The 56,644-nt window shown below is 63.0% G+C and carries 51 protein-coding genes and 5 tRNA genes (2 of these 56 cut by a window edge); 28 read left to right on the top strand and 28 right to left on the bottom strand.

Translation table 11 applies throughout. The annotated features are described in order from the left end of the window. From ACWHXT_RS03500 to ACWHXT_RS03475, 6 genes are all read left to right on the top strand, one after another. Positions 1–1,017: the 3' portion of an efflux RND transporter periplasmic adaptor subunit gene (locus tag ACWHXT_RS03500; RefSeq protein ID WP_447957249.1), read on the top strand. 189 nt of this gene lie to the left of the window's left edge; the window shows 1,017 of its 1,206 coding nt (coding positions 190–1,206); the start codon falls outside the window, past its left edge; its stop codon occupies positions 1,015–1,017. Beyond that, positions 1,014–4,115, top strand: coding sequence for an efflux RND transporter permease subunit (locus tag ACWHXT_RS03495; protein WP_447957248.1), 3,102 nt, complete (start codon positions 1,014–1,016; stop codon positions 4,113–4,115). The genes ACWHXT_RS03500 and ACWHXT_RS03495 overlap by 4 nt, the downstream gene beginning before the upstream one ends. Next, a complete protein-coding gene (locus tag ACWHXT_RS03490) occupies positions 4,112–5,533 on the top strand; it encodes an ATP-binding protein (protein ID WP_447957247.1) in 1,422 nt (473 codons plus the stop codon). Before ACWHXT_RS03495 ends, ACWHXT_RS03490 begins: the two co-directional genes overlap by 4 nt. Before the next feature lie 12 nt (positions 5,534–5,545). Then, positions 5,546–6,280 carry a response regulator gene (locus tag ACWHXT_RS03485; protein WP_447957246.1) on the top strand — a complete coding sequence of 245 codons (735 nt, stop codon included), beginning with the start codon at positions 5,546–5,548 and terminating at the stop codon, positions 6,278–6,280. Positions 6,281–6,453: 173 nt separating this feature from the next. After that, positions 6,454–7,119, top strand: coding sequence for a response regulator transcription factor (locus ACWHXT_RS03480; protein WP_447928093.1), 666 nt, complete (start codon positions 6,454–6,456; stop codon positions 7,117–7,119). Between the two features lie 16 nt (positions 7,120–7,135). After that, entirely contained in the window at positions 7,136–8,581 is a 1,446-nt protein-coding gene (locus ACWHXT_RS03475; RefSeq protein WP_447957245.1) for a sensor histidine kinase N-terminal domain-containing protein, read from the top strand. On the opposite strand, the gene ACWHXT_RS03470 is transcribed toward ACWHXT_RS03475, so the two are convergent. The 5 genes from ACWHXT_RS03470 to ACWHXT_RS03450 all read right to left on the bottom strand — a co-directional run bounded on the left by ACWHXT_RS03470 (position 8,565) and on the right by ACWHXT_RS03450 (position 13,671). Beyond that, positions 8,565–9,581 (bottom strand): AbrB family transcriptional regulator, encoded by a 1,017-nt coding sequence (locus tag ACWHXT_RS03470; RefSeq protein WP_447957244.1) that lies wholly within the window; start codon positions 9,579–9,581, stop codon positions 8,565–8,567. The genes ACWHXT_RS03475 and ACWHXT_RS03470 overlap by 17 nt on opposite strands. 3 nt (positions 9,582–9,584) lie before the next feature. Then, positions 9,585–11,090: a tripartite tricarboxylate transporter permease gene (locus ACWHXT_RS03465; RefSeq protein ID WP_447928090.1), complete on the bottom strand. Its 1,506-nt coding sequence runs from the start codon at positions 11,088–11,090 to the stop codon at positions 9,585–9,587. Positions 11,091–11,099: 9 nt separating this feature from the next. Beyond that, positions 11,100–11,552 carry a tripartite tricarboxylate transporter TctB family protein gene (locus ACWHXT_RS03460; RefSeq protein WP_447928089.1) on the bottom strand — a complete coding sequence of 151 codons (453 nt, stop codon included), beginning with the start codon at positions 11,550–11,552 and terminating at the stop codon, positions 11,100–11,102. 44 nt (positions 11,553–11,596) lie between these two features. Further along, positions 11,597–12,610: a Bug family tripartite tricarboxylate transporter substrate binding protein gene (locus ACWHXT_RS03455; protein WP_447957243.1), complete on the bottom strand. Its 1,014-nt coding sequence runs from the start codon at positions 12,608–12,610 to the stop codon at positions 11,597–11,599. A gap of 116 nt (positions 12,611–12,726) precedes the next feature. After that, complete coding sequence (locus ACWHXT_RS03450; RefSeq protein ID WP_447957242.1) at positions 12,727–13,671, bottom strand: alpha/beta hydrolase fold domain-containing protein; 945 nt, start codon at positions 13,669–13,671, stop codon at positions 12,727–12,729. Positions 13,672–13,822: 151 nt separating this feature from the next. Between ACWHXT_RS03450 and ACWHXT_RS03445 the strand changes: the two genes are divergently transcribed. Together ACWHXT_RS03445 and dauA are read left to right on the top strand one after the other, a co-directional pair. Beyond that, complete coding sequence (locus ACWHXT_RS03445) at positions 13,823–14,209, top strand: hypothetical protein (RefSeq protein WP_447957241.1); 387 nt, start codon at positions 13,823–13,825, stop codon at positions 14,207–14,209. 217 nt (positions 14,210–14,426) lie between these two features. Further along, positions 14,427–16,187 carry a C4-dicarboxylic acid transporter DauA gene (gene dauA / locus ACWHXT_RS03440; RefSeq protein WP_447957240.1) on the top strand — a complete coding sequence of 587 codons (1,761 nt, stop codon included), beginning with the start codon at positions 14,427–14,429 and terminating at the stop codon, positions 16,185–16,187. Between the two features lie 55 nt (positions 16,188–16,242). Here the strand turns inward: dauA and exaC are convergent, their stop codons facing one another. From exaC to puuE, 12 genes are all read right to left on the bottom strand, one after another. After that, complete coding sequence (gene exaC, locus ACWHXT_RS03435; protein WP_447957239.1) at positions 16,243–17,763, bottom strand: acetaldehyde dehydrogenase ExaC; 1,521 nt, start codon at positions 17,761–17,763, stop codon at positions 16,243–16,245. A 134-nt stretch (positions 17,764–17,897) separates the two neighbouring features. Then, positions 17,898–18,326 carry a universal stress protein gene (locus ACWHXT_RS03430; RefSeq protein ID WP_447527863.1) on the bottom strand — a complete coding sequence of 143 codons (429 nt, stop codon included), beginning with the start codon at positions 18,324–18,326 and terminating at the stop codon, positions 17,898–17,900. A gap of 12 nt (positions 18,327–18,338) precedes the next feature. Then, on the bottom strand, positions 18,339–20,942 hold the full coding sequence (locus ACWHXT_RS03425) for a TRAP transporter permease (protein ID WP_447957238.1): 2,604 nt from the start codon (positions 20,940–20,942) through the stop codon (positions 18,339–18,341). A 141-nt stretch (positions 20,943–21,083) separates the two neighbouring features. After that, complete coding sequence (locus ACWHXT_RS03420) at positions 21,084–22,064, bottom strand: TAXI family TRAP transporter solute-binding subunit (RefSeq protein ID WP_447928082.1); 981 nt, start codon at positions 22,062–22,064, stop codon at positions 21,084–21,086. A gap of 358 nt (positions 22,065–22,422) precedes the next feature. Further along, positions 22,423–23,727 carry a TRAP transporter large permease gene (locus ACWHXT_RS03415; protein ID WP_447928081.1) on the bottom strand — a complete coding sequence of 435 codons (1,305 nt, stop codon included), beginning with the start codon at positions 23,725–23,727 and terminating at the stop codon, positions 22,423–22,425. Beyond that, the gene (locus ACWHXT_RS03410) at positions 23,717–24,196 is read right to left on the bottom strand and encodes a TRAP transporter small permease (protein WP_447928080.1); all 480 of its coding nucleotides are present in this window, start codon (positions 24,194–24,196) and stop codon (positions 23,717–23,719) included. Before ACWHXT_RS03410 ends, ACWHXT_RS03415 begins: the two co-directional genes overlap by 11 nt. 61 nt (positions 24,197–24,257) lie before the next feature. After that, a complete protein-coding gene (locus ACWHXT_RS03405; protein WP_447957237.1) occupies positions 24,258–25,268 on the bottom strand; it encodes a DctP family TRAP transporter solute-binding subunit in 1,011 nt (336 codons plus the stop codon). 155 nt (positions 25,269–25,423) lie between these two features. Beyond that, the gene (locus tag ACWHXT_RS03400; RefSeq protein ID WP_447957236.1) at positions 25,424–25,954 is read right to left on the bottom strand and encodes a DUF192 domain-containing protein; all 531 of its coding nucleotides are present in this window, start codon (positions 25,952–25,954) and stop codon (positions 25,424–25,426) included. A gap of 14 nt (positions 25,955–25,968) precedes the next feature. Continuing rightward, a complete protein-coding gene (gene pyk / locus ACWHXT_RS03395; protein ID WP_447957235.1) occupies positions 25,969–27,444 on the bottom strand; it encodes a pyruvate kinase in 1,476 nt (491 codons plus the stop codon). Positions 27,445–27,515: 71 nt separating this feature from the next. Next, a complete protein-coding gene (locus ACWHXT_RS03390; protein WP_447957234.1) occupies positions 27,516–28,007 on the bottom strand; it encodes an ureidoglycolate lyase in 492 nt (163 codons plus the stop codon). Between the two features lie 75 nt (positions 28,008–28,082). Beyond that, on the bottom strand, positions 28,083–28,913 hold the full coding sequence (locus tag ACWHXT_RS03385; protein ID WP_447957233.1) for a bifunctional allantoicase/(S)-ureidoglycine aminohydrolase: 831 nt from the start codon (positions 28,911–28,913) through the stop codon (positions 28,083–28,085). Positions 28,914–28,925: 12 nt separating this feature from the next. Further along, positions 28,926–29,873 carry an allantoinase PuuE gene (gene puuE, locus ACWHXT_RS03380; RefSeq protein ID WP_447957232.1) on the bottom strand — a complete coding sequence of 316 codons (948 nt, stop codon included), beginning with the start codon at positions 29,871–29,873 and terminating at the stop codon, positions 28,926–28,928. 260 nt (positions 29,874–30,133) lie between these two features. On the opposite strand from puuE, the gene ACWHXT_RS03375 reads away from it, so the two are divergent. The 3 genes from ACWHXT_RS03375 (at position 30,134) to ACWHXT_RS03365 (ending at position 33,911) form a co-directional block, all read left to right on the top strand. Further along, a complete protein-coding gene (locus ACWHXT_RS03375; protein WP_447928075.1) occupies positions 30,134–30,889 on the top strand; it encodes an aspartate/glutamate racemase family protein in 756 nt (251 codons plus the stop codon). Positions 30,890–31,025: 136 nt separating this feature from the next. Beyond that, positions 31,026–32,387 carry an NCS1 family transporter gene (locus tag ACWHXT_RS03370; protein ID WP_447957231.1) on the top strand — a complete coding sequence of 454 codons (1,362 nt, stop codon included), beginning with the start codon at positions 31,026–31,028 and terminating at the stop codon, positions 32,385–32,387. Between the two features lie 57 nt (positions 32,388–32,444). Then, a complete protein-coding gene (locus ACWHXT_RS03365) occupies positions 32,445–33,911 on the top strand; it encodes an NCS1 family nucleobase:cation symporter-1 (RefSeq protein ID WP_447957230.1) in 1,467 nt (488 codons plus the stop codon). A gap of 109 nt (positions 33,912–34,020) precedes the next feature. On the opposite strand, the gene ACWHXT_RS03360 is transcribed toward ACWHXT_RS03365, so the two are convergent. After that, on the bottom strand, positions 34,021–34,734 hold the full coding sequence (locus ACWHXT_RS03360) for a GntR family transcriptional regulator (RefSeq protein WP_447957229.1): 714 nt from the start codon (positions 34,732–34,734) through the stop codon (positions 34,021–34,023). Positions 34,735–34,784: 50 nt separating this feature from the next. Continuing rightward, positions 34,785–35,138 carry a hydroxyisourate hydrolase gene (gene uraH, locus ACWHXT_RS03355; protein WP_447957228.1) on the bottom strand — a complete coding sequence of 118 codons (354 nt, stop codon included), beginning with the start codon at positions 35,136–35,138 and terminating at the stop codon, positions 34,785–34,787. Between the two features lie 106 nt (positions 35,139–35,244). On the opposite strand from uraH, the gene uraD reads away from it, so the two are divergent. Further along, entirely contained in the window at positions 35,245–35,796 is a 552-nt protein-coding gene (gene uraD, locus ACWHXT_RS03350; RefSeq protein ID WP_447957227.1) for a 2-oxo-4-hydroxy-4-carboxy-5-ureidoimidazoline decarboxylase, read from the top strand. Between the two features lie 63 nt (positions 35,797–35,859). On the opposite strand, the gene ACWHXT_RS03345 is transcribed toward uraD, so the two are convergent. Both ACWHXT_RS03345 and ACWHXT_RS03340 read right to left on the bottom strand, forming a co-directional pair. After that, positions 35,860–36,216, bottom strand: coding sequence for a phasin family protein (locus ACWHXT_RS03345; RefSeq protein ID WP_447957226.1), 357 nt, complete (start codon positions 36,214–36,216; stop codon positions 35,860–35,862). A 140-nt stretch (positions 36,217–36,356) separates the two neighbouring features. Then, positions 36,357–37,049, bottom strand: coding sequence for a glutathione S-transferase N-terminal domain-containing protein (locus ACWHXT_RS03340; RefSeq protein ID WP_447928066.1), 693 nt, complete (start codon positions 37,047–37,049; stop codon positions 36,357–36,359). 362 nt (positions 37,050–37,411) lie between these two features. Between ACWHXT_RS03340 and ACWHXT_RS03335 the strand changes: the two genes are divergently transcribed. After that, positions 37,412–39,103 (top strand): L-lactate permease, encoded by a 1,692-nt coding sequence (locus tag ACWHXT_RS03335; protein WP_447957225.1) that lies wholly within the window; start codon positions 37,412–37,414, stop codon positions 39,101–39,103. A gap of 75 nt (positions 39,104–39,178) precedes the next feature. Here the strand turns inward: ACWHXT_RS03335 and ACWHXT_RS03330 are convergent, their stop codons facing one another. Then, positions 39,179–39,703 (bottom strand): gamma carbonic anhydrase family protein, encoded by a 525-nt coding sequence (locus tag ACWHXT_RS03330; protein ID WP_447957224.1) that lies wholly within the window; start codon positions 39,701–39,703, stop codon positions 39,179–39,181. A gap of 107 nt (positions 39,704–39,810) precedes the next feature. Then, entirely contained in the window at positions 39,811–40,551 is a 741-nt protein-coding gene (gene glcC / locus ACWHXT_RS03325) for a transcriptional regulator GlcC (RefSeq protein ID WP_447530495.1), read from the bottom strand. Positions 40,552–40,735: 184 nt separating this feature from the next. Between glcC and glcD the strand changes: the two genes are divergently transcribed. Genes glcD through ACWHXT_RS03305 form a run of 4 tightly spaced genes read left to right on the top strand, consistent with a single transcriptional unit; the run spans position 40,736 to position 45,062 of the window. Then, positions 40,736–42,235, top strand: coding sequence for a glycolate oxidase subunit GlcD (gene glcD, locus ACWHXT_RS03320; RefSeq protein WP_447957223.1), 1,500 nt, complete (start codon positions 40,736–40,738; stop codon positions 42,233–42,235). Positions 42,236–42,268: 33 nt separating this feature from the next. Beyond that, a complete protein-coding gene (glcE, locus tag ACWHXT_RS03315; protein ID WP_447957222.1) occupies positions 42,269–43,363 on the top strand; it encodes a glycolate oxidase subunit GlcE in 1,095 nt (364 codons plus the stop codon). 11 nt (positions 43,364–43,374) lie between these two features. After that, positions 43,375–44,604, top strand: coding sequence for a glycolate oxidase subunit GlcF (gene glcF / locus ACWHXT_RS03310; protein WP_447957221.1), 1,230 nt, complete (start codon positions 43,375–43,377; stop codon positions 44,602–44,604). A 56-nt stretch (positions 44,605–44,660) separates the two neighbouring features. Then, positions 44,661–45,062, top strand: coding sequence for a heme-binding protein (locus ACWHXT_RS03305; protein WP_447928056.1), 402 nt, complete (start codon positions 44,661–44,663; stop codon positions 45,060–45,062). Between the two features lie 128 nt (positions 45,063–45,190). Here the strand turns inward: ACWHXT_RS03305 and ACWHXT_RS03300 are convergent. From ACWHXT_RS03300 to ACWHXT_RS03280, 5 genes are all read right to left on the bottom strand, one after another. Continuing rightward, positions 45,191–45,267: transfer RNA gene (locus tag ACWHXT_RS03300), tRNA-Asp, on the bottom strand. Between the two features lie 44 nt (positions 45,268–45,311). Beyond that, positions 45,312–45,387, bottom strand: a tRNA-Val gene (locus ACWHXT_RS03295). A 55-nt stretch (positions 45,388–45,442) separates the two neighbouring features. Next, positions 45,443–45,519: transfer RNA gene (locus ACWHXT_RS03290), tRNA-Asp, on the bottom strand. A gap of 34 nt (positions 45,520–45,553) precedes the next feature. Continuing rightward, positions 45,554–45,630: transfer RNA gene (locus ACWHXT_RS03285), tRNA-Asp, on the bottom strand. Between the two features lie 48 nt (positions 45,631–45,678). Further along, positions 45,679–45,754 (bottom strand) — tRNA-Val (locus tag ACWHXT_RS03280). Between the two features lie 299 nt (positions 45,755–46,053). On the opposite strand from ACWHXT_RS03280, the gene ccoN reads away from it, so the two are divergent. From ccoN to fnr, 11 genes are all read left to right on the top strand, one after another. Next, positions 46,054–47,526 (top strand): cytochrome-c oxidase, cbb3-type subunit I, encoded by a 1,473-nt coding sequence (gene ccoN, locus ACWHXT_RS03275; RefSeq protein WP_447958004.1) that lies wholly within the window; start codon positions 46,054–46,056, stop codon positions 47,524–47,526. Beyond that, positions 47,516–48,124, top strand: a complete 609-nt coding sequence (gene ccoO / locus ACWHXT_RS03270) for a cytochrome-c oxidase, cbb3-type subunit II (protein ID WP_447928055.1) — start codon at positions 47,516–47,518, stop codon at positions 48,122–48,124. Before ccoN ends, ccoO begins: the two co-directional genes overlap by 11 nt. Next, positions 48,125–48,307: a cbb3-type cytochrome oxidase subunit 3 gene (locus ACWHXT_RS03265; protein ID WP_447895202.1), complete on the top strand. Its 183-nt coding sequence runs from the start codon at positions 48,125–48,127 to the stop codon at positions 48,305–48,307. Beyond that, positions 48,304–49,251 carry a cytochrome-c oxidase, cbb3-type subunit III gene (gene ccoP, locus ACWHXT_RS03260; protein WP_447957220.1) on the top strand — a complete coding sequence of 316 codons (948 nt, stop codon included), beginning with the start codon at positions 48,304–48,306 and terminating at the stop codon, positions 49,249–49,251. Before ACWHXT_RS03265 ends, ccoP begins: the two co-directional genes overlap by 4 nt. A gap of 118 nt (positions 49,252–49,369) precedes the next feature. Beyond that, positions 49,370–50,764 (top strand): cytochrome c oxidase accessory protein CcoG, encoded by a 1,395-nt coding sequence (gene ccoG, locus ACWHXT_RS03255; protein WP_447957219.1) that lies wholly within the window; start codon positions 49,370–49,372, stop codon positions 50,762–50,764. Positions 50,765–50,768: 4 nt separating this feature from the next. Next, positions 50,769–51,281: a FixH family protein gene (locus ACWHXT_RS03250; protein WP_447928051.1), complete on the top strand. Its 513-nt coding sequence runs from the start codon at positions 50,769–50,771 to the stop codon at positions 51,279–51,281. Beyond that, positions 51,278–53,725 carry a heavy metal translocating P-type ATPase gene (locus ACWHXT_RS03245; protein ID WP_447957218.1) on the top strand — a complete coding sequence of 816 codons (2,448 nt, stop codon included), beginning with the start codon at positions 51,278–51,280 and terminating at the stop codon, positions 53,723–53,725. The genes ACWHXT_RS03250 and ACWHXT_RS03245 overlap by 4 nt, the downstream gene beginning before the upstream one ends. Continuing rightward, positions 53,722–53,925 (top strand): cbb3-type cytochrome oxidase assembly protein CcoS, encoded by a 204-nt coding sequence (gene ccoS / locus ACWHXT_RS03240; RefSeq protein ID WP_447957217.1) that lies wholly within the window; start codon positions 53,722–53,724, stop codon positions 53,923–53,925. The genes ACWHXT_RS03245 and ccoS overlap by 4 nt, the downstream gene beginning before the upstream one ends. After that, on the top strand, positions 53,922–54,617 hold the full coding sequence (locus ACWHXT_RS03235) for a sulfite exporter TauE/SafE family protein (protein WP_447957216.1): 696 nt from the start codon (positions 53,922–53,924) through the stop codon (positions 54,615–54,617). Before ccoS ends, ACWHXT_RS03235 begins: the two co-directional genes overlap by 4 nt. A gap of 107 nt (positions 54,618–54,724) precedes the next feature. Further along, entirely contained in the window at positions 54,725–56,134 is a 1,410-nt protein-coding gene (gene hemN / locus ACWHXT_RS03230) for an oxygen-independent coproporphyrinogen III oxidase (protein WP_447957215.1), read from the top strand. Positions 56,135–56,170: 36 nt separating this feature from the next. Then, on the top strand, positions 56,171–56,644 hold the 5' portion of the coding sequence (gene fnr / locus ACWHXT_RS03225) for a fumarate/nitrate reduction transcriptional regulator Fnr (protein WP_447928046.1). 267 nt of this gene lie beyond the right edge of the window; 474 of the gene's 741 nt are visible here — the first part of the coding sequence; its start codon is at positions 56,171–56,173; its stop codon lies off the right edge, out of view.

Genomic DNA, 56,644 nt, shown 5'->3' with positions numbered 1-56,644 from the left:
CAAACCCAGGCCCCGGAACTCACCGGGTTCGGCCGGGTAGAGGCGGAAAAATCGACCCAGCTTGCCAGTCGCGTGGCCGGCCAGCTCGACCGTTTCGCCCCCGGCGTGGTGCCAGGCCAGGTGGTGGAAGCGGGTGCCCCGCTTGTGTATATCGACCGCGCGGATTTGGAGCTAACGCTCGAAGACGCCGACGCCCAGGTCGCCACCGCCCAGGCTGGCCTTGCGCTGGAGGAGGCCGAGCAGGAGCGCGCCCGGGCCGATTACGCCCGTTTCGGGCGCGAACTAAGCGCCGAGCGCCGCGCGCTGGTACTGCGCGAGCCCCAACTGCGCCAGGCCGAAGCGGCGCTCAGCCAGGCCCGGGTGGTGCGTAACCAGGCGGCGCTGAACCTGGAGCGCGCTACGCTCAGCGCCCCCTGGCGCGCCATGGTGACCGAGCGCACGGTAGGCGCCGGTACACTTTTAAGCCAGGGCACCGAAGTGCTGAGCCTGGTGGGCGTGGAGGAGTTTTGGGTGCGCGCCTCACTCCCCGGCGAGACCCTGACCTGGCTCTCCCCCGGCGACCGGGTCACCCTGACCAGCCAGAGCTGGCCGCCGGGGGAAAGCCGCGAAGGCCGGCTCACCTCGATTTTGCCGGGCCTGGAAGAGAATGGCCTACAGGCGCAGCTTTTGGTCTCGATCGATGACCCCTTGGCCCTCGACACCTCCGGCCCGGCCCTGCGCCTGAACGACGTCATGCGCCTGCGCTATCACACCACCGCCCGCCAGCCGCTGATTGCCCTGCCCTCCGCGGCGCTGCGCCCGGGGGATGTGGTGTGGTGGCTCGATGACGAAGACCGCCTGCAAAACACCACGGTAACACTCGCCTACCGCGGCGAAGAGCAGGCGCTGATCAGCGCGGGGCTCTCCCCGGGTCAGCGCGTGGTGACCGGCGGGCTGGCCCAGCCCCGGGTCGGCCAGCAGGTTCGTCCGCGCGCGCCGGCGAACACCCCCGCCCAGCAGTCAGAGGAAGACTCATGATGCGCAAAGGCCCGCTCGCCTGGATGGTGGATCACGGCGTCGCCCCCAACCTGATGATGGTGCTGTTCATCGTCGGGGGGTTGATGGCTTCGCTTGCGATCAAAAAAGAGGTGTTCCCCGAGTTCGAGAGCGAAACCGTGCAGGTCACCATCAGCTACCCAGGCGCGACGCCCGAGGATATCGAACAGAGCTTGCTACTGCCCGTAGAGGCGGCGGTGTCCAACGTGGAAGGCATCGACGAGCTGACCGCCACCGCCAGCGAAGGCAGCGGCGTGGTGCGCGCCACGTTGATCGACGGCGTGGACACCATGCGCGTTTACCAGGAAATCCAGCAGGGCGTCAACGCGATCACCACCTTCCCGGGCGCCGCGGACCCGCCCCGTTTTACCCTGGCCGGCTACTCGCGCAGCGTGGTGAGTTTGCAGGTCTACGGCCCGGCCAGCCTGGCGGCGCTACACGACGCCGCCGAAGAGGTGCGCGCCGAGCTTCAGGCCTCGAGCGGTATCTCCCGGGCGGAGCTTTCCGGTAACCGGGAGCGCGAAATCCAGGTACTGCTGGATGAGGAGGCGATCGAGCGGTTTGGCCTCGACCACCAGCAACTCGCCGCGCGCATCGGCGAAGAGGCGCTGGACTTGGCCAGCGGCCAGCTCACCACCGCCGAGGGGGAGTGGCTGATTCGCTACCAGGGCCGGCGCAACAGCGCCGCCGAGTTCGCAAACCTGCCGATTCTGACCACCGCCCAGGGCGCGCCGGTGCGACTGGGCCAAATCGCCGAGGTTCGCGAAGGCTTCGCCGAGGCCGACCGCGAGGAGTTCTATAACGGCCAGCGCGGGCTCTCGGTGGATGTCTACCAGGTCGGCGATCAAACGCCCACCAGTATTTCCAACGCGGTGAATAGCGAGCTCGAGCGGCTGCGCGCCAACCTGCCCGCCGACATTCACCTGGATGTCGCCCGGGACAGCTCCGAGGTATACGAAGACCGCTTAGGGCTTTTGCTCAAAAACGCCTGGATGGGTCTGGCGCTGGTGATGGTGCTGATGGCGCTGTTTTTGGAAGCGCGGCTCGCCTTTTGGGTCACACTCGGCATTCCCACGGCCTTTTTGGGCGCCATGCTGTTTCTGCCCTGGGTGGGCGTATCGCTGAACATGATGTCGATGTTTGCGTTCATCATCGCACTCGGCATCGTGGTCGATGACGCCATCATGGTGGGCGAGAACATTTACAGCTACCGCGAAGAGGGCTATTCGCTGCGCGACGCGGCGGTCAAGGGCGCCGGCGAAATCGCCGTACCGCTCACCTTCGCGATTCTTTCCAACATCGTGGCGTTCATGCCGCTGCTGTTTCTGCCCGGCTTTTTGGGCATGATCTTCGCTACCGTGCCGGTGGTGGTCGTGACGGTCTTTTTGATCTCCTGGGTCGAGGCGCTGTTCATTTTGCCGGCCCATCTGGCCCACAGCCATAAACCCCGCCAAACCCCGGCCTGGCAGCGCCCGCTGGAGGGCCTTCGCCATCGCCTGCAGGGCGGGCTGCATCGCTTTACCTACCAGGGTTTCGAGCCGTTTTTGCAGCGCGCGCTCAACCAGCGCCTGCTAAGCGTGGCGCTGGGCGTGGCGCTTTTACTGGTGGTGCTGGCCTGGGCGATGAGCGGGCGCCTCGGGTTCTCGCTGATGCCGCGGGTGGAGTCCGACCAGGTACGGGCGACGGTCACGCTGCCCATCGGCAGCAACATAAGCGTGAGCCGCGAACTGGGCCAGCAGTTGATCGACGCTGCCGAAACCCTGAGCGAGCGCGAGCCGACGCTGGCTTTCGAGAGCACCCGTAGCCGCCTCGATGGCGAGTCCCTGGAGGTCACCCTGGATATCGCCCGGGAAAGCCTGGACGCCTGGCCGCCGTCGCGCATTGCGACCGACTGGCGGGAGCTAACCGGCGATTTGGTCGGCGCGCAGTCGGTGCGCTTCGCCTCGGACGTGGGCGGCCCGGGCAGCGGCGCCGCACTTAGCCTGCGCCTTTCCCACCCCAACACCCAGGTATTGGAAGCCGCCGCCACGCGCCTGGCCGAGCAACTCGGCGAATACGGGCTCACCGACATCGACAGCGGCCTGGGCGACGGCAAACCCCAGCTCGAAATGCGCCTTTCCGCCGAAGGCCGGGCGCTGGGGCTCACCGGTAGCGACCTGGCCCAGGCCCTGCGCGGCCCGCTTCAAGGCGCCACCGCCGTCGAACAGTTCATCGGCCGTCAGGAGGTGAGTGTCGAGGTGCGCCTGCCCGAGCAGGACCGGGCGAGCTTGAACGAGCTCTACCGGCTGCCCGTGCGCACCTCCGAAGGCATGAGCATCCCGCTTTCGCGGGCGGCGGATATCACCCTGAGCCAGGCCTCCAGCAGCCTTCAACGTATCGACGGGCGGCGCATCATTACCGTCACCGCCGACTCCGACGACGGCCAGGTGATCAACCAGGTGCTGGCCACCCTCGAGGAGGAGGTGTTCCCCACGTTGACCAACACCTGGCCGGGCCTGGAAGTGGCCCTGGGCGGGCGCCAGCAGGATACCGCCGACAACCTCGCCACGCTGCGCACCGCCATGTGGATGATGCTGGCCGCCCTTTACGCGCTGCTGGCGATCCCGTTTAGAAGCTACCTGCAGCCGCTTTTAGTACTGGCCGCCATTCCGTTTGGTTTGGTGGGAGCGGTGGCCGGTCACATGGTGATGGGCTTTGGCCTTTCGATCATTAGCTTGCTGGGGATGCTGGCGCTCTCCGGGGTGGTCATCAACGACGCCCTGGTGCTGATCGACTACGCCAACCGCAAGCGCCGGGAAGGCATGGCCGCTCGGGAGGCGATCGTGGCCGCCGCTACCCGGCGCCTGCGCCCGATCATGATGACCACGCTGACCACCTTTTTGGGGCTGGCGCCGATGATTCTGGAAACCTCGCGCCAGGCGCGCTTCATGATTCCCATGGCGATCTCGCTGGGCTTTGGCATGATTTTCGCCACCGTCATCCTGCTGATTCTGGTGCCCTGCCTGTACCTTGGCCTCGAGAACCTGCGCGAGCGGCTAAGCGCCCCAACCGCCCCCCAACCTGAAGGAGCCTCCTCATGAGCCGGCTCGGTGCGCTTGCTCGCTGGCGGCCTTCCACGCTTGGGCTGCGCCTTTTCGCGGTCATCCTGAGCGTGAACGTGGCGATTGCCGCAAGTATTTTTCTGGCCGTCTCTTACAGTATCGACCGGGGCTTTATCGAGTACCTGAACCAGGCCCAGCAGCGCCGCGCGGCGCTATTGGCCGACGGCCTGGTCAGCCGCTGGAACGCCCAGGGCAGCTGGGCGTGGCTCGAACGCGACCCGCAGCGCTGGCCCCGGGTCGTGCGCTTCGAGCTTGGCCAGGAGAACAACGAGCGCCCATCGCCTTTGGGCGAGGCGCAGGATTTCGCGCTGCGCGACGCCCAGGGCGACGACGTGGTACGCCCCCGCCCCAGCGGCGCCGAAAGCGACTGGCGCTGGCTCACCCTTTACAGCGAAAGCGCCTCAGGGCGCGGCACCCAGGCGATTGGCAGCCTGGGCTTTCGCTCGCCCCAGCAGATGATGGAGCGCATGGAGAGCCGCTTTCTGGAGCGCCAAAAGCGTAACCTGTTCATCATCGTGATCTCGCTGGTCGTGGCCTCGCTTTTATTGGCGGGCGGGCTCTCCTGGTGGCTGGGTGGGCGCACCCGGGCGCTGGCCGGCGCCACGCGCCGCCTTACCGAAGGCGACTACGAGATGCGCCTGCGCGCCCGGGGCCGCGACGAACTCTCGCGGCTGGCCCAGGACTTCAACGTGCTGGCCGAAACCCTGGAAGCGAGCCGCAACGCCCGGGCGCGCTGGGTCTCGGACACCGCCCATGAGCTGCGTACGCCGCTTGCCGTGCTGCGTGGCGAGATCGAAGCGATGCAGGACGGCGTGCGAGCGCTCAACCAAGAGAACCTGGGCTCGCTTGCCCAGGAGGTCAGCCAGCTGGAGCGGCTGGTGGCGGATTTGCGCCTGCTTTCGCAAAGCGATGCCGGGGCGCTGGACATTCGGCTCGCCCCCATGGACTTGAGCGAATGTTTGGAACGGCGCCTTTTGGACGCCGACCGCTGGCTAAGCGACAGCGGCCTGACGCTGACCACCCGGATCGACCCGAACCTTACCGTACTGGGCGATACCCAGCGCCTGCGCCAGCTTTGGAGTAACCTGCTGGACAACAGCTGCGCCTACACCGCGCCCCCCGGAAAACTGCACGTGCGCCTTTATAAAGATGGCCAACACGCCGTGGTGATATGGGAAGATAGCGCCCCGGGCGTTCCCGAAAGCGAGCTTGCCCGGCTGACCGAGCGGCTCTACCGGGTGGAGGGCTCGCGCAGCCGGGCAAGCGGCGGCAGCGGCCTGGGGCTTTCGATTGCCAAGGCCTTGGCCGGCGCCCATAACGCCACGCTCACCGCCGACGCCGCGCCCCTGGGCGGGCTTCGATGGACGCTGCGCTTTCCCCTTTTGTCTTCACGCTAGACGAGCTTTCCTATGTCACCGACCGATTCGCATCACGCCGACGCACGGCCGCCCGCCAACCCGACGCTTCTCATCGTCGAGGACGAGCCAAAAATTGCCCGGCTGATGGCCGACTACCTGGCAAGTCACCATTTCGCGCCTACACTGATCGAGCACGGCGACGAGGTACTCCCCTGGCTCGAGGCGAACACCCCGGCGCTGGTGCTGCTGGATTTGATGCTGCCGGGCAAGGACGGCATGACGCTTTGCCGCGAGATCCGCCAGCAGTGGCCGGCGCTGCCGATCATCATGGTGACGGCCAAAGTCGAAGAGGTGGACCGCCTGGTGGGGCTCGAAATGGGCGCGGACGACTACATCTGCAAACCCTTCAGCCCGCGGGAAGTGGTGGCGCGCGTCAAGGCGGTATTGCGGCGCAGCCGCGCCGCCGCCGAGCCCGCCCCGCAAGCGGCGCCGCCGTCACCGGTCACTTTGGACGACGATGGCTGGGTGGCGCTGGCCAAGGGCCAGGATTTAGGGCTCACCGCGGTGGAGTTTCAGCTTCTTCGCGTCATGATGCACGCCCCCGGGCGCATCTTCAGCCGCGAACAGCTGATGGATCACATGTATCGCGACAACCGCATCGTGTCCGAGCGCACCGTGGACAGCCACATCAAGAAGCTGCGCAGGAAAATCACTGAAGCCCTGCCCGAGCAAGAGATCATCCGCTCGGTGTACGGGGTGGGCTACAAGTATCAGCCCGAAGGTTAGGCTCTGTCTGAAAAGTGCCTGCGCTCGACAATACGGCGTTAAAAATTGGCTCAAAATACTCATTTACACATGTAAACTCTGTTTTTTCGCCAATTTTTGCCTTGTCTTGTCTTCGCTCGTCGACTTTTCAGACAGCCCCTAGGCGTTTATCAAGGACATCGGCAGAGGCGTTGATGAAAGCGCTCATTGTAGAAGACAACGACAACCTGGCGCGCTCGATCGCCACGACGCTGACCGAGGCGGGCTTCACGATCAGCCTGGCAAGCGATGGCGCCCAGGCCCAGCACATGCTGGCCCAGGGCGGCTTCGACCTACTGCTGCTGGACCTGGGCCTGCCCGAGCTCGACGGTATCACGCTATTGAGGCGCCTGCGTCATCAGCACGACAGAGTGCCCGTACTGATCATCTCCGCCCGGGATACGCTCGACCAGCGCATCTCGGGGCTGGAAGAGGGCGCCGACGACTACCTGTGCAAGCCCTTTTCGCTGGATGAAGTGACCGCCCGAGCCAGGGCGCTGGTGCGCCGTGCCAAGCATTTCGGCGGCGAGTCGCTCACCTGCGGCCCGCTTGAGTTTCTGCCCGACGCCAGGGAGCTTCGCGTCAATGGCGCGCCCATCGCCCTACACCGCCGCGAGCTCGAGGTGGTCGAATACCTGATGATCAACCAGAACCGCCTGGTGAGTAAGGACCAGATCATCGACCGGCTCTCGAGCCTGGACGAACCGGTCAGCGCCGCCGCCGTGGAAACCTATATCTCGCGTATTCGTAAAAAGATTGGCCAGGAGTTCGGCCTGAAAACGGTGCGCGGGCTGGGCTACTACCTGGCGCCCCCGTCTTGATGTCGAGCGTCACCGGATGTTGAACGTCGCGACCCGACTAAAAAAGCGCATGCCCACCTCGATTCGCGGGCGCCTGCTGCTCTGGATCGGCTTGCCCTTCATTGGGCTGGCGCTGGTGATGCTGGCCTCGAGCCACGTGCTGCTTACCCGCCAGATCAACGAGACCTTCGATGCCATGCTGCTCAACGCGGCCAACCGTTTGGAGCGGCGCATTTACACCGTGGACGGTGAGCTTCAGATCAACATGCATTACTTCAGCGTGAGCACCCTGGGCAGTCGCGGCGAAGGCAAAATCTTCTACCGCATTCGCAACATCGACGGCGGCATCATTGCCGGCTTCCCGGGCCTTGGCGACCCACCCGGGCCGCTCGACGAGCCGCTTTTTTACGACGTCACCTACGCCGGCAACGAGCTGCGCGCCGTGGCGCTCACCTTCCCTTTCAACCGCAGCCGCACCCATACCGACATCGAGGTGATCGTCGCCGAGTCGAAAGAGGCGCGCTACACCCTGGCCAACGACTTCATGCTGACCTTGAGCAGCCTGATGGCCGTAACGGGCATTCTGGCCATGACGCTGGCGCTTTTCGCCATTTACCGGGGGCTTGGGCCGCTCAACGCGGTCAGCCAATCGCTTCGCCAGCGCTCACCCAACGACCTGCACCCCATCGAGGACGACGCGCCCCGGGAAATTCACCCGCTGATCCATAGCCTCAATCAGCTGATGCAGCGTATCCGCCGCAGCATCGAGAGCACGCAACAGCTCAACGCCGATGTATCACATCAACTGCGAACGCCGATTTCCGAGCTGCGCGCGCTCTCCGAGATTTCGCTCAAGACCACTCAGGAGCCCGACACCCGCGCCAACCTGATCGAAATGCAGCGCATCGCCGAGCACGCAAGCCACACCGTGCAGCAGCTCCTCAAATACGCCAAGACCCGCCACGAGCTTTTCGACGCGACCCACCTGGAAGAAGTCGACCTGGTCGATATCTGCCGGCAGGCCTGCGCCCAAACGGCCACCGGCATCTATCAAAAGGGTCAGGAGCTCTCTTTCGAGCAGACCGGTACGCCGCCCAGGGTGCTGGGCGACCCGATCATGCTGCTTTGGATGGTCACCAACCTGATCGAGAACGCCAGCGTTCACGCCGGTGGTGGCCGCCCCTACCGGGGCAGTATCGACATCGTGCTCGAAGAGAAGCCGGGCGGCGCCGTGCTCACCGTCAGCGACCACGGTACCGGGGTCGACCCGGCAAGCCTTGGCCAACTGACCGAGCGGTTCTACCGCCATGACCCACAAACCCCGGGTAGCGGGTTGGGGCTGGCGATCGTCGAGCAGGTGGCGACCGCCCACTCGGCAACGCTGACGCTTGGCAATCGAGACGTCGAGAAGCCCAAGGCGGGCGCCCAGAATGGGCGCGGGCTGGTCGTGCGGCTCGCGTTTCCGGCTATTCCGGCTGGTTGACCGCGCTTGCCAAGCGCACCATCGCCGGCGTCATGAAGATCAGGATCAACAGCCGTAGCACGTGGTGGGAAACCACGTAGACCGGGTCGATGCCCATGACCGTGGCGATGACCGCCATCTCCCCCACCCCGCCGGGAATCAGCGCGAGCAGCACCGCCAGGAAGGAAAGCGCGGTGATGGATGCCACCAACCAGGCCATGGCCGCCGCCGCGCCCAAAGCGAACAGCGCGTAGGCAATGCCGAAGCGCCCGACCTTGAGCACCTGGGAAAACGGCGTGTTGGAAAAGCGCGAGCCCACTGAGGAGCCGAGTATCAAGAAAGCGCCGAACACCAGCCAGACCGGCACCGAGTAGTCGAGACCGGCGTTGGCCAGCACCGCCCCGGCGGCCATGGGCCCCAGAAATTCCGGTATCGGCACGTTGAGCTTTCGCGCCAGCCACCAAAAAAGTGGCGCCAGCAGCAGTGCGGCGGCGTCCATCAGGTTCGGGGCGTGGGAATCGCTTGAAAGCGTTGCCTCGCCCACCAAAAGGCTTGCCATCAGCGCCGCCCCGGAGACGACGGTCACCAGGCGCAGCGAGTGGGAAATGGCGATCCAGCGCAAATCGCCCTTGGCACCCTCGGCCAGCACCAGCGCCGAGTTCATGCTGCCCGGGTAGGCGCAGAACATCGCGCTTACCCGCCCCACCCCGGCGCGCGTGAAGATCCAGTAGCCGCCGGCCAGCATCATCGCCATATACACGAGCATGGCCAGAACGCTTGGGTACCAGTGAATCAGCCCGGCCAGCTCATGGGCCTGAATGCGGCTGCCGATAAAAAGCCCCAGCAGCCCGATGGCGACCAGGTGAACGCGCTTGTCGACACCGGTTTTCACCCCGGCAAGCGAGGCCCCCATCACCAGAAACAGCGCGCCCAGCATCCAGGCCAGCGGCAGTGAAAAAAGGGTGGCGACCACGCCACCCACACAACCCAGGCCCAGGGTTTTAAGCGTTCGCCCGAGCATCCGCTACGCCTTTTGTGCGCGCCGCGTTTGAAAGCGCTGCATCAAGGGTTTGCCGAGCAGTGAAATCAGCAGCAGCGCCAGAATGCCCAGCGCCACCGGGCGGGTGAACAGATAGCTAAAATCGCCGCCGCTGATCTGGTACGAATGCAAAAGCGACTTCTCGGCAAGCGAGCCCAGCAAAAGCCCGATGACCGCGGCGGGCACCGAGTAGCCGTAGTGGCGGAAAATCCAACCGATCACCGCGAACACCAGCACCGTGGCCGGGCCGGTCATGTTGCCGGTCAGCCCGAACGAGCCCATCACCGCCAGCACCAGCACCGAAGGAATGAGATAGCGCATCGGCACCTTGATGATGTTGGCCAACAGCGGAATGAACAAAAGCCCCACGACGACCAGCAAAAACACCTGGGCGAAGTTGGCAAATATAATGGCGTAGACCACATCGGTTTGCTGGCGAATGAACTGCGGGCCGCCGGTGATGTTGTGCATGGCAAACGCCGCCAGCATGACCGCCGTAGCGCCGCCGCCGGGAATACCCAGCGCCAAGAGCGTCGCCATCGAACCGGCTTCCGAGGTGCTGTTGGCGGATTCCGAGGCCACCACGCCCTTGGGGTTGCCCTTGCCAAACGACTCCGGGTCCTTATCGCGGCGCTTGGTCTCCACATAAGAGAGCAGGTTCGATACCGACGAGCCCACACCTGGCACCGCACCGACGAATACGCCGATCAAGCCGCCGCGAATCATCACCCAGGGGTGGCTCAGCGCCATCCGGCAGCCACCGAGAATCTGGCCGATGCTAACCTTGCGCGACGCCTCGGACTCGACGATGAAGCTTTTATTGGCCAGCTTGAAAAGCTCCGAGGCGGCGAACATGCCCATCATGGCGGGGATGACCGGGATACCGTCGAGCAGGTAGGTTTGCCCCATGGTGCCGCGCGCCAGGCCCACTTCGCTAAAACCGATCGTCCCCGCCAAAAGCCCCACGAAGCCGGCCATCAAGCCCTTGAGCACCTGCTCGCCCTTGAGGCTTGCAATCAACGTCATGCCCCACAAAATGACGATGAACATCTCGGCGGGGCCGAGCTTCAACACCATCACCGAGAGCGGCTGGATCATGATGAACAGGATCACGTAGCCCATCAGCACACCGATGACCGAAGAGGCGAGTGCTACGCCGAGGGCTTCGTTGTGCTGGCCGTTGCGCGCCATGGGGTAGCCATCGAAAGCGGTGGCGATCGCCGACGACGTACCGGGAATGTTCATCAAAATGGCCGGAATCCCCGAGCCGAACGAGCCGCCGGTGAAGATGGCGGTCAAAAACAGCATGGCCTGAATGAAGTCCATGTACATGGTCATGGGCAAGAAGATCGCCATGGCCATGGAGATTTGAAGCCCGGGCGTGGCGCCGAAAATCAGCCCCAAAATGATGCCAGGGATGACCACCAGCCAGGGGCTGAAACTGGAAAAAAGCAGCGCCAGGCTCTGCTCTACTGCGGCAAAATCGATCATGGCGGCTCCTTAGCTGGGCAGCAGCAGTAGGGTCATGGGATAGGGCAACATCTGCGAGAAGAAAAACGCGCAGCCCAGCCCGAAAACGGCGCTAAAGCCCGTGACCAGCCAGACATTGCGCTCGCCTTTGAGCACCAGAAAAAGCGCGATGAACGCCACGGTGGCGATATCGAAGCCCAATGTTTCCAGCGAGATCACGTAGGCGGCGAAGAGCCCGACCACCGGCAGTGTCTGGTGCAGCGGCTCCTCTTCCTCGCTGGGGCGGAAAAGCGTGCCGTGCTTGATGCGTAGCCCAAGCTCCAGGGCAATGACCGCCAGCACGACCAGCGAAAGCGGCAAAATCAGCAGCAGGTTCTGGGCGCTTGCCGAGACGCTGTAGGCATCCCACAGATACCAAAGGGTAAAACACGCCAAGGCCATGAGGACCAGAAAGTCCCCATAGTCACGTTTGTTTGCGGACATGGTGATTCTCCAGGCCGGCCCTGGCGGGCCGGCCTTCAAGCGGATCAGTTAAGCAGGTGGGCGTACTGCTCGAAGACCTCGTAGTTTTCGCGCATCAGCTCGTTGGCGCGCTCCGGGCCGACCCAAACGCCGCCCATGTCGTTACGCTCGAGGTGATCCTGCACCTCTTTACGGGCCAGCGCGCTCTGGATGGCGGATGAAAGCGTCTCGAAGCGCTCCGGATGCTCGCGCTCCATTTCGCTGGTGACCGCGAAGCCGCGCATCGAGCCCTGCAGCACCGGTACTTCGACGTCCATCGGGGCGAGGGCTTCGTTGATCGGCGCCACGTCCCACTGCTCGATACGCTCGTCGCTGACAATGGCAAGCGGCGTCAGGAATTCGCGAATGCCTTCGCTGCCCTGGGCGCTGATCGAAACGAAATCGACCTGACCGCCAGCGACCGCCGAACGCGCTTCGCCGCCGCTGTTGTAGGTCACCAGGTTCAGGTTGTCCTGGTCGATACCGGCCTGGTCGAGCAGCAAGCGCACCATCAGGTGGCCGGCGGAGCCCTGAACCACGGCGCCGCGTACCTGGGTGTCCTCGTCACGAATGGCTTCGAGCAGCTCGGGCAGGTCTTCATAGCCGCTGTCTTCGTTGGCGGCGATCAGATCCAGGTCGAACCACTGGAAGTTGATGTAGTTGAAGTCATCCACGCTGAAGTTGGCGCCGCCGGTGAGAATCGAGTTGGTCAGGTACGGGGCGAAGGTCGAGGCGTACACGGTGTAGCCATCGTCGGGCATGTTCAGCACGTAGTTGGAGGCGACCTGCGTGCCGGCGCCCGGGCGGTTGCTGACCTGGACCGGCACGCCGATTTCCTCGGAAATATAGCCGGACATCAAGCGCGCCAGGCGGTCGGCGCTGCCGCCGGTGCCAAAGCCTACGATCATGTTGATCGGGCGCTCGGGGTAGTTGTCCGCCGCGGCGGGCAGCGCCATGGCCAGGGAGGCAGCGGCGGCGGTAGCGCCGACCAGCAGCGATTTCACGGTCATACCAAGCGAAGTGACACTGTTTTTGGGCATAGCGTTCTCACTTTTTATAAATTTATAGATTTTGGGCAGGTCTGCGCCTGCAGGGCCCCTACGCTATGCCACGAAGCTTTCACCAACCTTGCACGCCCTCAAAAGCCAACTAAAGTCTAATCGCCCTGCCCCGCCTCAGAATTCACCTCTCTATGTACCTCTCCATCGAGAAAGGCGATGGCCGCTTTGATGGCGCCGCCGCGCAGCAGAAAGCTTCCGATATGCCCGCGGCCGTGCTGCACATAAAGTTCGGAGCGCGTGCCCTGATCCGCGAGTGCCTGGTAGAAATCCTCGGCGTGGTCCACTGGTACCAGGCGGTCCCGATTACCGTGGAAGATGAAAAACGGCGGGGCCTGCGGGGTGATTTGGCGCGCGGGCGAGGCCAGTTGGTACGCCTCGGGCTCTTCATCCCGGGTACCGCCGATCAGGTCGGTCACCAGCTCGCCGTCGTCGAACTTCAAAAGATCGCTTGGAAGGCCCCCCACCGCCGCCGCGCGCAGCCGGGTATGCGCGCCCCCAAAAGGCTCGGCCAGCGGGCCGTGCTCGCTTGCCAGCGCCAGCAAACTCACCAGGTGCGCCCCGGAGGAGTAGCCCACGCCCACGATGCGGTCGGTATCGATGCGAAAGCGCCCGGCGTTTTGATGAATCCAGGCCATGGCCTGCTGCAAATCATGAAGCTGGGCGGGGAAGCGGTACTCGGGGGCGAAGCGGTAGGCGACATTGACCGTCACATAGCCCTGGCCCGCCAGTCGTTTGGCGATTTTATCCATATCCTTTGGGTTTCGTCCGCGCCAGCCGCCGCCGTGGACGATCAGCGCCGCCGGGCGCAGGCCTTCGCCGGGGGTATCCGGCAGGCGCACCCTGGCGGTGAGCGCCTCGGGCCACTCGGGCGGTGTGTAGCGCTGGGGGGCCAGCGCCGTGGAGCGCACGGCGAGCTTTTCCTGGGCCAGGGCCTGGGCGGGTTCGCCGTTCGAGGCGAGATGGGTGGCGCCGCAACCGCCGAGCAACAGCGCCAGACTGCCCGCGCCCAGGGTTTGGCGGATCCCACGCAATGCCTGCATCGATAACTCCTTTTATCTTTCGCGCCGTCATGTCTTCGCATCGAGAAGCGAAGGTCACGTTGTTTGCACACTTCGTGCAACGACTTTACACCGAGGCGTTTGATACTGCAGGAGTCAAGACATTCAACTGCATCGACAAAAGAGGTACGCCATGACGCTATCCATTCGTAAAATCGCCGCTCCTGCCCTGCTCGCCGCCGCTTTGATTCCGGTGGCATTGACCGCTCAGGCCGGGCCGCACGATGGCAAGGACCGCGAGCAGATGCGCGAACACATGCAGGAGCAGCGCGATGAAGTGTATCAGCGCGCCGAGATCAACGAAGAGAAACAGACAGAGCTCAATGAAGCCAACGCCGAGTTTTACGAGGCGATGAAGACGCTTCGCGACGAGCACAAGGAGCGCGTCAGCGAGATTCTCACCGACGACGAAGAAGAGGCTCTGAAAGAGGCCATGCGCGAAATGCACGAAGAAAGACGCGGCGAGCGCCGCCACGGCGAAGGCGATAGTGAAAGCGACGAGCCGATCACCACGCAGTAAGTCTCTCTGCGCGACTCTCCGGTTATACTCTCTCGTTACACCCTCTTAGCACACCCTCTTGCCATGCCCGGCCAAGCCCGGGCATGGCGCCGTTGTAGGCCTGGCTTTTTTCTCGTCTCCCCTTCGTGAGCGGCGAATATCGGCGGCGCAGTTGTGCATCGCAGCGCCGGGGAGTAAGTTAAAAGGCTAACGTTTCCAACCGGCTACGAGGTTCTCCATGTCCCGCGCCCGCCGCCCCTCGGGAGGGGGCTTTCCCGTGCCTGGCAGTGCACTTTTGAGTGCCTGGCGCGAAGGTTACACCCTTGGCAAACTCAAGCGCGACGTTTTGGCGGGCATCACCGTGGGCGTGGTGGCCGTACCGCTTTCGATGGCGCTGGCGATCGCCACCGGCGTAGCGCCACAGCACGGCCTTTATACGGCAATCGTAGCGGGGGCGATCATCGCCCTGACCGGCGGTTCGCGCTTCAATATCTCCGGGCCCACGGCGGCCTTCGTGGTGATTTTATTCCCCATTGCGGCGGAGTTTGGCCTGGGCGGGCTGCTCATCGCCACGCTCATGGCCGGGGCCATTTTGGTGGCGCTGGGGCTCGCCAGGCTCGGCACGCTGATTCAGTACGTGCCCTACCCGGTCATTCTGGGCTTCACTGCGGGGATCGGCGTGGTCATCGCGCTGCTGCAAGTGCCGGATTTTCTGGGCCTGACCGACATTACATTGGGCAGTAGCACCCCGCACAACCTGCTCGTTATCGCCCAAGCGCTGCCCGGGCTTTCGCTTGCCGATCTATGCGTGGGCGTGGCGACCTTGAGCGTTTTGATTGCGTGGCCGCGTTTGAAAACGCCGATCCCCGCGCCCCTGGTGGGGCTGGCGGCGGGCACGTTGGTGGCGCTACTGCTGTCGCTTTTGGGAAGCGATGTCGCGACCATCGCCTCGCGCTTTAGCTGGGAATCCCAGGGCGTGACCGGCAGCGGTATCCCGCCGTTTGCACCGGGCTTTGCGCTACCCTGGCAGCTGTCCGGGGCCAATGGCGAGGCGCTTACCGTTAACTTCGCGCTGATCCAGGCGCTGCTCGGCCCGGCGCTTGCCATCGCGCTACTGGCGGCAATCGAGTCGCTTTTGTGCGCCGTGGTCGCCGATGGTTTGACCCGCACCCGCCACAACCCCAACGTGGAGCTGATCGGCCAGGGGCTTGGCAACGTGGTCGCGCCCTTTTTTGGCGGCATTACCGCCACCGCGGCGCTTGCCCGTACCGCGACCAATATCAAAAGCGGCGGCTTCTCCCCCATCGCGGCGCTGGTCCACTCATTCGTCGTGCTGCTGGCGGTGATCGCCCTGGCGGGGGCGATGGGCTATGTGCCCATGGCGGCACTGGCGGCGCTTTTATTCATCATCGCTTGGAACATGAGCGAGGCGCGCCATTTCGTGCACACGCTGAAAAGCGCCCCGGCAAGCGACGTAGCGGTGCTGGTGATCTGTTTTCTGCTCACCGTGGTGTTCGATATGGTCATCGCGGTGGCCGTCGGCATGGGCCTGGCGGCGGCGCTGTTCATCCGGCGTATGGCCCAGTTGACCCAGACGCAGCGTGTCGAAGCAGCTGGCTCCAGCGCTGCCTTTGCCCCCGGTGTGGCCCGCTACAAGATCAGCGGGCCGCTGTTTTTCGGCGCCGCCGAGAAAGCCATGGCTACGCTGCGCGTGGTCGACCAGGACGTGCGCGTGGTGGTGCTGGATATGCACGCGGTACCCAGCCTCGATGCCTCGGCCATGATCGCGCTGGATACCCTTCTAGGCGAGCTCGATGAACGGGGCGTTGGGGTGATCATGGTGGGGCTGGCACCGCGCATGGTGTTGAAACTCAAGCGCGCCGGTATACGCCGCGCAACCGGAAAACTCGCGGTCACGGCCAGCCTCGATCAGGCAAGCCGCCTGGCCGAGCGGTGGCTTGCCGACAGCCAAGCGGCAGGCGAAAAAACGCCGGGGTAGCCCCGGCGTTTATAGCGCGCTTATTCGCCCGGCCAAGCCGGGCCTGGTGTCAGGCTTAGAAAAAACCCATCGGGTTGATGTCGTAGCTCACCAGCAGATTCTTGGTTTGCTGGTAGTGCTCGAGGGCCATCTTGTGGGTTTCGCGCCCCACGCCGGATTTCTTATAGCCGCCGAACGCCGCGTGGGCCGGGTACTGGTGGTAGCAGTTGGTCCATACGCGCCCGGCCTGAATACCGCGGCCCATCCGAAACGCCACGTTGATATCGCGGCTCCACACGCCCGCGCCCAGGCCGAACTCGGTGTCGTTGGCAATCGCCAGCGCTTCTTCTTCGTCCTTGAAGGTCGTCACCGACACGACCGGGCCGAAGATCTCCTCCTGGAAGATGCGCATCTTGTTGTTGCCCTTGAGAATCGTCGGCTCGATGTAGTAGCCGCTGTCATAATCCCCTTCGATGCTCGCCTTGTTGCCGCCGGTCAAAAACTCCGCGCCTTCTTCCCGGGCCACGTCCATGTAGGACATGATCTTGTCGAACTGCTCCTGGGATGCCTGGGCGCCGACCTGCACGTCGGTGTCCAGGGGGTTGCCGCGTTTGATGGCCTTGGTGCGCTCGAGCACCTTGACCATGAAGTCATCGTACATGCTCTCCTGAACCAGCGCCCGGGACGGGCAGGTGCACACTTCGCCCTGGTTCAAGAACGCCAGCACCAGGCCCTCGACCGCTTTATCCACGAAGGTGGGCTCGGCGTTCATGATATCGGCGAAGTAGATGTTCGGCGACTTGCCGCCAAGCTCCACCGTGGAGGGAATGATGTTCTCGGCGGCGCACTTCAGAATATGCGAGCCCACTGGCGTTGAGCCAGTAAAGGCGATCTTGGCGATACGCTTACTGGTGGCCAGGCTCTCGCCCACCTCTTCGCCAAAGCCGTTGACGATGTTGACCACCCCGGGCGGCAGCAGGTCGCCGACGACCTTCATCAGCTCGAGAATCGAGGCCGGGGTCTGCTCGGCGGGCTTCAATACCACGCAGTTGCCCGCGGCCAGCGCCGGCGCCAGCTTCCATACCGCCATCAGGATGGGGAAATTCCAGGGGATGATTTGCCCCACCACGCCCAGCGGCTCGTGAAAATGATACGACACGGTGTTGGCGTCGATATCTGCAGCACTGCCTTCCTGGGCGCGGATGCAGCCAGCGAAGTAGCGGAAATGATCCACCGCCAGGGGCAGGTCGGCATTCAGGGTTTCGCGCACCGCCTTACCGTTGTCCCAGGTTTCCGCCACGGCCAGCATCTCAAGATTCTGCTCGATGCGATCCGCCATCTTGAGCAGAATATTGCTGCGCTCGGCGGCGGAGGTCTTGCCCCAGGCGGGGGCGGCCTTGTGGGCAGCGTCCAGAGCCTTGTCGATATCCTCGGCGCTGGAGCGGGGGATCTCGCAGAACACCTGGCCGTTCACCGGGCTGATGTTGTCGAAATACTGGCCTTTCTCGGGTGCGACGAACTCGCCGCCGATGTAGTTACCGTAGCGTTTTTCGAAGGTGACGAGGGCGCCGTTATCGCCTGGGTTTGCGTAGATCATGGTTTAGCTCCTGAGCGTTATGATTATTGAACCACCCCTCAGTGTTGGTCACCCAGCGGCCAAACGAAATCACCCAAAAGTCGCAGCCCATAAAAAAAGACGGCCGAAGCCGTCTTTTTTGACCAAGCGCCGAGTCAGCGCACGATCATCACCGAGACTTTCGCGTGGTGCACCACGTGCTCGGCGTTGGGGCCGAGCACGTAGTCCGCGAACTTACGCTTGGTGTGGGAGGCCATGACGATCAGGTCGGCGTCGATTTTCTTGCCGATCTTGATGATCGCCTCCCAGGGCGAGCCATCGACGATCACGCTTTGGGTTTGGATATCCTCGGGCACGTGCTCCTGGATAAACGCGTTTTGCGCCTCGTGCATCGCCTCGTGGGCCTTTTTCGAAAAGTTCTTCGGAAAGTAGGCCCCGACCATCGGCATCGTGAACTCCGGCAGTACGCTCACCAAATGCAGCGACGCCCCAAAGGTATGACAAAGCGTTACCGCCACCGGCAACGCCTTTTGCCAGGACGCCGCCTCGTTGAGATCCACAGGAAGCAGAATTTTCTGATACATCGCACGGCCTCCTTAGGCGCTGGCCGGGGTGTGGTCCGGCGTTTTGCGGCCACGGCGGCGACGCTGCATCAGCACCACCAGGGCGAACACGCCAAGCGCCGGTAGCCACATCCACTCCTTGGTCCAGCGGTCCACCGGGGCGAGCACTTCGATGATCTCCTGATCGAAATCGAGCCCCAGGTCCGCCGCGGGGCTACCGAACTCGACGAAATCGACCAGGGTCTGGTCGCCGTCGGTGTAAAGCTCTAACCCCAGGTTCTCCAGGCGCTCCTCGCCGGTGTTACCCGCGGGTACCGGAATGAGCATATAGGTCGACATCGGCGCGCCGTAGTCGTCTTCACCGGCAATCTGGATGCGCAGGTTGCTGCCTTCATCGACCTGGCCCAGCGCGTCGGCGAACTGCGCCGGTGGCACGGAGTTGTACGGGTCGTGGATGCGATCCATGAAAAAGCCCGGACGGAACAGCGTAAAGGCGACCAACAGCAGCAGAATCGACTCGTACCAGCGGTTACGGGTGATGAAGTAGCCCTGGGTGCCGGCGGCGAAGATCAGCATGGCGATGGTGGCTACGATGAACACCACGATCCCCTGGGTCACCGTCACATCGATCAAGAGCAAGTCGGTATTGAAGATGAACAGAAACGGCAATGCCGCGGTGCGCAGGCTGTAGTAGAACGCCTGGAAACCGGTACGCAGCGGGTCCCCGCCGGAGACCGCCGCCGCCGCGAAGGAGGCCAGGCCCACCGGTGGCGTCACGTCCGCCATGATGCCGAAGTAGAACACGAACAGGTGCACCGCAATCAGCGGTACGATCAGCCCGTTTTGCTGGCCAAGCAGCACGATCACCGGCGCCATCAACGCCGACACCACGATATAGTTGGCGGTAGTGGGCAGGCCCATGCCCAGAATCAAGCTCAATACGGCGGTGAGCAGCAAAATCACCATCAGGTTGCCGCCGGAAAGAAGCTCGACCACGTCCGCCAGCACCAGGCCCACGCCGGTTTGCGAGACCGCCCCCACCACGATACCCGCGGTGGCGGTGGCGATACCGATGCCGATCATGTTGCGCGCGCCGGTCACCAGGCCATCCCACAGATCGAAAAGGCCTTCCTTGATATCCGCCGCCAGCTGGCTACGCCCCCGGAACAGCGCGATGATCGGGCGCTGGGTGAGCATGATGAAGATCATGAACATGGTGGCCCAAAACGCCGAAAGCCCAGGGGACAGACGCTCGACCATCAAACACCATACCAGCACGACCACCGGCAGAATGTAGTGAAGCCCGACCATGACCGTCGGCCGGGTTTGCGGCAGCGTCAAGACCGCCGAGTTGGGGTCGTCGATTTCGAGCTCCGGGTAGCGGGCGCCGATTTTCAAAAGCCCGACATAGACGACGGCGAGGCCCACCGACACGACCCAGGGCGTTGCATCGCCCAGCACCGGCTTCAGCCAGCCAAGGCCGTAGTAGACACCGACCGAAAGCCCCATCAGCAGTAAAAGCCCGGTCAAAAAGCCGATGACCTTGTTCAAGAGCGGGCGCGCCGGGTTGCTCGAGGGCAGCCCTTTCATGTCCGCCTTGAGGGCTTCCAGGTGAACGATATAGATCAGCGCGATATAGGAGATCAGGGCGGGCAAAAAGGCGTGCTTGATGACCTCGACGTAGGAGATCCCCACGTACTCGACCATCAAAAACGCCGCCGCGCCCATGACCGGCGGCATGATCTGGCCGTTCACCGAGGAAGACACCTCGACGGCACCGGCTTTTTCCGCGCTAAAGCCCACGCGTTTCATCATGGGAATGGTGAAGGTACCGGTAGTCACGGTATTGGCGATCGAGGAGCCGGAGATCAGCCCGGTCATGCCCGAGGCGACGACCGCCGCCTTGGCCGGGCCCCCTTTGAAGTGGCCCAGCATCGAAAAAGCCACTTTGATGAAATAGTTACCCGCGCCGGCTTTATCGAGCAGCGCACCGAACAACACGAACAAAAACACGAAGCTGGTCGACACACCCAGCGCAATGCCGAACACCCCTTGGGTACCCAGCCATTGGTGGTTGATCAACCCGCCCAGGCTTACACCGCGGTGGGCGAGAATACCGGGCATGTAAGGCCCGAACAGCGAATAGGCGATAAAGATCGCGGCCACGGCCATCAAGGGCGGCCCGAGCGCGCGCCGGGTCGCCTCCAACAGCATGACGATACCGATCACGCCGATCACGATATCCTGGGTGATCGGCCGCCCGGCCCGGCTGGCCAGGTCATCGTAGAAAACGAACAGATAGGCGCCGCAAAACGCCGCCACGGCGGCAAACGCCCAGTCCTGGAGCGGCACCCGGTCCCGCGGCGAGCGCTTGAGCGCCGGGTAGGCCATAAAGGCTAAAAAGAGCGCAAAGGCCAGGTGGATCGAGCGCGCCTCGGTCGCGCTGAAGACGCCCACCCGCAACATGTAGGGCAGCGGTGAGGCGATCCAAAGCTGAAACAGCGACCAGGCAGCGGCAATTCCCACCAGTAATTTGCCGGGAGCCCCGAGGGGTTTTCGCGCGCCGGTGTCGCTGGAGGCGACCATATCCTCCAGGTCGTGGTGCGCGTCCGCCGAGGATTTCTTTTCATCTTGCATACGCTTGCCCTTTGAAGTCCACGCCGATCATGAGCATTTATCATCAGCGCATTCAACAAAAGCGCGGACACCCAGGGTGCCCGCGCTTTGCGTTTTACTCAACGGCGCTACCGGTACTCACCGTTTAGCGCCGGGTACGACTTACTCGATCCAGCCACGCTCACGGTAGTAGCGCTCGGCGCCGGCGTGCAGCGGTGCGGTCAAGCCGTCAGAGATCATCTCTTCTTCGTCCAGGTTTTCGAACGCCGGATGCAGGCGCTTGAAGCGGTCGAAGTTTTCGAACACGGCTTTAACGGTTTCGTAGATCACTTCTTCGTCGACATTGGTCGAGGAAACGAAGGTTGCCGCCACGCCGAAGGTTTCGACGTCTTCGTCGTTACCCCGGTACAAGCCGCCCGGAATCACGGAACGGGTGTAGTACGGGTACTCTTCGATCAGGCCGTCGATCTCGTCGCCGGTCACCGAAACCAGCTTGGCGTCGATGGTGGTGGTCGCTTCCTGGATCGAACCGTTGGGGTGACCGACCACGTAGACCATGGCGTCGATGTTGTTATCGGAAAGCGCGGCGGCCTGTTCGGCGGCGTCGAGCTGCGAGGCCAAAGCGAAGGTGTCTTCATCCCAACCGAAGGCGTCCATCACCACGTCCATGGTGTTGCGCTGACCCGAACCGGGGTTGCCGATGTTGACACGTTTGCCGGGGAAGTCGCTGATGTTGTCGATACCGGCATCGGCGCGGGCGACCACGGTCAGCGGCTCGCCGTGCATGGTGAACACGGAGCGCATCTCTTCCCAGGGGCCGTCGCCTTCGAAGTTGGCTTCACCGTTGTAGGCGCGGTATTGAACGTCGGACTGCACCACGCCCATATCCAGGTCGCCGTTTTTCATGCCGTTGACGTTGGCAACGGAGCCGCCGGTCGAGGGCGCGTTACAGCGGATGCTGTGGTCTTCGCTACCGCGGTTGACCATGCGGCAAACCGACTGGCCGACCACGTAGTAAACGCCGGTTTGGCCGCCGGTACCGATGGTGATGTAGCTTTCCTGTGCAACGGCCGGGCTTGCAAAACTGGCCGCGGCAATCAGCGCGCCTGAAAAGGCGGCGGTTGAAAATACATGGCGCTTCATGGACACACCTCTTTATCTTTTATGAGCATTATTCGCTTTGAACACCCGTTACCGATCCCCTGGGCTATTTCGTCCAAAACGTTTGTAATACAGACTGTTAACCCTGCCAATGGCGGCAGAGCACTGGTCACTTTAGCGAAAAAACCGCCGCTTGGCGAAACCGCCGTGGGCGCGAACGCCGTAATCCTTGCACCCTACTCGCTTTCATCCGCGATTAATACGGCTTAACTCGCCATGGCGCTTTAGGCTTATAGCGCTTCTTGTGCGCCCCTGTCCAACCTTTTTAAGGAGTATAAAAAATCGCTGGCTAAACATGCGTTTAGCGATTCGTCTTTTTTAAACGCTAGCACGGATGCCCTCACACGTTATAGCCCAGCACCCCGGGCAGCCACAGGGCAATAGCCGGAAAAATCGCCACGACCGCCATGGCACAGGCCATCGCGGCCACGAACAAAAGTGCCCAGCCGAGGGTTTGCTCGAGGCGAATCTTCGCAACCTCAGTGGTGACCATCAGATTCACCGCCACCGGGGGCGTAAATTGGCCAATCGCGATATTCATGGCCAGCAAAATGCCGAACCAGACCGGGTTCCACTCGAAGTGCTGCATCACCGGGATCAAAATGGGCATCAGGATGAGATAGATCGAGATCGCATCGAGCAGCATCCCGGCGAGCAGTACCGCCAGCATGACCAGCACCAACAGCAGTGTGCCGTTATCGGTAAGGCTGATCATCCACTCGGCCAGGTGGCGGAAGGTCCCCAGCATGGTCCCCGCCCAGGCAAAGATCCCCGCCAGCGCGATGATCAGCATCACGACCCCGGAGATGATCGACGCCTCGCCCAGCAGCGCCCACAGGTCGCGCAGTGAAAGCTCCCGGGTGAAGAAAAGCCCCACCAAAGTGCCGTAGGCAACCGCAACGACCGCGGCTTCGGTTGGCGTGAAAAGCCCGGAGCGCAGTCCGCCCAGAATGAGCACGGGCGCAAACAGCGCCGGCAAGGCCTGCTTGAAGGCCTCGCCCACGCTCAGCCGCTCGGCCTCGCTTTCCGGTGTGGGGCCTTCCCAGCCGTAACGTTTGGCCAGCAGCATGGCCGGTACCAGCAGCGATAGCCCGGCCAGAATCCCCGGAAACAGCCCGGCGGCGAACAGCGCGCGAAGGTCCACCCCGGGCACCACGATGGAGTAGAGAATCAACGCAACCGACGGCGGAATCAAAATCGCCGTCGAGGCCGAGGCGGCGATCAAGGTCGCCGAAAACGGCTTGGGGTAGCCCGCTTTGGTCATGCTGGGCAGCATCACCATGGCCACCGCCGCGGCGTCAGCCGGGCCCGAGCCGCTCATGCCGCCCATGATCATGCAAACGAGCACCGCCACCAGCGCCAAACCACCGTGGCGTGGGCCAATCAGGGCCTGGGCGAAGCGCACCAAGCGCAGCGCCACGCCGGAGCGCTCGAAGATCAGCCCGGTCAGGATAAACAGCGGAATCGCGATCAGCGGATATTTGGCGATGCTGTTGTAGGTATTGGTGCCCAGGGTCGCCAGCATATCCGGCGAAAGCCCGGTCACGATGCCGACCGACCCCGCCAGGGCCAGCGAAAACGCCACCGGCACGCCGGCGATCAAGAACCCGGCGAAGGCGAGAATCATCCAGGTATCAGGGGTCATGGCGCAGCCCTCCGCTTAGCCGCTCGCGGGTTTGCTGAAGCAAACGCCAGACCATGGCCGCCGAGAGCACCGGCAGCCAAACCAGATACCACCACTGGGGCAGACCAAGGCCCGGCGACAGCGACTCCCACTGGTACTCCTGCCAGGCAAGCTGACCGCCGTACCAGGTGATCAAGCCAAGCACCACAAGGCCGCAAAGCCCCTGAAAGACGATCAACGCCTTGCGCCAGCGCTCGGGCAACAAACGCTCCACCAGGCCAATGCGGATATGGCGGTTGCGGCGCAGCGCAACGCTTGCCCCGGCAAAGGTCAAAACGACCAGCAGGAACACCGAGAACTCTTCGGTAAACGAAAACGAGCCGCCGGTCAGGTACCGGGTCACGACGTTTCCAAGACTAATAAGGGAGATCACGATCAGCGATAGCGCACCCAGCCATCGCTCGAAACGTGCATCGGAAAACGCTTGCATGAGAGCCTCTACAAGAAAACGACCGGCCCAAAGCCGGTCGGGGAAGGAGTATCAAGGGCGTTCAGCGCTCGTCCATCGACGACCTGGCGGCCTCGAGCAGTTCTTCGCCGATTCGCGGCGCCCATTTGTCATAAACGGCCTGGGTCGCGTCGGCGAACGCCTGGTACTCGGCCTCGCTTAGCTCGGTGACGGTGACGCCGCGCTCCTCGATCGCTGCCAACCGCTCACTTTGCTGCTCGCGGGTCATGTCGATTTCCCAGGCGCCGGCTTCTTCGGCGGTTTCGCGCAGCATGGTTTGCTCCTCCGCGTCCAGCGAGTTCCAAACCGGTTGGCTCACGGCGAAGATCAGCGGATCGTTCATGTAGTTCCAAAGCGTCAGGTATGCCTGGCCGGCCTGGTCGATGCGCGCCACGTCGAACACCGACATCGGGTTCTCCTGGCCATCCACCGCGCCGGTGGTGAGCGCGGGCTGGGCATCGGTCCAGCTCATCTGGGTCGGGTCGGCGCCCAGGGCTTTAAAGGTATCCTGGAAAAGCGGCGAGCCCACCACGCGAATTTTCAGCCCCTCCAGATCCTGGGGTGTGCTGATCGGGCCGCTCGAGTTGGAAATCTGGCGAAACCCGTTTTCGGCCCAAGCCAGCGGCACCACGCCGCGGGATTCGATCGCCTCGAAGACCATCTCGCCCGCCGCGCCCTGGGTGACGGCGTCCACGGCCTCGGTATCCGGGATGAAAAACGGCAGCGAGAACATATTGAGTGCCGGCACCTGGGGGGACCAGTTGATGGTCGACCCCACCGCGGCGTCGATCAGCCCCGAGCGCATGGCGGAAAATTCGCGGGTTTGATCTCCCGACACCAGTTGCGAATTGGGGTAAACGCGCAGTGTGAGCTCCCCGTCGCTGCGCTCTTCCAGAAGTTCGGCCCACTTTTCGGCGGCCTGGCCCCAGGGGAAGGCGTCGGACAGCACGGTAGACACCGAGAGTTCCCGGGCTTGGGCGCTGAAAGCAGTGCTTAATAGCGCCGCCCCCATCAAACCGGCGGCCAGCGGGGCGATCGAGCGAGTCAGCGTCATAGGGGTCATCCTTATTATAAATTTATGGCAGTACGATAGAAACGCAGGCGGCCGCTCGAGCGGCCGCCTGCTTCTATTTTATGGGTTTGAAAATCGAAAGATAGGTGGCCGGCCCGCTTTACAGGCTCGACTTTCGGCGTAGGCCGGGTGGGGAATTACTCGGGCCGGCAAAACCCGGCCAGCGCCGGCACGGAGACGCAGTCGCCCACCTGGACCCCGCGCTCTTTGAAATAACCGGCGTTCACCTCGAGGGCGGAGTAGTACGCCGCGCCCGCCGGGTAGGTGGGGCATTCCTGGGCGCTGTCTGCCTCGCAGGGGGGCATGGTCGTGATCGCAACGATTCGGCCTTCGTCGTCGATGAAGGCGATATCCAGCGCGATCAAGGTGTTATACATCCAAAAAGCGTTATTGGCGGGCTGTTCGTTTTCAAAGCGGAACAGCATCCCGCGCTCTTCGGCCAGGTGCTCGCGGCCCATCAAACCCTGCTGGCGCTGGGAAAGCGTTTCGGCTACCTCCACGTCGAGGCGGTGCGGGCCCTGCTCGGTGTGAAGGGTCAGCGGCAGCGTGGACGCGGTGGTGTCCCCGGCTTTTGGTTCGGCGAAGGCGTTTAAAAGCGGTGACGCGACGCTTGCCAGCAGCGAAGCGGCAACCGCGGTCTTGATGAGTTGGCGACGCGATACGTTCATGGCGGTTTCCTCGGTCAGGCGCTGGCGTGCTCGTCGGTAATCGACACTACTTTCATGGTGTTGGTACCGCCGTGGGCATTCATGTGATCGCCCCGGGTCAGAATCACGTGATCTCCCGGCTTGGCCACGCCCTGCTTGACCAATACATCCATCGCCCGGTCATTGAGCTCGGTGGGGCTCATCTCGCTGGTATCGAAGGGCAGCGAGACCACGCCCCGGTAAAGCGCCATGCGCCGCTGGGCGATGGGCGTGTGGGCAAGACCGACGATGGGCAGGCCCGAGCTTATGCGCGAGGCGATCAAGGGCGTATAACCCGACGAGGTCATACAGGCAATCGCGGCCACGCCTTCCATGTGGTTAGCGGCGTACATTGCCGAGAGCGCAATGGTTTCGTCCGGGCGGGCAAAGCCTTCGTGAATGCGGTGGCCGGACTCCTGAATCAGCCGCTCGCGCTCGGCCCCCAGGCACACCCGGTTCATCGCCTCGACGGTTTCGACCGGGTAGACGCCGGCGGCGGTCTCGGCGGAAAGCATCACCGCGTCGCTGCCGTCGAGCACTGCGTTGGCCACGTCGAACACCTCGGCGCGGGTGGGTAGCGGCGCCGAAATCATGCTCTCCATCATTTGGGTGGCGGTAATCACCGCGCGGTTGAGCGTACGGGCGCGCTTGATCATGCGCTTTTGCACCCCGACGAGCTTGGCGTCGCCGATCTCCACGCCGAGATCACCGCGTGCCACCATTACCGCTTGTGAGGCTTCGATGATGCCGTCGAGGGTGGCCTCATCGGCCACCGCTTCGGCGCGTTCGACCTTGGCGACCAGGCCGATCTCGGCGCCCTCTTCACCCAATAAGCGCCGGGCTTCCTGCATGTCCGCCGCCGAGCGAGGAAACGAGATCGCCAGGTAGTCCACGCCGATCTCGACGGCGGTCTTGAGATCTTCCTTGTCCTTGTCGGTCAGCGCCGGGGCCGAAAGCCCGCCGCCCTGCTTGTTGATGCCCTTGTGATTGGAGAGCTTGCCGCCGACCACCACCTGGGTGTGAACCTGCTGGCCTTCGACACGGGTGACATCGAGCACGACCCGGCCGTCGTCGAGCAGCAGCCGGTCGCCGGCCACCACGTCTTGAGCAAGCGTTTTGTATTCGCAGCCGACCTTGTCGATGTCACCGGCGTCGCTGTCCAGCGCCATATCGAGCACGAAGGGCTTGCCTTCCTGGAGCACCACCGCGCCCTCTTTAAAGCGCGCAACGCGAATCTTGGGCCCCTGCAGGTCGCCCAAGGCGGCCACGCTGCGCCCGAGCTTGTCGGCGATTTCGCGCACCCGCGCCAGGCGCTGGCGGTGATCGTCCGCGGTGCCGTGGGAGAAGTTGAGGCGCACCACATCCACCCCCGCCTTCAACATGGCTTCCAGTACGCCCTCCCGGTCACTGGCGGGACCTAGCGTGGCGACGATTTTGGTACGGCGAATCGGGGTAGCGGTGTACTGGCTCATGGCGTTCTCGATCGGTCGGGAAGTGGGCTATCAGCTTAGCAAAATAATGTGACGAACAAAGGGTTGCGTCGTTAGTCGTCGAGGGTGACCGTGATCGCGAGCGGATATTCGTCGCAGTTATTACCCTCGCCGCCGCGGTCGACCACCAAAAACTCCCCTTCACGCTCCAGGACCGAATTGATCGCATGCCAGGTGCCCGCGGCGTAGTTCACGCCCTGGCGGCCGTCGGTGACGAAGGCGCGCACTGCGCCTTCGTCGATCGTCTCGCCGGCGGGCGCCACCACCACGATAAAGCGCTCACCGTGCAGCGGCATGAAGGCCTGGCTGCCCTGGGGGTGGCGCTCCAAAAAGGTAAGTTCCAGCGGAAGTGCGACCGGCTGGCTGACGAAGATGTTGATCAGCGTATGGGCGCTTTCGCCCAGGGTCTCGACCTTCGCTAGATCGTGGTGGCGCTGGGTGCGCCCGGCGTTGATGGGAAACGATTTTGATGCGCGCGCGTCGATGACCTCCCCAAAGGGGCGAAAAGCCTCGGCGGTGAGGGGCGTCGCGGTCAGGGTTAGCATGGCGGCTCCTTTGTTTTGACCACAAGGTTTTGGCAACAACGTTTTGAAAGCAACGTTCTGGCAGCAAAAAGCCCGTTAGCGGAAAAGCTTGAGCTTCGCGTGGCGGTTGACGTCCTTGTAGAGCAGGTAGCGAAACGGCCCCGGGCCGCCGGCGTAGCAGGCCTGGGGGCAGAAGGCGCGCAGCCACATGAAATCCCCCGCTTCGACCTCCACCCACTGCTGGTTGAGGTGATACACCGCCTTGCCTTCCAGCACGTACAGGCCATGCTCCATGACGTGGGTTTCATCGAAGGGAATGACGCCGCCGGGCTGGAAATTGACGATGGTGACGTGCATGTCGTGGCGCACGTCACCGGGGTCGACGAAGCGCGTGGTCGACCAGCGCCCTTCGGTACCGGGCATCTCAAAGGGCGTAATGGCCTGCTCGTTGGTAACGAAGGCTTCCGGCACCTCGAGCCCTTCGACGAACTCGAAGGCCTTGCGAATCCAGTGAAAGCGCACCGGCTCGCCGCTGTCGTTACCCGCCCGCCATTCACAGCCTGGCGGGATGAACGCATAGCCGCCCGGCGCCAGGGTGTGGCGCACACCGTCGAGGGTCAGCGTCAACTCCCCTTCGACGACGAACAACACGCCTTCGGCATCCGCTTCCGGCTCGGGTTTGTCGCTGCCACCGCCTGGCTGCACTTCCATGATGTACTGGGAAAACGTCTCGGCAAAACCCGACAGCGGCCGCGCCAGCACCCAGGCCCGGGTGCCCTGCCAAAACGGCAGGTTGCTGGTGACGATATCGCGCATCACGCCCTTGGGAATCAGCGCGTAAGCCTCGGTAAACACCGCGCGGTCGGCGGTCAGCTGGGTTTGCGGCGGATGGCCGCCTTTAGGGGCGTAGTAACGGGGTGTCGTCATGGCAGTCACCTTTTAAAGAGTCGGCGCCGGGTGGTGTTCGGCCCAGTGGCGGGCAATATCGGCGCGGCGCGCGACCCATACGCGATCAAAAGTTTCGATGTAATCCAAAAAGCGCTGCAGCGCGCGAAAGCGCCCCGGGCGGCCGAGCAGGCGACAGTGCATGCCGATCGAGAGCATCTTCGGCGCCTCTTCACCTTCGGCGTAGAGTACATCAAAGGCGTCGCGCAGGTAGTTGTAGAAGTGATCCGAGGTGTTGAAGCCTTGTGGCGAGGCGAAGCGCATGTCGTTGGTGTCCAGCGTATAGGGCACGATCAAGTGGTTGTGATCGCGGCCTTTGCTGTCGGTGACGCGGGACCAGAAGGGCAAGTCGTCGCCGTAGTAGTCACTGTCGTACAAAAAGCCGCCTTCGTCAGCAATCAAACGCCGGGTGTTGGGGCTGTCGCGCCCGGTATACCAACCTTCGGGCTTCTCGCCGTAAAGACGCTCGAAGATCGCCACGGCTTTTTGCAGATGGTCACGCTCGATGTGCTCGGGGACTTCCTGGTAGTGAATCCAGCGGTAGCCGTGGCAGGCGATTTCGTGGCCCAGCTCCTTGAACGCCTGGGCGACGTCCGGATTGCGCTCCAGGGCCATGGCCACACCAAATACGGTCAGCGGTAGGCCGCGGCGCTCGAACTCGCGAAGAATCCGCCACACCCCGGTGCGGGAGCCGTACTCGTAGATCGACTCCATGCTCAGATGGCGGTCACTGTAGCTGGCGGCGCCAATGATCTCGGACAGAAACTGCTCCGAGCCGACGTCACCGTGCAGCACGGAGTTCTCCCCGCCCTCTTCGTAATTGAGCACGAACTGAACGGCGATTTTCGCGTTGCCGGGCCAGTTGGCGTGGGGCGGCGTCCGGCCGTAGCCGATCAAATCCCGCGGATAAAAGCTTTCGGTTTGTTCATTGTCAGCCGCCATGGCGTTTCCCCGTCGTTTGTCGATTCATTCTCTTTGTATACAAGGTATACGATTTCAAAGCCGCACCGCAACGCGCGAGACGATAAGCTTCGACGCCGCCGCTGCGCCTTGCCACCTGGTTTTATGTTGCCAGTAAGCGCCGCTCAGCGACGCCTACGTGTTTGGCCAGGGTTCGACGCCAAAGGGGTTGCGCCGGGCTTTAAACCGCCCTATTTTCGTATACAAGACTCCCGTTAACGTTTACCTGCGAGCCGCTCAACGTGCATATACGCATCATCAATCCCAATACTACCGCTTCGATGACCCAAGCGATTCAACGGGCCGCGCAGGCGCTCAAAGGCGCGGACACGACGCTGAGCGCGACGCAGCCCGAGTCCGGCCCGGTCTCGATCGAAAGCCACTTCGACGAAGCCATTAGCGCGGTAGGCGTGGCCGAAGAGGTGCTCAAGGGCGAGCGCGAAGGCGGCATCGACGCCTACATCGTCGCCTGCTTTGGCGACCCGGGGCTTCTGGCCGCCCGGGAGCTGACCGCCAAGCCGGTCATCGGCATTGCCGAAGCCGGTTTTCACCTGGCCACGCTGATCAGCACGCGCTTTTCGATCGTCACCACTCTTGGCCGTACCGGCATCATCGCCGAGCACCTGCTGGAGCAGTACGGCTTTCGCCACCACTGTCGGCGTATTCGCGCGGCGGAAATTCCGGTGCTGGACCTGGAGCACGACCCGGATGCGGCCTTCAAGCGTATTGTCGAAGAGTGCTGCCGGGCCCGGGACGAAGACGGTATCGGCGCGATCGTACTGGGTTGCGGCGGTATGGCGAACCTGACCCAGGCGATTAGCCAGCAAGTGGGCCTGCCGGTGGTCGAAGGCGTCAGTGCCGCCTTGAAACTGGCCGAGTCGCTGGTGAGTTTGAACCTGACGACCAGCAAGCACGGCGACCTGGATTACCCGCGCCCGAAGCCCTTCACCGGGAAATTCGCCGAGTTCTCCGAGCTTCGTTTGCCGCCCAAACCCTAATTTCGCTCGATTTACCCCTTAACGATTACACGCTACACATCAACAATTAAAAACACCGTTAGTACGCCACGCCGCAAGCGTCGCCCGGCCACCGGGCAAAACTATAACGCCGATAAAATCTTGCGAGGACGGTACGATGAGCACGTCTGAACCCAAATCAGGGGCCTCAGGGCCTACGCTCGACCCTGCCCACAAGGCAATGGGCGACGAAAGCCTGGCGCCCCAGCAGACCCGCATCATGGGGCGAGGCTCCTACTTTCTGGCCTGGTTCGGGGGGTGCGTGTCGATCGGCACCTTCGCCATGGGCTCGAGCGTGGTGGGCACCCTCAACCTTTTGCAGGCAACGCTTGCCATCGCCATCGGCTGTTTCGTGATCGGCGTGGCGCTGGCGATCAACGGTGCCGCCGGCTACAAGTACGGCATTCCCTTCATGGTGCAGGCCAGATCCGCCTTCGGCTTTACCGGTACGCGCATTCCGGGGCTCGTGCGCGCGGTGCCTGCCGTGGTGTGGTACGGCTTTCAAAGCTGGATCGGCGCCGGGGCGCTTAACATGGTGTCCGCTACGCTGTTCGGCTTCGACCACCTGGTGTTTTACTTCATCGCATTCCAGCTTCTGCAGATCGCGCTGTCGGTGACCGGGTTTCAGGGTATCAAGTGGCTGGAGAACATCGGCAGCGCCTTCATCCTTTGCTCGCTGACCTACATGTTCTACGCCACCGTGCAGCGCTACGGCGACGAGCTCTCGGCCAGCCTTTTCACCATGGAGGGCTCCTGGGGCATGCCGTTCTGGGGCGCGACCATGCTGTTTTTGGGCATTTATAGCACCATGATGCTCAACGTCAGCGACTACGCGCGCGAGCATAAAAAGGGCACCGGCGGCGGGCTTTTGGCGACCATTTACGCCATGTCGATTCTGCCCTGCACCCTGTTCATGGGCTTGATCGGCTATATGGTCTCGGAAGCCACCGGCACCGCGGACCCCATCCAGGTGTTCGCCAACGCGGTGGACAACACCCCGCTTTTGATGACCACCCTTTTGTTCATCGCCTTCGCTCAGGTGACCACCAACGTGCTCAATAACGTGGTGCCCCCCACCTACGTGCTGATGGACGTATTCAAGATGCGCTTTCCCACGGCGACGATCCTGGTCGGGCTGCTGGCGTTTGCCACCTTCCCCTGGAAACTGGTTCAGCCGGAGTCCGCCGCCGGCCTTCAGCTGTTCGTACAGACCTACTCTGCGTTTCTCGGGCCGATCTTCGCGATCCTGGTGGTGGACTACTACGTGATTCGCCGTCGCACGCTGGATATCGACAAGCTCTACGACCCGCAAGGGCCGTATAAAGGCGTCAACCTCGCGGCGCTGATCGCCATGGCGGTAGGCATCGTCGCCGCGCTTTCTTTCTCGGCGGTCTCCTGGTACGCAAGCCTTATCCCCGCCGGCGTGGTTTATTACCTGTTGATGGCGTACTGGCCGGTGTGCCAGCGGTTCAACCAGTAAGCACGTGTTCCCCTGCCGCCCGCCAGGGCGGCAGCTTCTCGACCCAAGGACCATACAATGAATGAGAAGCCGCTCTCCCCCGAGCTCAATATCAAGCAGATCGACCCCAGCCTTTACAACGAAGACCTGGCGCCGCTCAAACCCGAGGCGCGCAGTTGGGGGGCGTTCGAGATCTTCAACGTCTGGTCCAACGATATTCAGAGCCTGTTTGGCTACACCTTGGCCGCCTCGCTTTTTTTAACCTACGGCCTGAACGGCTGGGCGGTGATGGCGGCCATCATTCTGGCCGGTGTGGTCGTCATGTTTCTGGTCAACCTGACCGGCAAGCCCAGCGTGAAGTACGGCATTCCCTTTCCGGTGATGGTGCGGGCAAGCCTTGGCGTGCGCGGCGCCAACCTGCCCGCGATGCTGCGCGCCATCGTGGGGATATTCTGGTACGGCGTGCAGACCTACTTCGCCTCGACGGCGGTGGCGCTTTTGATTACCGCGTTCGTGGGTGAAGGCAGCGGTGAGTTTCTGGGGCTCTCGCCGGTGGCCTGGGTGTCGTTCGTGATCGTCTGGGTCTTTCAGATCGCGATCTTCTGGCAGGGCATCGAGCGCATCAAACACTTCTTGAACTGGGCGGGGCCGCTGGTCTACGTGGTCATGCTGGTGCTGATGGGCGTGGTCTGGTACCAGGCCGGTGACGAGTTGCTGCCCGCTATCGGATCGATTTTTAGCGGCAATGAGAGCCCCGGGGGAAGCGCGGTGGCGGCGTTTTTCGCCATCGTAGGCACCATGATCGCCTACTTTGCGGCGGTGGTGATCAACTTCGGCGACTTCACTCGCTTTGTGAAAACCGAGCGTCAGATGAAGCTGGGTAATTTGCTGGGCCTGCCGCTGAACGTGGCGTTTTTCTCGTTCATCGCGCTGATCATCACCGCCGGTACGCTGGTGCTCTTCGGCGAGGCGCTGACCAACCCGGCGGACATCGTCGAGCGGGTGGACTCACTGCCGCTGACCATCGTCGCCGCGCTGACCTTCTTCGCCGCCACGGTGGGCATCAACCTGGTGGCCAACTTCATTCCCCCGGCTTATGACCTGGCGAACCTGTTCCCCAGCAAGATCAGTTTCAAGACCGGGGGCTTGATCACTGCGATCATCGCGTTTTTTGTTGGCGCGCTGTGGGTGTCGGTGATCAGCGAGATCGGCGTGCCGGGCTTCGTGAATGCCCTCGGCGCCATCGTCGCGCCCTTCTACGGCATCATCGTGGTGGACTACTACCTGATCAAGCGCCAGCACCTGGACATGCAGGAGCTTTTCTCCTCCGCGCCGGGGGGCGCTTACTACTACGTGAAGGGCTGGAACAAGCGCGCCTTGATCGCCTTTGTCGGGGCGGCGGCCTTTTCGCTTTCCACCGTGCTGGTGCCTGCGCTTTCCGGGCTCGATGGCTACGGCTGGCTAATCGGCGCCGGTTTGGGCGGGCTGATTTACTTCTTCTTGATGCGCAACTTCAAGGCGGCGCCCCAACTCGGTACCCGTTAGCAAACCCGAGGCGTTTCATTCCTCCCCCGGGGCAATCCACTAAAACGCCACTGGCCTGGCCAGTGGCGTTTTTGAGTAAGCGATGCGCGGTGATAACCGCCTCGCCGGCTTAGCGGCCAAAAATCCGGTGTAAATCCGGCGTGCTTTCCTGCTCTTCCACCATCGAAAGCGACGCTTCGATCGCTTTCAGGTGGCGGCTCATGAAGGCCTGGGCGCGGGCGGCGTTGCCGGCTTCGAGATAGGTGATCAGGTCGTCGTGGTCGTGGGATTCACAGCCCAGGTGGCCGCGGTGGCCGTAGACCGCGAGAATCAGCGAGGAGCGCGAGCAGAGCCGCTCGACGAACTCGGCCAAAGTGGCGTTGCCGGAAAGCCTTGCCAGGTGCACGTGAAAATCCGCCGAGAGGCGAATCGCTACGCTCTGCTGGCCGCTTCGCAGGGCCTGGCGCTCTTGATGGGCCAGGCTGCGCAGCTCGTCCGCCTCCTTCGCTCCCATGCGCCGGGTGATGTCCGCCATCAGCCCGCACTCCACGAGTTGGCGGGCGTCGAATACATCCTTGGCCTCGTCCGCGGTCGGCCGGGTGACGCTGGCGCCGCGCCTTGGGGTGAGCGTGACCAACTGCTCGAGCGCCAAACGCTGTAGAATCTTGCGAATACCGGTGCGGCTAATGCCGAATACGTCTGATAGCGCGTCTTCGCGCAGACGCGCGCCGGGAGGTAGCCGCTGCTCGACGATGGCGTCGCTCACCGCGCGATAGATCGCTTCATGGCGCGCCTCGCCCTCTTTCTCGAAGGTGCGGCGTTTCGTTGTTGCCTCGTCGCTCATGCCCTCTCCTTGCAATGGTTGAACGTCCTGCGCTAGCCACGCTTTAGGGGTTAGCTGCCGCGATACGTCGAATAACCATAGGGGGAGAGCAAAAGCGGTACGTGGTAGTGCTGGCTGGCGTCGGCCACGCCAAAACGCAGCGGGATCACGTCCAAAAAGCGCGGCTCGACGGCCTCGACGCCGCGGGTGCGCAGGTAGTCGCCGGCGTGAAAGACCAGCTCGTACTCGCCGGCACTAAACGTGTCGCCTTCCAAAACCGGGCCGTCGCAGCGCCCGTCGGCGTTGGTCACTACGCTTCCCAAATGCTCGCGCGAGCCAGCGGAAAGCCGAAAAACCTCGATGGTAATGCCTTCGCCGGGCTGGCCTTTCGCCGTATCCAGCACGTGGGTGGTAAGCCGTCCCATAGCGTCTCCTTGTTGGGGTTGTGTTTGACCTATTGGTCAAAGATTACGGGTGATACTATCGATTGTATACGCTAACGCCCTCGACGTACGCCCAGGAGAAGACGCCGTGCCCCATGCTAACCGCGATGCTTACCGCCCTCTTACGCCAGCACCCAGCCAGTGCGGGCGGGATGATTTTGTAGCGCACTATGGCGACATCTTCGAGCACTCCCCCTGGATTGCCGAGCGCGCCTGGCAGCAAGGGCTGAACGCCACCCACGACGCGCCGGCGGCGCTGGCCGACACGATGGGCAGGGTGCTGCTGGCGGCTAGCCCGGAGCGCCAGATCGAGGTGATTCGCGCCCACCCGGATTTAGCGGGCAAGGCGGCGCTGGCCGGGGAGCTTACCTCATCGTCGACAAGCGAGCAGGCCGGCGCCGGACTCGATCAGTGCTCACCGGAGGAGCTTGCCCGTTTTGAGTCGCTCAATAGCGCCTATAAAGAGAAGTTCGGCTTTCCCTTCGTGGCCGCGGTGAAGGGCCTCGATCGCTACGCGATTCTCGAGGCGTTCGAAACGCGCCTGGAGAACGCCCCCGCCGCCGAGCGGCAAACCGCCGTCGAGCAGATCATTCGCATCGCGCGCTTTCGCCTGGTGGCGCGTAGCGAAGAGGCTTCTTGAGTTTCTTTTACCCACGAAAAAGCCGCGCTAAAAAGCGCGGCTTGAAAAGCGGCTAACGCCTGATTACTTGTTCAGGTTGTCGGCGGCTTTTTGAGTATTCTCTTCGGCCATTTTCTGGCTGTCCTGCATGAAGTCCTGACCGATCGAGGTGACTTTCTCGGAGTCGCCTTTTACGCGCTCCACGAAGTCAGACGCGGTCTTTTGCTGGGTCTGCATCGCACGCTTGAAGCTGTCCGTGTCTTTTACATCAAGCCAGGTACGTGCCTGGGAAATACTCATGTCGGAGTAAGCGCGCGCTGCGTCGATCTGGGCACTTACCAGACGCTCGTAGTAATCAAGCGCCGCCAGCGTGTATGAGCGCATCGGCGATACGAAAGCCGACTCGAACTGCTGCTTGGTATTTTCTGCGGTCCTATCCATCACGTAACCTCCTGCAAGTTAGCGATTCGACACGCATGTAGCCTGGCGGTCGAGAGCAAAGCAATTGCCTTGTTCTGCTAAAGCTAGCAGTGCTTTTTGTGCAGCGCAACATAAAATTTCAAACGCCCCGCTCGTGGGCTTTAAACGTCGCGAACGGTCGGCGCCTTGCCCGCTATACCGTCATGAACACCCAGCATTTTTTCGAACCAGGTGGCGATCGGCGCGTCATTTTCGAACAGTGCCTCCCGGGATACCACGTGGGCCCACATCATGCTGCCAAACAGTAGATAGTCGGCGCCGCCCGGGGCCTGGCCGTCGATGAAAGGGCTCTCCTCGAGCAGCGCATTGACCGGCACCAGCGCTTTTGCAAGCTGCGCGCGTCCCTGTTCGGGGTTGTGCAGCTCTTCGAAACGCATGTTGAAGCTCGCTTCACGCTTTTGACGAAAGTAATCGCGGTCGTCCGGATGGATCGCATCGAGCAGGTCCATCACTACGATACGAAAAAGCGCGGGGGTGACGCTGCGCTCCACGAAAAGCTTGAAAAAGAGCGCGCGCTGGTAGTCCTGCCCTTCCCCCAGAATAGGCGATTCGGGGTAGGTCTTATCCAGATAGCGCATGATATCGAAGCTATCGGTCACCACGGTTTCGCCATCCACCAGCACCGGCACCTTGTCGTGGTTGGCGAAGGCGATTTTCTCTTTTTCCTGAAAGCGCCAGGGTTCGGTGCGATACGCAAGGCCTTTATGGGCCATCGACATGTGCACCCGCCAGCAAAAGGGTGAAAAACGCAGCCGTTCGTCGCGCCCACACAAATCATAAACAATGCGATCCATCGGTATACCTCTCTGAAATAGCCATGTTGACGGGACCCTACGACCAGCATGGGCGTCGGACACGCTTCCGGCAAGCCGTAAACGCTTTCCGCTGCTCTTGGCCACCCCTATCTATTAGTCTAATGAGAGATGCAGCACCCTTCGCCGCCCATACGGCTTAAATTCTTTAAATACAAAAACTTGCCAAACACGCCGTTTCATTTAAAGCCATCGCCGAGCCCGCTTGATCGGCAAGGCCCGTTTTCCAATCTAGTCAGAACGCCAAGCTGGCCGTATCGTGCAGATGAAAGCGTCGGGTGGCGGACATACCGGGCGTGAAATAACGAAAAAGCGTCGCCGATTAACCATTAAGGGGCTGTTTAATGAACGATACGATACTTGCGCTATTGGCGTTTTTGCCGCTACTGCTTGCGGGTATTTTGCTGATTGGTTTCAAGATACCCGCCAGGATCGCCATGCCGATCGTATTTTTGACCGCCGCCATCATCGGCCTGACCGCCTGGGACATGACGTTCAATCGCGTGGCCGCCTCCACCCTTCAGGGCCTGATCCAGACCGCGGGGCTTTTGTGGATCATCTTTGGGGCGATTTTACTGCTCAACACCCTCAAGCACTCCGGGGGCATCACCGCCATTCGTAACGGCTTCTCCGGCATCAGCCCGGACCGCCGCGTACAGGCATTGATCGTGGCGTGGCTGTTTGGCTGCTTTATCGAAGGGGCTTCGGGCTTTGGCACCCCCGCCGCCGTGGCGGCGCCGCTGATGGTCGCGCTGGGCTTTCCGGCCCTGGCCGCCGTGGTGGTGGGCATGATGCTGCAGTCCACGCCGGTCTCTTTCGGTGCGGTGGGCACACCGATCATCGTGGGCGTGGGCACCGGGGTGGACCGCGCCGGCATCAGCGCCGACCTGGAAGCCGCCGGCTCCTCCTGGGACGTGTTCTTTCAGCTGATCACCAGCGAAGTAGTCATTACCCACGGCATCATCGGCGTGTTGATGCCGCTGATTCTGGTCACCGTGATGGTGCGCTTCTTCGGGGCCAACAAGTCCTGGAAAGAGGGCTTGTCGATCACGCCCTTCGCGATCTTCACGGGTGTCTCCTTCGTGGTGCCCTACATGCTGGTGGGTGTGTTCCTCGGTCCGGAATTCCCCTCCATGATCGGCGCGATGGTCGGTCTTGCCATCGTGGTGCCGGCGGCGCGCAAAGGCTTTTTGCTGCCCAAGGATACCTGGGACTTCCCCGAGGCGAGTGCCTGGCCGGACGAGTGGATCGGTAAGCTGCAGATCAAACTCGATGACGTGACGGGTCAGGCGCCCATGTCCACGCTTAAAGGCTGGATCCCCTACGTGCTGCTGGCGGTTTTCCTGGTCGCTTCGCGCACCGTGGAGCCGCTGCAAGCCGCCCTCACCTCGATCAACCTGAACTGGGCCAACATCCTGGGGGAAACCGGGGTCAGCGGCGGCGTCCAGCCTCTTTACCTGCCCGGCGGTATCATCATCGCCGTGGTATTGATCACCTACTTCTTGCACAAGATGAACGGCGGTCAGCTCAAGGCGGCGGTGTCCGAGTCCACCAAAACCATTTTCGGCGCGGGTTTCGTGTTGGTGTTCACCGTGCCGATGGTGCGGATTCTGATCAACTCCGGGGTCAACGAGGCGGACCTGGTCTCCATGCCGGTCATGATGGCCCAGGCCGTGGCCAACGGCGTGGGCGATATCTACCCGCTCTTTGCGCCCGCCGTAGGGGCACTGGGGGCGTTCATCGCCGGCTCCAACACCGTCTCGAACCTGATGCTGTCCGAGTTCCAGTTCAACGTGGCGCAGAGCCTGGGCGTATCGACCGCGATGATGGTCGCCCTGCAAGCCGTGGGCGCGGCGGCGGGTAACATGATCGCCATCCACAACGTGGTGGCGGCCTCGGCCACCGTCGGGCTTCTGGGGCGCGAGGGCGCAACGATTCGTATCACCATCCTGCCGACGATCTACTATCTGACCTTTGCCGGTATCATCGCGATGATCGCCTTCTACGCCCTCGGCGTCAGCGACGCGCTGATGTAGTCCCCCACCGCGCCACTTAATAAGCAGCGTAAAAAAACCACCCTTCGGGGTGGTTTTTTATGAGTCGATACCGGGTCAGCCGATTCGCTTGAGCTTTTTCGCGTGTTCCTGCCCCCGCTCGACATAGCTCTGGGCGTTGAGTTTGAGCCCCTCCACCGCGCCTTCGGGCAGCGTTTTCACCACCCGGGCGGGGGAGCCGACGATCAGCGAGTTGGGCGGAAACACCGCGCCCTCCTTCACAAACGAACAGGCCCCGACCAGGCTGTTCTCGCCGATCACCGCGCCGTTCAAGATCACCGCCTGGATACCGATCAGGCAGCCATCCTCCACCGTGCAGCCGTGAAGCATGGCCTGATGGCCCACGGTAACCCCTTTGCCGACTTTCAAAGGAAAGCCGGGGTCGGCGTGGAGCACCGCGCCATCCTGGATATTGCTCTCCTCGCCGACTTCCAAACGTTCGGTATCCCCGCGCAGCACCGCCTGATACCACACGCTCGAGCGCGCCTCGAGCGTAACCTGCCCGATCACGTCGGCAGTCTCGGCAATGTAGACATCGTCGGCAATCGTTGGCTGGTGCTCACCTAATTGATAAATGGCCACGTTGGACTCCTCTTGTTCGTTGTGTGCTGAGTTATTCGTTCTGTCGCGCAGGTTCAGGCTAACGCCTGGCTCGTCAAACCGGCAACGTATCGGGTATCGGATATTGGCTAACGCCACTCCTCCAGCCGCATTGAGGAGCGCTCGAGACGTTCGTTTTCCGCGTCGAGCTCACGTAAAAGCTCGGTGATGCTGCTCAAATGCTCAAGGGCGATGCGCTTGGCCTGTTCGGCGTCGCCTTTCACCACCGCGTGAAAGAGCTGCTCGTGCTGGTGGTTGATCATCGCGCGCGGGCCCGGGCGGTGGTAAAGGTGCTTCACCGAGGCGAATACCGAGCTCAACAGCAGATCGGTCAACCCTTGAAGCGTATGCACCAGCACCGGATTGTGCGAAGCCTGAGAGACCGCCAGGTGAAAGGCATGGTCGAAGCGTGCCAGCTTCTCGACATCCACTTCTTCAGCGTTGGCGACGTAATCGGCCATTGCCTCGAAACGGCGGGTAATCAGTACCCGGTCCATCGAGGTGCCCCGCCGAGCGGCGAGGTAAGCGGACTCGCCTTCCAGCAGCGCGCGCACCTCCAAAAGATCGAACAGCGTGCGCGGGTGATCGCGAAACAGATGCATGAGCGGGCCTTGCTGCGGCATGGGCAGCAGCGAGGCGACCACGGACCCGCGCCCCTGACGGGTTTCGATGATCATCTTGCTGCGCAGAATGCGCAGGCCTTCGCGCAGCGAGGCGCGGGAGACGTCAAGGCGCTCACAAAGGCGCCGCTCCGAGGGCAGCAGTTGGCCCGGGCGGAACACGCCCTCCAGAATCAGTGCCTCGATTTTTGCGGCTACCTGCTCCGGCATGCGCCGCCCAAGCGGCGTCTCAAAAGGTATCTGGCTCACGCGCGTCTCCTCCAGGGCGGGCTCGAATAACTGGTCAGACCACTGCACCACAGGCTAGACACCTGCACGAAAAAAGCCCAGATTATTCGATATCAGCGGTGTCACGCCGCGTTTAAAAATCGATATTACAAAAACAGGAGGGGATATGAACATCCTCTACGACGCCCGCCTGGACGGCGAGCTGGCTGACCGTGACAAGACCGAGGTACTGCGCGAGCTGCAAAGCGCGGCCCCCACACTGACCCTTCTGCACAGAGAAGAGGACCTGCGCCCCTTCGAATGCGACGGGCTGGCGGCGTACCGCGTGCTGCCCATGTTGGTGGCGCTACCCGAGAACCTCGAGCAGGTCGAACGCCTTTTGACGTGTTGTTTCGCGCTGGGTGTGCCCGTGGTCACCCGCGGCGCGGGCACCGGGCTCTCCGGTGGGGCGTTGCCGCTCGAGCAAGGCGTGCTGCTGGTGATGTCGCGCTTCAACAAAATCGTCGAGGTCGACCCGGACGCCCGTATCGCCCGGGTACAGCCCGGGGTACGCAACCTGGCGATTTCCGAAGCCGCCGCGCCCTATGGGCTCTACTACGCCCCGGACCCCTCCTCGCAGATCGCCTGCTCGATTGGTGGCAACGTGGCGGAAAACGCCGGCGGCGTTCACTGTTTGAAGTACGGCCTGACCGTGCACAACGTGCTGCGCGTGGACGTGCTGACCATCGAGGGCGAGCACATGACATTGGGCTCGGAGGCCTTCGATGCCCCCGGGTTTGATCTGCTCGCACTGATGAACGGCTCGGAAGGCATGCTTGGGGTGGTCACCGAGATCACCGTGAAGCTTCTGCCCAGGCCGGAAACCGCCAAGGTGTTGATGGCAAGCTTCGATGACGTGGAAAAAGCCGGCAAAGCGGTGGGTGACATCATCGCCGCGGGCATCATTCCCGGCGGGCTCGAGATGATGGACAAACTCGCCATCCAGGCCGCCGAGGACTTCGTCAAAGCGGGCTACCCGCTGGAGGCCGAGGCTATCCTTTTATGCGAGCTCGACGGTGTCGAGGCCGACGTGGACGATGACTGCGAGACCGTGCGCCGGGTGCTTGAAAAGGCCGGCGCCACGGATATACAGCAAGCCCGGGACGATATCGAGCGCGCCAAATTTTGGGCCGGGCGCAAGAATGCCTTCCCCGCCGTGGGGCGTATGTCGCCGGACTACTACTGTATGGACGGTACGATCCCCCGCCGCGAGCTGCCCCGGGTGCTCAAGGGTATTGCCGCGCTTTCCCAGGAGAGCGGCCTTCGCGTGGCCAACGTGTTCCACGCCGGCGACGGCAATATGCACCCGCTGATTTTGTTCGATGCCAACAAGGAGGGCGAGCTCGAACTCGCCGAGGACGTGGGCGGCAAGATTCTGGAGCTTTGCGTGGCCGCTGGCGGGTCGATCACCGGCGAACACGGCGTGGGCCGCGAGAAGATCAACCAGATGTGCAGCCAGTTCCAGGCCGATGAGATCAGCGTTTTTCACGCCGTAAAGGCGGCCTTCGATGAAAAGCGCCTGCTCAACCCGGGCAAGAACATTCCTACGCTTGCGCGCTGCGCCGAATTCGGGGCGATGCACGTCCATAACAACGAGTTGCCCCACCCGGAGCTGCCGCGTTTTTAACGCCGGCCCGGTTTGCGACATAAAGGAGTGACCATGACCGAACCAGCGATACAGGCTTTTGATCGCGATATTAGCGAGGCGCTTTGCCAGCAGGTCGCCAACGCTTACCAAACCAGGGCGCCGCTGCGTATTAAAGCCGGCGACACCCGCGGCTTTTACGGGCGCCCGGTAGAGGGTATCGAGCTCAGCCTCGCCGAGCATAGCGGCATCGTAAGCTACGACCCGGTGGAGCTTGTCGTCACCGTGCGCGCGGGCACGCGCATCGACGCCCTGGAAGCGGCGCTTGGCGAGCATCATCAAATGCTGCCCTTCGAGCCGCCGCGCTTTGGCCCGGCCAGCACCATCGGCGGGGCCGTGGCTACCGGGCTATCCGGGCCGCGCCGCCCCTGGGCGGGAGCGGTGCGCGATTTCGTGCTGGGCAGCCACGTGATCACCCAGCAAGGCAAACAGCTGCGCTTTGGCGGCGAGGTGATGAAAAACGTGGCCGGCTACGACGTGTCACGGCTGATGACCGGCGCCCAAGGCACGCTAGGCGTACTGACCGATATCTCTTTCAAGGTGCTGCCCCAACCCAGCGCCCGCCACAGCCTGCGCCTTGACGATCTGGGCATCGAACAAGCGCTGGAGACACTTTCCACACTCGGCCGCGAGCCCTTGCCGATCACCGGCGCGGCGTGGCACCAGGATGCGCTCTATATTCGCCTCGAAGGGGGAGAAAGCTCGGTCAAGGCGACCCGCGAGCGCCTGGGCGGCGAAACCCTGGAGGCGGATGTCTGGACGGCCCTTCGCGACCACCGCCACGACTTCTTCACTCTCGAAGCAGGCCAGACGCTTTGGCGCGCCTCGCTCCCTGCGCATACCGCGGCGCTGGATACCGGCGAGGCCGAGGTTTTTTACGACTGGGCGGGCTGCCAGCGCTGGGTAAAAACCCGGGACGGCCAGGCGCTGCGCCAAGCGTGCCAGGCCAAAGGCGGACACGCCACCTGCTTTACGCCCCACGCCCAGGGGGGCGATGAATCGCCCTTTACACCGCTTGACCCGGTCGTCGAGAAGTATCACAAGAAGCTCAAGGCCGAGCTCGATACCTACGGCATTTTCAACCCGGGCCGGCTTTACGCGGGGCTTTGAGGAGAGCTTTCATGCAAACGCACTTTACCGATGCCGACCGCCAGAAACCGCACATTCAGGAAGCCGAGCGCATTCTGCGCACCTGCGTACACTGCGGCTTTTGCAACGCCACCTGCCCGACCTACCAGCTTTTAGGCGACGAGCGCGACGGCCCGCGTGGGCGTATCTACCTGATGAAGGAGCTTTTGGAGAGCCGCGACGACGATACCCAGGTGACCGAAGAGACGCGCCTTCACCTGGACCGCTGCCTGACGTGTCAAAACTGTGAAACCACCTGCCCGTCGGGGGTGGAGTATCACAAGCTTTTGAACATCGGCCGCGCGGAGATCGAGCGCCGGGTGCCGCGACCGGCAAGCCAACGCGCCACGCGCTTTGCGCTACGCAAGATGATGGTCGAGCCCAAACGCTTCAAGGCGCTTTTGAAACTCGGTCAAACCTTCAAGCCGCTGGTGCCGGCTACGCTCAGAGACAAAATGCCGCCGCCCCCGGTGGATGCGGGCACACGCCCGACCACTCAGCACGCCCGGCAGATGCTGATTTTGGAAGGCTGCGTGCAGCCGGGGCTTTCGCCCAACACCAACGCCGCCACCGCCCGGCTGCTGGATCGGCTGGGCATTGGCCTGACGCCGGTTAGCGAGGCGGGTTGCTGCGGGGCGATCGACTTTCACCTGAACGCCCAGGAGGCGGGACGCCAACGCATGCGCGCCAATATCGACGCCTGGTGGCCCCAAGTGGAGCAAGGGGTCGAGGCGATCGTGCAAACCGCCAGCGGCTGCGGGGCGTTTGTGAAGGAGTACGGTGAGATGCTCAAACACGACCCGCAGTACGCCGCCAAAGCCGAGCGCGTCAGCGCTTTGGCCCGCGACATCGTCGAAGTGTTGCGCGAGGAGCCGCTGGAGAAGCTTGCCGTGAAAGAGCACAAACGCCTGGCGTTTCACTGCCCCTGTACGCTGCAGCACGCCCAGAAGCTCAACGGCGCGGTAGAAGGCGTGCTGACCAAGCTCGGCTTTACGCTGACACCGGTGCAGGATAGCCACCTGTGCTGCGGCTCCGCGGGTACCTACTCGATCACCCAGCCCGAAATCGCAACGCAACTTCGCGACAACAAGCTCAACGCCCTGGAAGCCGGCGACCCGGAGATGATCGTCACCGCTAACATCGGCTGTCAAACGCACCTGGCCGGCGCCAACCGCACACCGGTTCGTCACTGGGTAGAAATCGTCGATGCCGCGCTTAACTGACCCGTTTTAACCCCCGCGCGATCCAAGCACTTTTACAACATCAAAAAGGAAACAGCATGCAAACCAAAGCCATTTTGAGCCAGACCGATGTACTCACCGCCCTCGACGCGGCGCAAAAGGAAGCCGAAGGTCAGGGGTGGTCGGTGACCATTGCGGTCGCCGACGACGGCGGCTACTTATTGGGCCTTCGCCGTCTGGACGGCGCCGCGCCTTTCAGCGCCGAAGTCGCCACGCAAAAAGCGCGCAGCGCCGCCATTGGTCGTAAAGAGACCCAGGTGTTCGAGGAGATGATCAACAACGGCCGCACGGCGTTTCTCTCCGCTCCGCTCGAGGGCACGCTGACCGGCGGCGTCCCGATCATCGTCGACGGCCAGGTCGTAGGCTCGGTGGGCGTTTCCGGCGTGAAGCCGGACCAGGACGCGCAGGTCGCCAAGGCCGGTGTCGCCGCGATCGGCTAAACGTCAGGCACGCAAAAACGACCCTGGGCGATGGCTCGGGGTTTTTTTATGCGTGAAGCGTGAACAGCATAAGGGTGCGCGGTGGCGCGGAGAAACGAAGAAGAGGATAAAGCAGGAAGGAAACTTGATGGCGGACCGGACGAGACTCGAACTCGCGACCTCCGGCGTGACAGGCCGGCATTCTAACCGACTGAACTACCGGTCCACTTTGAAACGACCATTTAATCGCGGTTCAGAGGCGCTTTTAAATGGTGGGTGGTACTGGGTTCGAACCAGTGACCCCCAGCTTGTAAGGCTGGTGCTCTTCCAACTGAGCTAACCACCCATGATCTAACGTCGAAAACGTTCAATCACTTTACATCTACGGCGACTGTTATCGATGGCGGACCGGACGAGACTCGAACTCGCGACCTCCGGCGTGACAGGCCGGCATTCTAACCAACTGAACTACCGGTCCGAATAACGATAACATAGGGCAACAAAAGCGATGATGGCGGACCGGACGAGACTCGAACTCGCGACCTCCGGCGTGACAGGCCGGCATTCTAACCAACTGAACTACCGGTCCGCTGATACACCAACTTTTACTGCTACACGTGTCCGACCCATTAAAAAATGGTGGGTGGTACTGGGTTCGAACCAGTGACCCCCAGCTTGTAAGGCTGGTGCTCTTCCAACTGAGCTAACCACCCGCTGGTCACGTGGCGCTGCATTCTACAGGGTTCCGGTCTGGTGTCAATACGCTAATGAATTTTTGATTCAAATTAACGTGTTGCCGCTAGAGCGCGAACCGCCTGCCTTGAGCGCCGAGGCAGAATGCCGCAACTGCCCCCGCTTCGTCAATCAAAAGTGTCACAATCGAGCAGCGGTTTTCACTACACGTGCTATTTAGCTTAACGCGCCGCCAGGCTAGACTCGCCCAGGGCTTCATGCCCTCCCCGTTTCATGGAAAGCCATTATGCAAAGCGCCCCACAAAGCGACGCCCATACAATGCCGCCACCGCCCTCGGCCCCGGTTTACAACTCGGTTTATAACTCTGTTTACAACTACACGGTCGTGCGTCAGTTCGCGATGATGGCCGTCGTTTGGGGGATCGTTGGCATGGCGGTGGGCCTTTTGCTGGCCGCCCAGCTGGTGTGGCCCGAGCTCAACCTGGGCCTGCCCTGGACGAGCTTTGGGCGCCTTCGCCCGCTGCACACCAACCTGGTGATCTTTGCTTTCGGCGGCTCGGCGCTATTCGCCACCTCGTACTATGTGGTCCAGCGCACCTGCCAGACCCGGCTTTATAGCGACCGACTGGCGGCGTTCACCTTCTGGGGCTGGCAGGCGGTGATCGTCGCCGCGCTCGTGTCGCTGCCGATGGGCTACACCACCACCAAGGAGTACGCCGAGCTCGAATGGCCGATCAATATCCTGCTGGCGGTGGTATGGGTGAGCTACGCGGTGGTCTTTTTGATGACCCTGAAGCGGCGCAACACCTCGCATATCTACGTGGCCAACTGGTTTTATGCGGCGTTCATTCTCACCATCGCCGTGCTGCATATCGTCAATAACGCGGCCCTTCCGGTCACGCCGATGTACTCCACCTCGCTTTACGCGGGGGCCGTGGATGCCATGGTGCAGTGGTGGTACGGCCACAACGCCGTGGGCTTTTTCCTGACGGCAGGCTTTCTGGGCATGATGTACTACTTCGTGCCCAAGCAGGCCCAGCGGCCGATTTACTCCTACCGGCTCTCGATCGTCCATTTCTGGGCGCTGATCATGATCTACATGTGGGCCGGGCCGCACCATCTTCACTACACCGCCCTGCCCAACTGGGCACAGTCGCTTGGCATGGTGATGTCGATCATCCTGCTGGTGCCCTCCTGGGGGGGCATGATCAACGGCATCATGACGCTCTCCGGCGCCTGGCATAAGCTGCGTACCGATCCGATCCTGCGCTTTCTGGTGGTCGCGCTCACCTTCTACGGTATGGCGACCTTCGAGGGCCCGATGATGGCGATCAAGACCGTCAACGCCTTCTCCCACTACACCGATTGGACCATTGGCCACGTTCACGCAGGCGCCCTTGGCTGGGTGGCGATGATCACCTTCGGCTCGCTTTATCACATGATCCCACGCCTTTACGGACGCACCCAGATGCACTCGGTGGGGCTGATCGCGCTGCACTTTTGGCTAGCGACCATCGGTACGGTGCTCTACATCACCGCCATGTGGGTCAACGGGGTGATCCAGGGGCTGATGTGGCGCGCGATCAACGCCGACGGCACATTGATGTATCGCTTTGTCGACGCCGTCGAGGCGAGCCATCCGGGCTATGTGGTGCGCATGCTGGGGGGGCTGTTCTTTTTGACGGGCATGCTGGTGATGGCGTTCAACGTCTACATGACGGTGAAGTACCGCCAAACCTCGGCGCCGGCACCGCGCACGGTAGCGCTGGAGGGCCGCCGCCATGAAGCATGAACTGGTCGAGAAAAACGCCGGGCTTTTGGGCGTATTGATACTCGTGGCGATCAGCTTCGGCGGGCTTGCCGAGATCGTGCCGCTGTTCTTTCAAAAAGACACCACTGAGCCCGTGGATGGGCTGCGCCCGCTCAGCGCCCTGGAGCTCGAAGGGCGCGATATTTACCGCCGTGAAGGTTGCGTGGGCTGCCACTCCCAGATGATTCGCCCGTTTCGCGCCGAAACCGAACGTTACGGTCACTACAACGTGGCCGGCGAAGGTCTTTACGAGCACAACTTTTTGTGGGGGTCCAAGCGCACCGGGCCGGACCTTGCCCGGGTCGGCGGGCGCTACACCGACACCTGGCACCGTCGGCACATGTACGACCCGCGCGACGTCGTGCCGGAGTCGATCATGCCCGCCTACCCCTGGCTTTTCGAGCGCGAGCTCGACGGCCAGGCCACGCCCGCCAAAATGCGTGCCTTGCAGCGCCTGGGCGTGCCCTACTCGGATGAAGAGATCGAAAGCGCCCAGGAGCAGGTCGAGGGCACCCCGGAAATCACCGCGCTCATCGCCTACCTGCAGCAGCTCGGCACGGTACTCGAGGGGGCACGCTAAATGGATACCGGCACCTTTCGCGGGCTCATCACCCTGTTTCTCATCATCGCCTTTATCGGCATCGTGGTATGGGCATACTCAAAACGCCGCCGCGACGATTTCAGCGAAGCCGCCCACCTTCCCTTCGCCGACGACGACGAAAGCGCAAGCCCCCGCGAAGACGAGCGCGAGGACCGCCCATGAGCGATTTGTGGGATAACGCCCTGCCCGGTTTCTGGAGCGCCTGGATCATCGCGCTCACGCTGATCACCCTGGCGCTGGTGGTCTGGATCGTGGCGGCCAATGTCGGCCACGGTGGCCCGCCGGGCGCTGACGGCGAGGCGCAGCGCAAGACCACCGGCCACGAGGTCGACGGCATCGAAGAGTACGACAACCCCACCCCCAGGTGGTGGTTCTATTTGTTCGCGGCTACGGTGGTGTTCGCGCTGGGGTATCTCGCGCTCTACCCAGGGCTTGGCAACTTTAGAGGGCTGCTCGGCTGGTCCCAGGAAGATCAGTGGGAAGAAGAAGTGGCCGCCGCCGAGGCGCGCTTCGGGCCGATTTTCGCCCAGTACCACGACGTTCCTATCCCCGAGCTCGCCGAGGATTTTGAAGCCATGCAGATCGCCGAGCGCCTGTTCATGAACAACTGCGCCATGTGCCACGGCGTTAACGCCCAGGGCGGCGATGGCTTTCCCAACCTGACCAACGACGACTGGCTTTACGGCGGCGACCCACAGACGCTGGTAACGACGATTAGCGAAGGCCGGCGCGGGGTGATGCCGGCCTGGGCGCAGTTGGGCGACGAGACTCTCGAAGACCTCACCCAGCACGTGCTCGCCCTGGCCGGCCGCGAACACGAAAGCCCCCAGGCCGAACGCGGCGAACAAAGCTATGCCCGTTTTTGCGTGGCCTGCCACGGTGCAGACGGCACCGGCAACCAGGCCCTGGGAGCGCCGAATTTGACCAACGACATCTGGCTGCACCAGGCGCCGGGCCAAAGCGTGGCCCAGGCGATCCGCCAGACCCTGAACGAAGGCCGAACCGGCCAAATGCCGCCCCAGGCGCCGTTCATTAACGAGGAGCGCATTCACCTGGTGGCCGCCTACGTCTACAGCCTGCGCTTTAGCGCCACCCAGCGCGAGTAGGCGCGCATTTGCCGCACCATCACTTGGCGCCCACCTAACCCAGGCCATCTAATCTGGCCGCGATTATTGCTATCATGGCCCTACGCTTTTGCGCCACCGCCGACAAGGCCGGAGTTCGATGCAGCCGATACCCGCCCAGGACATAACCCCTCGCGCCGAGAAACCACCGACGACCAAAGCGCCGCAAAGCCAGCACGGCCGCCTTTACGTGCGCGAAAGCAAAGGGTTTTTCCAGGCACTTCGCCGCGGGCTCAATACGCTGCTGATGCTGGGTTTTTTCCTGCTGCCCTGGCTCGAGGTACAGGGGCGCCCGGCCATATGGCTCGATATCCCGGGGCGGGAATTTCACCTGTTCTCTACGACGTTCTACCCTCAGGAATTCATCCTGTTGGCGCTTTTGTTCATCGCCGCTGCTTTCGGGCTTTTCTTCATCACCGCGCTGGCCGGCAGGGTGTGGTGTGGCTACACCTGCCCCCAAAGCGTGTGGACCTTTGCGTTCATGTGGGTCGAACACCGCCTGGAAGGGTCGCGCCACCGGCGTATCCGCCGTGACCGCACCCGCCCAAAAGGCCATCTCGTGCGTAAGGCAGTCAAGCACGTCCTTTGGGCGGCGATGGCGCTGGCCACCGCCGTTACGGTCGTTGGCTATTTTACGCCCGTCCAAGCGCTGGTCGCGGAACTTGCCACGCTCCAGGCCCAGGGCTGGGCGCTGTTCTGGGTGGGCTTTTTTGGCTTTTTCACCTACCTCAACGCCGGCTGGCTGCGCGAGCAGGTGTGTCTTTACATGTGCCCCTACGCGCGCTTTCAGTCGGTAATGTTCGACCGCGATACGCTCACCGTGGCGTACGACGCCCGCCGTGGCGAGCCCCGGGGGCGAAAGGCCTCGAACGCCCCAGGCACCGGCGGCGACTGCATCGACTGCTCGCTTTGCGTGCAGGTCTGCCCCACCGGTATCGATATTCGCGACGGGCTGCAGTACGCCTGTATCCAGTGCGCCGCCTGCGTGGACGCCTGTGACACGGTGATGGACCGTCTCGAAAAACCCCGCGGCTTGATCCGCTACACCACCCAAAACCGCCTGGAGGGGCGCCCCTCTTCGCGCTACCGCTTAAGATATTTAGGTTACCTGGCGGCGTTAACCGTGGCGCTGGCCGCACTTGCTTTTGCCCTTGGCCAGCGCGTGCCGGTAAGCTTCGAGGCCGAGCGCCCCCGGGCCTCGCTTTATACCACCACCGCCGGCGGCGACATTCAAAACGTCTACCGGCTGACCGTGCGCAACCGCGACCGCCAGGCCCATACCTACCGGCTAAGCGTCGAGGGCGTGGCCGACGCGCAGCTCGACACCCAAAGCTTAAGGGTGCCCGCCGGGGCCTCGCGCACCCAGGTGGTCAATGTGAGCGCCCCCGGCGCCGGGCTTGCCCCCAGTCAGCCGCTCGCTTTCATCCTTGAAGCCGAGCACGCGCCGATACGCGCCGAGCGGCAAACCCGGTTTTTGAGCGGCGAGAGGAGATAGCCCCATGTTGGAACCTGCGCCGTCGCCCTGGTACCGCCAGTTCTGGCCCTGGTTTTTGATCACCCTGCTGCTCTCTTCGATGCTGGTGAGCGTTGGCTTTGCGGTGGTGGCGGTCAAGACCTTCGACGGTATGGTGGTCCAGGAGGATTACTTCGAGCACGGCAAAGCGATCAACGCGGTGCTCGCCAAAGCGGAGCGCGCCGAGGCGCTGAATCTTGAAGCCGGGCTGCGTATCGACTCGCTCACCCAGGAGGTGGTGCTCGACCTGAGAGGCCAGGCGCGCCCGGCGGGGTTGACGCTCAACCTGATATTTCCCACTCAGGATAACCGTGACCATAGCGTGGCGCTGACGCACCGCCACGGCGGGCGCTACTTAGGCCAGGCCCCGGCGGGGCTCGAGCACCGCTGGTACGTAACGCTCACCCCGCAAGAGACCGACGAGTGGCGGCTAAGCGGCGAGATCACCCTGCCGTCCAACGCGGGCGTCACCCTGGCCCCCGCCAGGAGCGCGCCGTGACGCCACCGTGCTATCACTGCGGCACGCCGGTGCCCGCCGGTGCGCCCTGGTCCATCACGTTGGACGGTGCCACGCACCCACTCTGTTGCCCCGGCTGCGAGGCGGTGGCGCACGCCATCGTCGAGGGCGGACTCGAGAACTACTACCGCTACCGCACCGAGCTTTCCGCCCGCCCGGAAAGCAACCAGGCCGCGGCGCAAACCTGGTCGGCGTTCGACCACCCGGACCTGCAGGCGCAGTTCGTTCACCCGCGTGAAGCGGACGTTAGCGCGACCCTGGCCGTGGAAAATATTACCTGCGCGGCCTGCGCCTGGCTGATCGAGCACCACCTGAACGCGCTGGAAGGCATTACCCAAAGCGCGGTGAATCTGTCGGATCATCGCCTGCGGGTGAGCTGGGACCCGGACACGCTCAAACCGTCCCATATCTTTGCCGAACTAGCCGCCATCGGGTATGCGGCGATGCCCTTCGAGCCCAACCGGGCGCAAAAGCGCCTGAAGCGCGAAGAACGCATGACCGTGCGACGGCTGATCGTCGCCGCGGTGGGCATGATGCAGGTGGTGATGTTCTCGGTGCCCATGTACGTGGCGGGCCCGGACGAGCTGGGCGCAGACTTCTTCGCGCTCTTTCATTGGCTGTCGCTTGCGCTGACGACGCCGGTGGTTTTTTTCTCGGCCTGGCCGTTTTTTCAGCAGGCGCTCGCGGGACTTCGACACCGCCGACTCACCATGGAGGTACCGGTGGCGCTCGCCGTGGGTGGCGCCTACCTGGCCAGCGCCTTTGCCGTGGTGTTCCATCAAGGCGAGGTCTATTTCGACTCCATCGCCATGTTCACCTTCTTTTTGCTGTTTAGCCGCTACATCGAGGCGCGCACCCGGCGCCGAGGCGGGCAAAGCGGCAACGCCTTGAGCGGCGCGCTGCCCGCCTCGGCGGTGCGCCTGGAAGCCGATGGCGCAGAGCGCATCGTCCCCGCCAGCCATCTTGCTCCGGATGACCGCGTGCTGATAAAACCCGGCACCACCGTTCCCGCCGACGGCGTGATCGAACAGGGCGAGTCGAGCCTTGACGAGTCGATGCTCACCGGCGAGTTTCTGCCGGTCACCCGGCGGCTGAACGAGCGGGTCACCGGGGGCAGCCAGAACATGGAAAACGCGCTGGTGGTGCGCGTTACCCGAGCCGGCAGCTCGGCGGCGATCTCCCACGTGCTGGATTTGACCGACCGCGCGTTCGAGCGCCGCCCACGGCTTGCCCGGCTAGCGGAGACCATGGCCCAGCGCTTCGTGCTGCGCCTGCTGCTGGTTACGGTGTGCGTGGCCATCGCTTGGACGTTGATCGACCCCGGCCGGGCGTTCTGGGTGACGCTGTCGGTTTTGGTGGTCACCTGCCCCTGCGCGCTGGCGCTGGCCGCCCCTACGGCGCTTGCCGCCGGCCACGGCCAGCTGGGTAAGCGCGGCGTGCTGATCACCCGGGCCGACGCGTTGGAGACGCTTGCCACGGTAACCCACGTGGTGTTCGATAAAACCGGCACGCTGACCCGAGGCGAGATGCGCCTGAGCGCTACCCAGCCGGTGGACGACACCCTGACCGGCCACCAGGCCCGGCGCATCGCCGCCGCCATCGAAGCCCACTCCGAGCACCCCATCGCCTCGGCGTTTCGCCCTTTCAGGGAGGCGGACACGCGCGCTGAAAACGTTATCCGCGAGACCGGCCGTGGGCTGACCGCCACGCTCGGCGCCACCACCTGGCGCCTTGGCCAAGCGGCGTTTGCCGCAGGACGCGAACTCGCCCCTCCCGGCCCCGGCCAGTGGCTGCTGCTCAGCGAAGAGCACACTCCCAAGGCCTGGTTCCAACTCGAAGATACCCTGCGCGACGACGCCGCCCTGGCCATTGCCCGGCTAAAGGCGCTCGGGGTGGGGGTCGAGCTTTTGTCCGGCGACACGCCGGAGGCGGTGGAGCACCTGGCCACCGCGCTTGGCATCCCGACCTGGCAGGCCCAGGCCTCGCCCGAGGCCAAGCTTACGCGGCTGCGCGCTTTACAGGCCGGCGGCGAGCGGGTTTTGATGGTCGGTGACGGCATCAATGACGTGCCGGTACTGGCCGGCGCAGATGTCGCCCTGGCGATGAATGGCGCAACGGACCTGGCGCGCAGCCGCGCGGATGCGCTGCTATTGAGCCCACGCCTGACCCGCATTGGCGAAGCTCTGACCATGGCCCGCGCCACCCGGCGGGTGATGCGCCAAAACATGGCGTGGTCGGTGGGCTACAACGCCCTGGCGCTACCGCTGGCTGCCCTCGGCCTGGTGCCGCCCTGGCTTGCCGCGCTTGGCATGTCGCTGAGCTCGCTGGTGGTGGTTTGCAACGCGCTGCGCCTGAACCGCCGCCCGCGGGTCGACGCACACACGACGCCTCGCCCAGAGACGCCTCCCCAAGAGGTGCGCGCATGACGATTCTCTACCTGCTGATTCCGCTCTCGCTCACGCTGCTCGCCATGGCCGTATGGGCGTTTTTCTGGGCGGTCAAAAACGACCAGTTCGACGACCTGGACGGCCCCGCTCATCGCATTTTGTTCGATGACGACCCGCCCCCGCCGGCAAAGCGCCGCGCCGGTGAAAAGCCCCCGCCCTCGAAAGGGCCACCGCCATGAACCCGACCGGCATGGACTTACCGCCGCTTGCCGCCGCGCTGGTATTCGGCCTGCTTGGCGGGGCGCACTGTATCGGCATGTGCGGCGGCATCATGAGCGCGCTGGCCTTTGCGGTGCCGCCCAGCATGCGAAGCCCCGCGCGCATGACCGGGCTGTTGCTTGGCTACAACCTGGGGCGCGTATCGAGCTATATGCTGGCCGGGGCACTTGCGGCCGGGCTTGGCACGCTGGTATCCCTCGCCCCTGCCGCCCGGCTGACGCTTCAGGTGTTTGCCGCGGTGATGCTGATTTTGATGGCGCTTTATATCGCCAACTGGTGGAAGGGGCTGTTAGCGCTCGAGGCGCTGGGACGCAGGCTTTGGCGTCATATCGAACCGATGGGCCGGCGTCTGATGCCGGTGGTTCACTTGCCCCAGGCATTTGCGCTGGGGGCGCTTTGGGGCTGGCTGCCCTGCGGGCTGGTCTATTCGATGCTTGCCTGGAGCATGGCCAGCGCCAGCCCCGCTCAGGGTGCGCTGCTCATGGGCGCGTTCGGCCTGGGCACGCTGCCCGCGCTTTTGGCCACCGGTTTTGCCGCCCGCACGCTTGCCGGGCTGATCCGCCACCCGGCCACCCGCGTCGTCGCGGCGCTTCTCATCATCGGCTTTGCGCTTTACCAGCTATGGGCGCTTTTCCCCCACGCGGGGCACTAAGCGGCGGGCTTTATTGACTCAGCTCAACGTAGGCCCTGGCGGCAGACGTTAACCTGTACGTCGCCACCCACCCGTCCGGCCGCTCATTCACCTACCCGGGAGCTTTTATGTCGACCTGCGCCCACGCTGCCCCCTCGTCACCCGCTCCCGCCTGGGATGAAGCGCTCGTGCGCCGCTACGATAAAAGCGGGCCGCGCTACACCTCCTACCCCACGGCGCTCGCTTTTCACGAAGCGTTCGGCCCGGAGGATCTTACCGACGCTTTAGCGCGAAGCAACGAGAGCCAAAGGGCGCTGTCGCTCTACGTGCATATCCCGTTTTGCGAGAAGATTTGCTTTTACTGCGCCTGCAACAAGATCGCGACCAAGAATCGCCAGCTGGCCGAGCCCTATCTTTCCCGCCTCGACCGGGAAATGGTGCTGGCCGCGCGCCACGTGGATACCGCGCGTCCGGTGCAGCAGCTTCACTGGGGCGGTGGCACACCGACCTTTTTGACGCTCTCGCAGATGGGCGACCTGATCGACCGGATGGATGCCCGCTTCGGGCTCTCGAATGACCCGGCGCGGGATTACGCCATCGAAATCGACCCGCGCGAGGCGGACGTTCTCACCCTGCGCCATCTTCAGTCGCTGGGGTTCAACCGGCTGAGCCTGGGCGTGCAGGATCTGGACATCGAGGTCCAGAAAGCGATCAACCGCGTCCAGCCCCGCCGGCTCACCGAAACCCTGATGGACGAGGCGCACCGGCTGGGCTTTAGCTCGCTCAACGTGGACCTGATCTATGGGCTGCCGCACCAAACCGAGCAGCGCTTCGCCGATACGCTTGCTCAGATCATCGAGCTCAACCCGGCCAGGTTGTCGCTTTTCAACTACGCCCACCTGCCCACGCGCTTTGCGCCCCAGCGGCGTATTCTCGAAGCTGACCTTCCCGGCGCCGATGAAAAGCTCGCCATTTTGCGCATGAGTATCGAGATGCTGGGCCAGGCAGGCTATGTGCATATCGGCATGGACCACTTCGCCCGCGCCGATGATAGCCTGACGCTCGCCCAGCAAAACGGCACGCTCCAGCGTAACTTCCAGGGGTATTCAAGCCACGCGCAATGCGATTTGATCGGTTTGGGGGTGTCGGCGATTTCCCGGGTCGACGACGTCTACGCGCAGAACCCGGTCACCCTGGATGACTACGCAAAGGCGCTGGATCAGGGTAAACTGGCCACCTGTAAAGGCGTGCGCTTGAACGCCGACGACCTCATTCGCCGCGAGGTGATCGAGCGGCTGATGTGCGATATGCGCCTGGACCTGGCGGCCATTGGCACGCGTTTCGGGATCGATGCCGACACCTACTTCGCCCAGGCGCTGGATAACCTGCGCCAGGCCGAGCGTGACGGGCTGATTACGCGCCAGGACCTGGTATTGAACGTTACGCCGATCGGGCGGCTACTGATCCGCCACCTAGCCATGGCCTTCGATACCTACTTGACAGAGCAGTTCGCCGCGCGTTATTCAAGGATATTATAATATATACTTTGTACCCGGCCATACGAGGAGAAGGTGATGTCCATCACTGCCAGCCAACGCCGCTCGATGCTACAGGCGCCGCGCTGCCAAACCTGTAGCCTGAGTTCGCTCTGTTTACCGCTAGCGCTGCAGCTCGAGGACGTAAGCCAGTTCGACGCCATCATCCGCCGCCGCGCGCCGCTCAAAAAGGGCGAGGCGCTGTTTCATCAAGGCGAGAACTTCTCCAGCGTCTACGCGGTCCGTTCGGGAAGCCTCAAGCAGGTGACCAGCGAAGGCAATGGCGACGACCAGCTCACCAACTTCTACCTGCCAAGCGAGCTGGTCGGCCTCGATGGTATCGACGAGGAATTCTACCCGGGCAGCGCCATTGCGCTCGAAACCACCACGGTATGTGAGATCCCGTTCAAGCATTTGGACAAGCTGTCCGAGGAGCTGCCCGAGCTCAGAGGCCAGCTTTACCGCAGCATGAGCAAGGAGCTTCGCGACGACCGGCGGATGATGCGCCTTTTA

This window comes from Vreelandella halophytica (assembly GCF_968193635.1).
This window is presented reverse-complemented; position numbering and strand designations above follow the sequence as displayed.

Bases quoted from the DNA above. Each gene is read 5' to 3' on its own strand.
- ACWHXT_RS03495 (WP_447957248.1), top strand. From the start codon at position 1,014: ATGATGCGCAAAGGCCCGCTCGCCTGGATGGTGGATCACGGCGTCGCC.
- ACWHXT_RS03490 (WP_447957247.1), top strand. From the start codon at position 4,112: ATGAGCCGGCTCGGTGCGCTTGCTCGCTGGCGGCCTTCCACGCTTGGG.
- ACWHXT_RS03485 (WP_447957246.1), top strand. From the start codon at position 5,546: ATGTCACCGACCGATTCGCATCACGCCGACGCACGGCCGCCCGCCAAC.
- ACWHXT_RS03480 (WP_447928093.1), top strand. From the start codon at position 6,454: ATGAAAGCGCTCATTGTAGAAGACAACGACAACCTGGCGCGCTCGATC.
- ACWHXT_RS03475 (WP_447957245.1), top strand. From the start codon at position 7,136: ATGTTGAACGTCGCGACCCGACTAAAAAAGCGCATGCCCACCTCGATT.
- ACWHXT_RS03470 (WP_447957244.1), bottom strand. From the start codon at position 9,581: ATGCTCGGGCGAACGCTTAAAACCCTGGGCCTGGGTTGTGTGGGTGGC.
- ACWHXT_RS03465 (WP_447928090.1), bottom strand. From the start codon at position 11,090: ATGATCGATTTTGCCGCAGTAGAGCAGAGCCTGGCGCTGCTTTTTTCC.
- ACWHXT_RS03460 (WP_447928089.1), bottom strand. From the start codon at position 11,552: ATGTCCGCAAACAAACGTGACTATGGGGACTTTCTGGTCCTCATGGCC.
- ACWHXT_RS03455 (WP_447957243.1), bottom strand. From the start codon at position 12,610: ATGCCCAAAAACAGTGTCACTTCGCTTGGTATGACCGTGAAATCGCTG.
- ACWHXT_RS03450 (WP_447957242.1), bottom strand. From the start codon at position 13,671: ATGCAGGCATTGCGTGGGATCCGCCAAACCCTGGGCGCGGGCAGTCTG.
- ACWHXT_RS03445 (WP_447957241.1), top strand. From the start codon at position 13,823: ATGACGCTATCCATTCGTAAAATCGCCGCTCCTGCCCTGCTCGCCGCC.
- dauA (WP_447957240.1), top strand. From the start codon at position 14,427: ATGTCCCGCGCCCGCCGCCCCTCGGGAGGGGGCTTTCCCGTGCCTGGC.
- exaC (WP_447957239.1), bottom strand. From the start codon at position 17,763: ATGATCTACGCAAACCCAGGCGATAACGGCGCCCTCGTCACCTTCGAA.
- ACWHXT_RS03430 (WP_447527863.1), bottom strand. From the start codon at position 18,326: ATGTATCAGAAAATTCTGCTTCCTGTGGATCTCAACGAGGCGGCGTCC.
- ACWHXT_RS03425 (WP_447957238.1), bottom strand. From the start codon at position 20,942: ATGCAAGATGAAAAGAAATCCTCGGCGGACGCGCACCACGACCTGGAG.
- ACWHXT_RS03420 (WP_447928082.1), bottom strand. From the start codon at position 22,064: ATGAAGCGCCATGTATTTTCAACCGCCGCCTTTTCAGGCGCGCTGATT.
- ACWHXT_RS03415 (WP_447928081.1), bottom strand. From the start codon at position 23,727: ATGACCCCTGATACCTGGATGATTCTCGCCTTCGCCGGGTTCTTGATC.
- ACWHXT_RS03410 (WP_447928080.1), bottom strand. From the start codon at position 24,196: ATGCAAGCGTTTTCCGATGCACGTTTCGAGCGATGGCTGGGTGCGCTA.
- ACWHXT_RS03405 (WP_447957237.1), bottom strand. From the start codon at position 25,268: ATGACGCTGACTCGCTCGATCGCCCCGCTGGCCGCCGGTTTGATGGGG.
- ACWHXT_RS03400 (WP_447957236.1), bottom strand. From the start codon at position 25,954: ATGAACGTATCGCGTCGCCAACTCATCAAGACCGCGGTTGCCGCTTCG.
- pyk (WP_447957235.1), bottom strand. From the start codon at position 27,444: ATGAGCCAGTACACCGCTACCCCGATTCGCCGTACCAAAATCGTCGCC.
- ACWHXT_RS03390 (WP_447957234.1), bottom strand. From the start codon at position 28,007: ATGCTAACCCTGACCGCGACGCCCCTCACCGCCGAGGCTTTTCGCCCC.
- ACWHXT_RS03385 (WP_447957233.1), bottom strand. From the start codon at position 28,913: ATGACGACACCCCGTTACTACGCCCCTAAAGGCGGCCATCCGCCGCAA.
- puuE (WP_447957232.1), bottom strand. From the start codon at position 29,873: ATGGCGGCTGACAATGAACAAACCGAAAGCTTTTATCCGCGGGATTTG.
- ACWHXT_RS03370 (WP_447957231.1), top strand. From the start codon at position 31,026: ATGAGCACGTCTGAACCCAAATCAGGGGCCTCAGGGCCTACGCTCGAC.
- ACWHXT_RS03365 (WP_447957230.1), top strand. From the start codon at position 32,445: ATGAATGAGAAGCCGCTCTCCCCCGAGCTCAATATCAAGCAGATCGAC.
- ACWHXT_RS03360 (WP_447957229.1), bottom strand. From the start codon at position 34,734: ATGAGCGACGAGGCAACAACGAAACGCCGCACCTTCGAGAAAGAGGGC.
- uraH (WP_447957228.1), bottom strand. From the start codon at position 35,138: ATGGGACGGCTTACCACCCACGTGCTGGATACGGCGAAAGGCCAGCCC.
- ACWHXT_RS03345 (WP_447957226.1), bottom strand. From the start codon at position 36,216: ATGGATAGGACCGCAGAAAATACCAAGCAGCAGTTCGAGTCGGCTTTC.
- ACWHXT_RS03340 (WP_447928066.1), bottom strand. From the start codon at position 37,049: ATGGATCGCATTGTTTATGATTTGTGTGGGCGCGACGAACGGCTGCGT.
- ACWHXT_RS03335 (WP_447957225.1), top strand. From the start codon at position 37,412: ATGAACGATACGATACTTGCGCTATTGGCGTTTTTGCCGCTACTGCTT.
- glcC (WP_447530495.1), bottom strand. From the start codon at position 40,551: ATGCCGGAGCAGGTAGCCGCAAAAATCGAGGCACTGATTCTGGAGGGC.
- glcD (WP_447957223.1), top strand. From the start codon at position 40,736: ATGAACATCCTCTACGACGCCCGCCTGGACGGCGAGCTGGCTGACCGT.
- glcE (WP_447957222.1), top strand. From the start codon at position 42,269: ATGACCGAACCAGCGATACAGGCTTTTGATCGCGATATTAGCGAGGCG.
- glcF (WP_447957221.1), top strand. From the start codon at position 43,375: ATGCAAACGCACTTTACCGATGCCGACCGCCAGAAACCGCACATTCAG.
- ACWHXT_RS03305 (WP_447928056.1), top strand. From the start codon at position 44,661: ATGCAAACCAAAGCCATTTTGAGCCAGACCGATGTACTCACCGCCCTC.
- ccoN (WP_447958004.1), top strand. From the start codon at position 46,054: ATGCCGCCACCGCCCTCGGCCCCGGTTTACAACTCGGTTTATAACTCT.
- ccoO (WP_447928055.1), top strand. From the start codon at position 47,516: ATGAAGCATGAACTGGTCGAGAAAAACGCCGGGCTTTTGGGCGTATTG.
- ACWHXT_RS03265 (WP_447895202.1), top strand. From the start codon at position 48,125: ATGGATACCGGCACCTTTCGCGGGCTCATCACCCTGTTTCTCATCATC.
- ccoP (WP_447957220.1), top strand. From the start codon at position 48,304: ATGAGCGATTTGTGGGATAACGCCCTGCCCGGTTTCTGGAGCGCCTGG.
- ccoG (WP_447957219.1), top strand. From the start codon at position 49,370: ATGCAGCCGATACCCGCCCAGGACATAACCCCTCGCGCCGAGAAACCA.
- ACWHXT_RS03250 (WP_447928051.1), top strand. From the start codon at position 50,769: ATGTTGGAACCTGCGCCGTCGCCCTGGTACCGCCAGTTCTGGCCCTGG.
- ccoS (WP_447957217.1), top strand. From the start codon at position 53,722: ATGACGATTCTCTACCTGCTGATTCCGCTCTCGCTCACGCTGCTCGCC.
- ACWHXT_RS03235 (WP_447957216.1), top strand. From the start codon at position 53,922: ATGAACCCGACCGGCATGGACTTACCGCCGCTTGCCGCCGCGCTGGTA.
- hemN (WP_447957215.1), top strand. From the start codon at position 54,725: ATGTCGACCTGCGCCCACGCTGCCCCCTCGTCACCCGCTCCCGCCTGG.